Genomic DNA, 50,503 nt, shown 5'->3' on the forward strand with positions numbered 1-50,503 from the left:
GTTTCGTTGTTTACTCTGAGGATACCCTACCTCTTTTTTTGTCTTCAAGAGTTTTACACAAACTATTGTACGTCATCGACAACTTTGCATGAAGCTTTAAATCACTTGCTATCCCCCTTTCAAAAATATCACCATATGATAAAACTATCGTTATATTTTCATCTTTATATTTAATATTATACTCTTCGGCTATATGCTTTCCATATATTAAATCAACAGGGTTCTTCTTAAATTTATCTGCTTCTGGGAAAAAATATGAGGCTGGGTTAAATATTATATCTATTTCATCACCAGTTATTTGGATTTCATTAATAGCTTTACTTTGGATCAATAATACATAGTACAGAATGTTCAATCGAATAGCTCTATCTCCTGTAAACGAAACGTCTTTTACAAATGCATACGACTTTTTATAAATAGTTGAAGTAAATTCAATCATGAAATTTTTCATTTTGATAACATCTAAAAAATTAAAATTTTCCTTTTGATCTTTTGGGATAAGAATCATTGAATTACCTTTTCTATAATAAGCACAATCAATATCTTGAAATTTTATATAATTTAATTCCATGTAATCCTCCTATCAATCATTAAATCACTTCACAAACAAAAACTAATGGATACTTATTTCCTTTTTCCCCTTCTATTATTTTCATAGTATTATAAAAGTGAGAGGAGGACAAACATGACAACAGGAATAAAAAGAGTGGCAATTTACGCTCGCGTAAGTACCGAAGAACAAGCAAAGGAAGGTTTCAGTATAGCCGCACAGCTTCAAACTCTCCGGCAATATGCTCAAATCTATAACTGGGAGGTAATAGATGAATACGTTGATGAGGGAATCAGCGGTAAATCAGTTAAAGGGCGACCAGAAATGAAAAGATTAATTAAAGATGTGGAAAAAGAAAAATTTGATGCTGTTCTAGTTTGGAAAATTTCTCGACTTTCACGAAATATGCTGGACACACTCATGATTCTAGATAAGTTTGAAAAATACAATGTGAAATTTATTTCCTACTCGGAGAACTTCGATACCAGTAGTCCTATCGGTCGTCTAGTACTTCAAATAATGGCTTCCATTGCTGAAATGGAACGTAATACTTTATCCGAAAATGTAAAACTAGGAATGAAACAACGTGCGTTAGAGGGTGAGTGGAACGGTGGAACTGTATTTGGCTATGACACAGTTGAGAAAAAACTTATTATTAACCAAAAGGAGGCCGAAATTGTAAAGTTAATTTTCGAAATGTATGCGGGCGGAAAAGGCTTAAAGGCTATTGCAAATTATCTAAATAAAGCTGGACATCGCACCAAAAAGGGCCGATATTTCTCCATAAATGGCATCGCAACTATTCTTGATAACGTTATCTATAATGGTAAAATTAGTTGGTTAAAAGTAGAGAATTGGGATACTAAACGTAGAAAAGGGAAAAATCCAAATCCCATCATTGTAGAAGGGAAACATGAAGCTATTATTTCAGATGAATTATGGAACGTTGTACAGGCGCGAAGGAAAAGTAAATCATTTAAGCAACGCCAATCAAACGAACCATTTTTAATAAGTCAGCTTTTACGTTGTCCTGATTGTGGTCAAGGAATGGTGCCATCAATAACAACTTATACACGAAAAGATGGGACGAAACGAAAACATCGTTATTATGTCTGTAGCGATTTTCATAATAAAGGATCTGCTGCTTGTAAAGCTAATTCCATTAAAGCATATGAAGCAGAAGATACAGTTATTAAAAGGATCCAACAATTTTGTTCTAATAAGAAAAAACTTTATAAGACACTAACAGAAATAAGTTCAACTTCTGCCCATGCGATAAAACGGCTTAATATAGAACTAGAAGAGATTGAAAAACAACTAAAGGAAATAGAACAATTACAAGCAAAGTATATGGAAGCCTTTGAGAAAAACACTCTCCCAATAGATATTCTGCAAGAAAGATTACAAAAGGTTTCCGATGATAAAAGGGGGTTCGAACAAAGAAAAAATGAGGTTATAATGCAATTAGGTTCTATCGACTCAAAAGTAATTCAACCAGATTTGATTGAAAAATTACTGAAGAAATTCCTATCTGTTTACAAGAAGACAACTAGGGAAAATCAAAAGCAATTGCTACTGTTGTTAATTGATAATATTACTATCAAACAAGATGACAAATCAAGAAGCATTAAAAATATAGAACTTGAATTTGATTTTACTGAAATGAACATTTCGAAAACCTTTACTCTAATCCACTTGTTATATCGAGAAACGGATAATGAACATACATTTTCAATACCCGCTTCCGATAAAGAATTACCTCCATATCTTCAACAATTTTTGCCTCTATTTATGGTACGGTTCCCCTCTACTAATCCTAAACCCCCGATAAACCTGCTCCAACAAAATCAGCCGCATCAACTGATGTGGAAATGTCATCTTCGAAAATGAGATTGCAAAGTTACTACGTTGCTGGACGGCTTCACTTATTCCCAAAGATCCACCAATCACAAAAGCAAGCTTACTTTTTCCATGCAGCGCAAGCTCGTCCATTTTCTTTGCGAGTTGTTCGGATGAAAGCATCTTTCCTTCAATTTCTAATGTAATGACATATGTATCTGGTGAGATTGCTTGTAGAATCCGCTCTCCCTCTTTATCTTTCACTTGTTTTTCTTCGGCTTCGCTTAGGTTTTCGGGTGCTTTTTCATCCGCAACTTCAATGATATCTACTTTGGCATAGCTACTCAGCCGCTTCAGGTATTCCTGAATTCCTTGCTTTAAATATTTTTCTTTTAACTTTCCAACAGAAATAATTGTTATTTTCATTTTTCATCACCTAATTCATTATTTTTAACATGTGTAAACTTAAGATTAAGAGTTCTCTAATCTTTTTTATTTTACAACTTGTTGATAATCCGAACAATCACCTGTTTTCCTACCGTTCCAAGCTTGTGGTTTATTCACATGTGGATTTGGGTATATGGCGACAGTTCAGTTATTCACACTTATTCACAACGATTTGTGGATACTCGTGCATTATGTTGTGGTTATCTGAATAAGTCTGTGGAATAGTTGAGTTATCCACAGGTTTATCAACATATTAACATATGTTCGTACGTTATTTAGTTAGTTTCGTAAAATTTTACTCAATATATGCACATCGGTTATTTTCTTATGCACACTTTGTGGATAAGTAGATTGATTTTGTGCATAAGCGTAAAAGCGGAACATTGCATGCTTTTTCACCGTTCGTTGTTTGTCTTTCTATGAAAAGAAGTCCCTGCAAGGATAGACTCCTCAACAGGGACTTCTGCTATTTCATTAAAACTCTTGTGCGGTTAGTGTTGCTTTTGTCGTTTGTTTTTCTCCATCGCGGTAGAATGTGATTTCGATTTGTTCGCCTGCTTCTGTCTCATTGTATAGATATTTTCGTAAGTCTAATGAGTTATTGATCGGTTCACCATCGAATTCGACGATGACGTCATATTGCTCGAGCCCTGCTTGTGCAGCTGGTGTTCCATTTTCCACTTGTGCGACGACGACACCTGCTTCAACATCTTTCGGTAAGTTCAATGTGTTCTGCCAGTGATATGTCGCAATATCGCTTAAGGAATATGGTGAAATTCCGAGGAAAGCACGTGTGACTGCTCCGTCTTCTTCGAGTTGTTCGATAATTGGTGTTGCATGATCAATTGGAATCGCAAATCCTAATCCTTCCACATTCGGGTTGGAGATTTTCATGGAGTTAATTCCTACCAATTGACCGTCTAAGTTGACGAGCGCACCACCAGAATTTCCTGGGTTAATGGCTGCGTCGGTTTGAATGGCTTCTGCTTGCCAGTCGACGACACCATTTTGGTCAAAATCAACCGGGATGAGTCGTTCTTTCCCACTAATGATTCCTTGGGTAACGGAGCCTGCAAATTGCAGACCGAGCGGGTTCCCGATCGCAATAACGGGCTCTCCAACCTGCAAGCTTTCAGAGCTTCCAAATTCGATGGCATTGGGCACTTTATCTGCTGGAACTCGTAATACGGCCAAGTCTGTATACATGTCACTTCCTAGCAGTTCCGCTTCAATTTGTTCCTCATTGTTCAAGACGATTTCTACATTACTGGCTCCTTGGATGACGTGGTGGTTCGTCACGACATAGGCATAGTCACCTTCTTTTTTGTAGATGACACCAGATCCTGTACCGCCTTGTGTCCGTTGATTGCCGAATATGTTTTGATTTTGAATATTGACGACACCAACGACTGTGTTTTGTACATTGCTAACGACTTCGGTTACTTGTGATGTTACATCGACGTTGACCATTTTGCCGCTACTGTTTTCGTTCGTACTGTTACTGCCTTCTGAATTTTGTTCTTCTGTTGTGTTTTCGGAGTCATCACCAGAGCTAGCCGCGTCATTCCCACCTGGACCAAATTCCGCTAGCAATAGCCAGGCGATCAATACACCGATAATAATTCCAATTGCGGCAGGCATCACTACACTTTTTTTGCGCCGCTTATTGTCTACATGCGAGTTATAATACCCCATCTGTCTTCACCTCTTCTACGATATAATCGATTGGTGTTGGCTTGGTCGGACTGGTATCTTTTAATAGTAAGTCGCCGCCAATCCGGTGACCATGACTTGTCAGTACTTCTTCTACACTCATCCGGGCCAAATCAACCATATTGTTATCTTGGCTCAAATGCCCTAAATAAATCCGCTTTGTACGATTTCCAATCACATCACACATGGCAATCGCTGCGTCTTCGTTCGACACGTGACCGAGATCGCTCAGTATCCGGCGCTTAACGTTCCACGGATACCTTCCCATTTGTAACATTCCCACATCGTGGTTCGCTTCAAACAAAAAAGCATCTGAATTTTCAATTGTCTTTTTCATGCGTTCTGATACGTAGCCTGTATCTGTAATCATCGCCACTTTGTTGTCTTCATGACGAAAGACGAAGAACATCGGATCTGCGGCATCGTGGGACACGCCATAGCTTTCGATATCAAGGTCACCGATTTGCCGGACGGAATGGATTGGAAAGTCGAACTTTTGATCAAGTGTAATTTTACCGATGGAGTTTTCCATCGCTTTCCACGTTTTTTCATTCGCATAAATCGGCAAATCGTATTTTCTTGCGGCAATACCGAGCCCTTTGATATGATCACTATGTTCATGGGTGACAAGAATTCCATCTATTTCTGTTGGGTCCACACCGACTTCTTCCAAGCTACTCGTCAATTTCTTTCCGCTTAAGCCAGCGTCAACTAATAACTTGGTTTGATCGGTTCCTATATAAAAAGCATTCCCCGTACTCCCGGACGCCAGTACACTAAAATGTAAACTCATTCTTCCTCATCACTCCGTATGTGTGTTTCTAGTTGTTGTTCTAATGTTGATTCGATCTCTTGCATATACATGTTTTCATCTGTTGGAATCGTTTGTCCTTCCATCGCATTCACAAAGGCATAACGCTCTCCATCATTGATTTCAATCATCCATGTCGGTGTAAAGACTTGTTCTTCTTGTTCTTCACCTTTAAGCGCTAAGAGGGAATGATAAGCGAGCTTCATGTCTGATATATGATCTTCTGGTCGTAACACTTCATTTGAGTTAAAAACGGATTCAATAGCGTTCATCGGGTCGACGACGGTCTGTGGATCCCCTTGTACTCTTACTTCATTCAACAACGTTTGGTAGTAAGAGACCGCTTCTTGTTCTTCGTTCAGCTTCACATATAGGACGCCCGCTTTATTGAACAAGACGGTTCGATCATTTTGCTTCTGAAAAAATAATAACACATTTTTCTCTTCATCATACTTCCAAAGCTCATAGATGTCGTCGTAAATGACATACTCGGATAACGTTTCCATGACGGTTGTTGATTCATCATCCAATCCAACTGGAACTGGCTTGATGAATTCACTGACGATTGTTTGATTATTGATGATCGCAATGTTTTGGTTCGCTAGCGACTCCTCAAGCGTTTCTTTATCGTCCTCTGACAATAGATAACGTTCTGCTGATACATAGGATGCTTTCATTCCGCTTTCCGGTAACTCACCGATTGTTATATCCTCGGCAGCCAGTCCGTCTTCAAAGGTTGTCTGTGATAATGTTTCCAAATTCGTTTCATCGATTTTCTCCAGCAACTGCTGAGCTAAGAAGAAATTTAAGATCAAGAAGGCGATGATGAACAACGTTTTGACAGAACCCCATTTCATTATTCATCACCCCTTGCGTGTAAATAGTTCTCAAAGAAGCTCATCGGTTCCCACGTACCGTTATATTTAATATGCCAACTCGGCTTTAAATACATCGCATTTGATGTATCACTAATCGTTTTCACTTCATATCCGATTCGCATATCTGTGATGGACTTCAAATGAAACTGATCTGAATATTGCTGGAAAAATTGATAAACAGATAGACCAGAACGGACGGATTCCATTTGTTCTTGACTTTGAAAATTCGTGCTTGTCCAGAATAGCGGCCGTTCAAACTGATAAATGCGGTTATCTCGCCATGTTTGTCGAATCATCGTATGCCCTTCTGTATCAAATAACGGTAAACCGTCATAATACATGCGGTAGGCAATTTTGTTGCTATGATCATTTACTGAATCCAAATAAAACGTATCGGTCCATCCCGAATGATCGTTCGTAAAGGCGATACTACGATTTATGAGATCATACCGTGTCATTTTTGGTGCGTTTGTTGAAAATGGATTTACAAATTCCATCGCTTTTTCGTTCTGTAGCACACGTTTAATCGTCAATGCTCGTGAACCATCTGTATAATAACTTTCTTCATTGGAGTTTCCATTCGGCACTTGTCTTCGTACCATTGTCGGGTTACTGAATAAATTATTGATCAAAGGTTGGATATCATAAATCTCTTCTGTCAATATCGTATAACCTGGTACATTCAGTCGTTCCACTGGTAGATAAAGTGTCGTTTCTTCATTAATGTCATAGGAGCCTAATGCGACATTATTCTCATGATTAATGAGTTGTTCGATTTCATTATACACAGACGTCGATTGAATCTCTGCATTTAAAGAGCCATCATATTCATCCGAAGCGAATGTTACGCGGACTGTTTCGTTATTATTTTGCGAAAGTTGGTAATAAACCTTATTGAACGTTTGATTCCATAGGTTTTCCGTTTCATTCACATTCAATAGCTGGACGATATACGCTAGCGGAATTTCTTCTGGAAATACCACTTCCATATTTCTTGACCAAATCGATACGTCATCACTTACAAACGGTTCGACCTCAGTAAATGGCCACTCTTTAATTGTTTTAAATAATTGCTCCATGCCTTGATAATCCGGCAGCTGGCTATGCTCGTGGAGATTATGAAAATAAATTTGTTTTGGATAAATTACGTCATCGATTTGTCTTGTCTCACCTTCTTGTAACCGCGTTTCATCTAAGTATGTTGGTTCACCAAGTTCTTCGTATGCCGGTTGATAATTCCATAAAGCCAGCGTCAGGAGCAAGCTTGATGCGACAAGTATGAATAAAATGACTGATTTAATATTTTCGATCATGATTGCCGCCCCCGTTTCTTTCTCATTAACGGCAAACTAAAATGAATAGTCGTTCCTTTTCCTTCGACACTTGATGCCCAAATTTGCCCATCATGTGCTTCCAGTAGTTCTCTGGAAATGGCCAGGCCGAGTCCAGTACCACCTAACTTTCTCGTTCTTGCTTTATCGACTCGGTAGAAACGTTCAAAAATTTGTTCCAAGTTTTCTTGAGGTATTCCCATACCTTGGTCAGAAATTTTTGTAATGACTTGGTTTTTCTCTTGCAGGACTTCGACTTTAATCGTCCCGCCTTCTGGTGAATATTTAATCGCATTGGAAATGATATTATCGATGACTTGTGTCAATTTATCAGTATCAATCCAAACTTCTAGTCGTTTGTTAGGCAGCACGCGTCTTATTTCCAATTCTTCTTTTAAGTTCAGTTCGAATCGGTCGACAATCGCACTTATGAACTCAATAAATTCCACGCGCTTTTTATGAACGTGGTAATCTTTATTGTCCATTTTCGATAATTGCAGCAAGTCGTTAACGAGACGAATCATTCGCTCGGTCTCATTTTGTGTGACATTGAGGAACTTAGGTGCAATTTCTTCATTTTTTAATGTAGACTCATCGCTTAACGCTTCAAGATAGCTCCGCATCGTCGTTAACGGTGTACGAAGTTCATGAGATACGTTTGCGACAAACTCGCGTCGTTCCCTTTCAATCTTCTCTTGTTCAGTTACATCACTTAAGACCGTTAAGAAACCATTCATTTCCCCATTTTCATCTTCAATGACGGAGAAGTTCGCTTTTAACAATAGATCTTGATCATTTTCAGAGAAATCGATGATCAGACTGTTTTCGTCTTTGATTTCAAAGAGATCGGAATAATGTTCATCCATTCCTAACACCGTCAATAAAGGCTTCCCGTGTAACTCGTTATAGTCTTTTCGCATTAATTTCATCGCGGGTTCGTTCAATAACGTAACGTCACCTTTTTTATCTGTCGCAATAACCCCGTCCGTCATGTTTCGTAGGACAGAGGAAAGCTTCTTTCGTTCGCCTTCAGTTGCAGCGTAAGAAAGCCTTAATTTATCATTCAAGTCGTTGAATGTAACAGCAAGCTGCCCGATTTCATCCGTTCCGTATACATTAACCTTTTGCGAAAAGTTACCGGTTGCCATTACTTGTGCCTGCCGTTTCATCTCAGAAATCGGTCTTGTAATGGTTTGTGCAACCAAAATCCCAAGCAAAGCAGATACTGTAATGGCTAGTATGGTTCCGTTGGCGAAGATTCGGTTAATGTCTTCCATTTGATCGTAAACGCCTTCAATCGAGGCTTGTAAATAGAGTGCACCGACGATCTCTTGATCCGTATTCGAATAGATCGGTTTTGATATGACCAACGTTCGGTGACCCGTTTCCTTGTTAAATAAAATATTCTCTTCACGGTTTCCTGCAGATAACGCACGTAAAATCCTCAGCTCCGTCGTCCGCTTCCCGACATTCGTTCGGTCGAATTGAGCTGTCGTTCCAAGTACCCGGCTATTATTGTCTACGACCCGAACTTCCGTAAAATCGTCAGAATCAAAGGAATCGAAGTCGTAGATAATGGCACGAATATCATTGGAAAGCGGCGTATCGTTCTCCGTCCGTTCCTCCGCAAAAGCTTGTTCAAGGTTAAATGTGAGAAGCTGCACACGGTCATTCACGGATTCCGTAAAGTTTTCAAGTAGCTGTGTTTCCAATTGACGGGCAAAATAAGCCCCGATAATCTGAATCGCAATTAAGATCAATAAAATATAAATTAAAATAAATTTTAGTCGAATTGATTTGAAGACTCCTAAAACTTTACTCATCCAATCTACTCCTGCTCAGGATTTCTCAAGTAATAACCTACTCCTCTCCTCGTTACAATCCAGTTAGGGTTACTTGGATTTTCTTCGATTTTCTCCCGTAAACGTCGTACGGTAACATCGACCGTTCGGACATCTCCAAAGTAATCATAGCCCCATACGGTCTCCAACAAGTGTTCACGTGTCATTACTTGTTCGATATGTTTTGCTAAATAGAGAAGCAATTCAAATTCACGGTGCGTCAAATCGACGGGTTCCCCGTTTCTCGTAACCGAGTAGTTTTCCCGGTTGATTTCAAGGCCACCAATTTTAATATTGGATAAGCCAGAGCTTGTACCATTATCTTCACTTGTCGAACGGCGCAAGTTCGCTTTCACTCGAGCGATTAATTCTCGGTTGCTGAAAGGCTTTGTGACGTAATCATCCGCTCCGAGCTCCAAGCCTAATACTTTGTCGATCTCGGAATCTTTTGCCGTCAGCATAATAATCGGCATCTGATAATCTTTACGAATTTCACGACAAACTTCCATGCCATCTTTCTCCGGAAGCATAATATCAAGAAGCACTAAGTCGGGCTCCTCTGTTCTGACGAGATCGATTGCTTCATTTCCGTCATAGGCGACGAACACATCATAACCTTCTTTGTCTAAGTTGAACTCAAGTATATCTGCAATTGGTTTTTCATCATCTACTACTAAAATTTTTGTTTTCATTTCTTTTCCACCATCCTCTTTCATTTCTTTCTCTGTTTAAGTCTGAGGTGCAGGTATTTTTTCATTCGCTATCTAGTTGTTTAATTAATATTTACTTGTTTACATTTTAACGTACATTGAATGAAAAGTCTTATTATAGAAGAGTTCTTCATAGAATTGACAGAATCCTCTTTACAATGCCGTTATCGTTACTTCTTCCTTCAATCATAGGAACTAACCGTGATTGGCAGATAGATATGAAAAAAGTAGTTCAATTAGCGTACAAAATGATACTTTGTACTCCTAAACTGAACTACTTTATCAGTTAAATTTTTATTAGCGCCCTACGTAACTAAGCGGATTGACAAGGGAACCATTGCGGTACACTTCAAAATGCAAATGTACGCCTGTTGATCTGCCCGTCGTTCCCATTTGACCAATGGACTGACCTTTTTTAACGGTTTGTCCAGGGCTAACGCTCATACTGCTCAAATGAGAATATGTTGTCTTAAATCCGTTGTTATGGTTAATGACAACGCGGTTTCCGTAAGCACCGTCCCAGCTCGCTTGTACAACTGTTCCGTTGTCTGCGGACTTAATCGTGCGGTTACCTACACCTGCAATGTCAATTCCTTTATGGTAGGAACCCCAACGTGGACCCATTTTACTTGTGATGCGGCCACCAACAGCTGGCCATCCAAGTTGACCGGAACCGCGGTTGGAAATTTGCTTCGTTCCTTTTAAGATAATTTTATCTTTCGGTTCTTTAACGACTTCTTCATCTACTTTTTCTTCGTTAATGACTTTGCCGTTTTTTGTTGTCACTTTATACGTGAGGACCTTCTTACCTTTTTCACCTTGTTGTTTAACTTTCTCATTTCCTTTGTAAATCTCTTTTGAGTTTTTCGTGACTGTTTCATAATCAATTGATTCTTCTTCTGTTTTCTCTTCTGTATAAACAACATCGATAAATTTCTTCTCTTGTTTTACTTTGACCGTTTCACCTGCTTGGATGATTTCGACGTCATCTAAGCCTGGATTCAAGTCGATTAACTCGTCCTTTGAAAGGTTATTCGATTTCGCAACTGTCTCGATGTCACTTTCGTTTTCAACTGGTTTTTCTTTTGCGATGGAAATTCCACGCTTAATCAATTTCGTTAATTGCTCAACCTCTAGCAACTTCGTCGGGTTGACACGTTCTTTTGTAACAACAACGTTTTCGGTAAAGCTGACATCAATTTGTGCTGAATCTTGTTCTACAGTAACAGTCTTCGGAAGAACGATTGTATCTTCTTCTTTGTTCGATTGTTCAATTTCTTCCTTCGTCATCTCTTCTAACATCGGCTTCGGTAAAATCAATTTGTTTTCTTTTTGATTAATAAAAGTAAACGAATTCGATTGTAAATCTTTCGGTAAAGATTCATTAATGACACCGTTCAATGCTTTGTTCGCCATTTCGATATCTTTCACGTAACCAATTGATTGGTCGTTGACTAACAATTCAACCGCTTCCGTTGAGAACGTCAGGTTTTCATCCAAGTTAGCCATCACTTTTTCGGATTCAACACCCGCATTAAATACAAGCTCACGAACATAGTTGATCTCTTCGCCCGTTACAAGCTCGATGTCATTGTGACGTGCTTGAGCTGCATTTTTTTGTTCTTCTATGTATTGATCGATTTCATCTGGCTCTTCGACAGAACCAATATGATTCTCTCCGTAATACACATGATAGATTTCATCCAAGCCTAAGCTTTCAGCATTTGTATTCGATGCAGCTAAAGCTACACCTGTTGTCGTACCAGCAACTGCTACTGTCATACCAACTGCAAGTTTACTCGTCTTCTTTATATTAATAATTTGATTTGATATATTACCTACAAATTCTCGTAAATTCTTGAATATATTCCCCAAAATCTACATCCTCCATATAATAAAAACCTTTTATTTTATCTATCTCTCTCTAGTTAGTTAGCAATCTATTTCTCACGATAACAAATCTACCATAAGTCCTACTTGGAAATAAACCCTTTTAATCGATTTGTAACGAACTTGTATCATTACTACAAAAATATGGTAATTAAGTCGTGAGCAATATTGAACCTATACGATAGATTGCTCCATTAATAAGATCGTTTGGATGGTACCTTTGAGGTGGTTCGTTCGTGAGGAAATGAAATCTCTACGACCGGGTGAGATGTTATGAAGTTTGATTGGGTATTGAGTTGTGTGCTCGATGACAGTTTGAGTGGATTTTGTGCTTATTTGTGTGTTGAGACACACGATCGATGACAATTTGACTGGATTAATCACTCATTTGTGTATTGAGACGCACGCTCGATGACAATTCGCATGGATTAATCGCTCATTTATGTATTGAGACACGCACTCGATGACAATTCGTATGGATTAATCGCTCATTTGTGTATTGAGACACACGCTCGATGACAATTCGCATGGATTAATCGCTCATTTGTGTATTGAGACACACGCTCGATGACAATTCGCATGGATTAATCGCTCATTTGTGTATTGAGACGTGGTCGAGTTACATAACAACAAACAAAAAAGTGACTTCAACGAATTGAAGTCACTTTTTGGGATGGCTTGGGACGGAATCGAACCGCCGACACAAGGATTTTCAGTCCTTTGCTCTACCGACTGAGCTACCAAGCCGTTATTCGTATTTAATGAATCGGACAGCGTTTATCTTAGCATATAATTTTATAAATTGGAAGAGTTTTTTCTGTTTAAAAACCAGTTTAGTTCAAATAATTATCATTACCGTTTACCGATTACATACAAATGAGTGCATTTATTTTAATGTATAAAAACCCAAACGATTAATCTTCAATTAAATCGTTTGGGTTATCCTCTTTTACTCAACTTTTATTAAATAATCGTCTCTCTAATAATCGTCTGATCCCGATCTGGACCGACAGAGAAAATAGCTACTTTCGTTTTCGTCAATTGCTCAATTCGCTCAAGGTAAGCTTGTGCGTTTTGTGGAAGTTCTTCGAAAGAAGTCACGTTCGTAATATCTTCCTTCCAACCTGGTAATTCTTCATAAACTGGTTGGCATTTATCAAGCTGACGTAAGTTTGCTGGGTAATAATTGATTCGTTCGCCTTCATAGTCGTAACCAACACAAATCTTCAATGTGTCGATACCTGTTAGGACGTCAAGACAGTTCAATGAAATTGCCGTCATACCACTTGTTCTACGTGAATGATTAACAACGACAGCATCAAACCAGCCGACTCTACGTGGTCGTCCTGTTGTTGTACCGTACTCACGACCGACTTCGCGAATTTGGTGAGCGATATCTCCGCTAAGTTCTGTTGGAAATGGACCGTCTCCTACACGTGTTGTATAGGCTTTTGAAACGCCGATGACGTTTTCAATCAAGTTTGGACCAATACCGCTACCTGTTGCAACACCTGCAGCTGAAGTGCTGGAAGAAGTGACAAACGGATACGTACCGTGATCGATGTCCAACATAACGCCTTGTGCACCTTCAAATAATATTTTATTCCCTTTCTCCACTTCTTCTTCTAAAATAATTGAAGTGTCTGTTACATAAGGGGCAAGTGTTTCGCCGTATGCTTTATATTCTTCATAAATCGCATCAATGTCTAATGGCTCTCCGCCAAAATGTTTCATCCAATGATTTTTTTCTTCAGCGATATCTTCTAATTTTTCTTTTAACGTTTCAGGATCGATTAATTCAGCCATACGGATTCCAATACGGTTTACTTTATCCGCATACGCAGGACCGATTCCTTTCTTCGTCGTTCCGATTTGTTTATCGGACCCTTTGCTTTCTTCTTGTAAGCGATCAAGTTCCATATGGTAAGGCAATATGACATGCGCTCGGTTACTAATTTTCAAATGTGAAAGGTCGGCACCGTGGCTTTTAACATAATCCATTTCTTTTAATAGTGATTTCGGATTAATCACCATGCCGTTTCCTAGAATACAAATCTTATCATCATTAAAAATCCCTGAAGGAATTAAGTGTAGTTTATATGTTTGGCCTTCAAATTGAATTGTATGACCAGCATTGTCGCCTCCTTGGAATCGAGCAACCACATCAGATTGCTGCGCAAGAAAGTCCGTAATTTTTCCTTTTCCTTCGTCTCCCCATTGAGTACCTACTACAACAGTCGTTGCCATATAGACAACCCCCTAAAGTTAAGATATTAAACAACCATTGATTATTCTAGCAGTATTTATTAATTAAAACAATGATAATACGAATATTATTATGTATTACTGTTTAAATGTACGCTTTTTGACACTTTTTTCGTAGGTTGTTAAGTCCACCCTTATAAAATGCAATATTTCCTGGGAAATAACGAAATTTGTCGAAGGAAATAATTATAATCAAACATGATTGGTGACTAAAATTATCTTAACCTATGAAAGCAATAATATAAGTAAAAAACCCCCTAAGGAAGAACGCTACTCAGCAAGATTCTTCTTTAGGGACTTTCATATAATAATTAATTATCTGTACTAACTTTTTTCAAACAGATGAATGTAAATATGGCAGCAGCGATTACCCAGATAGCAACGATACCGATTGCCGTCCAAGAATTCGTTTCATGCATATCGATCATCTGCATAATTGGGAAGTAATCGGCAATCTTGATGGCGATACTATCTTCTCCCAGATTCAAAAATTCGATCATTGGTGTAAAACCAAACAAAAACATAACAGGCATAATATATGCAGAAGTGTTGGCTACTGATTTCGTAAACAATCCTATGCCGATTCCCAATAGCAGGAAGAAAAGAAACAAAAGAATTAGTCCAACAATCGGTTGAAAAGCTAAAAATTCGTCATTGCCTAAAATAGCTAAAGATATAACTAACGAGATGAAGGTGAATAGCCCGACGACTAAACTCTTTCCAATGAGAATATCAGCGAGAGAAGCAGGTGACTGGATGAGTCCACGTAATGTTTTCTTTTCATTTTCTTCAGCCATCATCGTCATCATCCCACTCGTCGTTACGGCAGAATAGGTTGCCCCGACAATGAGATATAGTAAAAAGACAGGTAGCTCCCCTTCACCCATTCGACTATACATAATGGCAAGAAAAATCGGAATGACCGGCATCATCAATAACATCATATTCTTTCTAAATTCCTTAAGATCTTTTTCAAAAATAGCACCAATCCGTTGTGTATTCATTAGACGAGCTCCTTTCCGGTAAGCTGTAAAAATACATCTCCAAGTGTCGGTTTATCTGATTGTATGGATTTGACCTTCCCAGCAGCAATTAAATCTCTAATTTGATCCGCATTTTTGGAATCATTTTCTAAGACTAACTTTTCATTCATCGTTGTTTCGATATGAAAATCATGGGTTGAATATTTAAATCGAAGCTCATCTGGATTGCCTAACTCTTGTATTTTACCGTTATCCAAGAAAGCTACGCGGTCACATAATTTCGTTGCTTCTTCCATATCATGAGTCGTTAGAAAAATTGTCGTACCCGCTTCGTTTAATTTTTGTAGGCCCCGATGAATATGTATGACATTCCCAGGATCCAATGCGGATGTCGGTTCATCTAAAAATACAAGCTCCGGTTGATGAACTAACGCTTTCGCAAGCAATATTCGCTGCTTCATTCCTTTTGATAGTTTAGATACGACTTTGTTGCGATCATTCTTTAAGTTCACTTCTTCTAAAATGACATCAATCCGCTCTAATGGTGCATCATATAATTTACAAAATAATTTCAAGTTATCATAGACGGTTAAACGCTCATAAAGTGAACTGTTATCTGATAAAATTCCAATTTTTGATTTAAACTGAGTAGAGTCAAACGACGATGCATCTGTATCTAGTACATGGACATCACCAGTTGTTTGTTTGAGCTCACCCGTTAAAATTTTAATTGTTGTTGTTTTACCTGAACCACTCGGACCCAACAGACCGAATATTTCTCCTTTTTTTACGTTAAAACTAACGTCTTCAATGGCAACTTGTTGGCCAAATGTCTTTCTTAGGCCAGAAACTTGTATTGCGTTTTCCAATTTAACCCCTCCTTTGACGATCTACTTATATCGTATAGAGCATCTGTCGTGAATGCAGTACAATCACAACGAAATGTACCAATCGATTCGTAAATCGTACCTTTTTCTTGTTAAAATACCTGCCGGAAAGAGGTTTACATGGCGTATTTGGTTAAACTGTACCTATTTTAAGTTGAATGTATCCTGAATATGCTGGATTTTTGTGCGTGATAACGGAATAGTAGACTTCGGCTTGTTATCAATGCGAAGTGAGTATGTATTTTTTGACCATGTAATGATTTCTCTCACCTTCTGCAAGTTGACGATATAAGATCGATGGCACCGATAAAATCCGTATGGTTCAATTTTCTTCTCGATTTCAGTTAACGTCGAATCCAATGCGAAAGATTCATGGTTCACAATAATCTGTGCCTTCCCATCCTGACTTTCAATATAATCTATTTCTGTCGGGTCGAATAAGATAATTTTATCTTCTACTTTAGCCGGAACTTTATATAATTTGGATGTCGTTAATGAAGTAGTTGAAGTTTGTTCAGTTTCGATTGTAGTTTCACTCAATTCCTCGTGAGCAACTTCAATTTCTTGCAGACCATTTTCTTTTAGTTTATACGTTAGATCACTAAGAAGTAGCGCATGTTCGAGGTTGGAAACTAGGATGAGCACTGGTGTTTTGTCCTCTTTCAGTTTTTGCAGCATATTCATGAACGTATTCATTGTATGTAAATCTACACCATGGATTGGCTCATGAAAGACCACAGGATAATGATCCATCATAAAATATTTTGCATAATAAACGCGAGCGAGTTCTGATGGTGTACATTTACTCAACGGTTTGTCAGCACATGTTTGTAAGCCAAACATCACAAGAATCTCGGGAAAAGGCAATGAACACCCAAACCACTTATGGAAAAATTTAGTATTATCGGCTACGGTTAAACGGTCGTAAAGTCCTTCTTTTCGATCGAAAACGCTCATCTTCCCCTCACGAAGAATCGCTTCAATTAACTCTGCTTGCAGATCCGTGTCGCTGTATATTGCTGTCGCGGTTGATTCATTTAGATTGAGAGAAACCGATGGAAGTTTTTCATCTTTCGCAGCTTCATAGTTTAATGTGTAATCTGACACCTTACAACCTCCCTTTTGTTCGGACTATTCTATCTATTAACCATAATATAATACTATCAAAAAAACCGCCGTATAACCGGCGGTTCATCAATTTTCGTTCATAAAGTTATGCGGGCGGTATTTCCGCTTCAGAATACCTGCGATCGAGATCGACGAATTTATTATATTCTTTGACGAATGCGAGCTCCACGGTTCCGACAGGGCCATTTCTTTGCTTCGCGATAATGATTTCGATAATATTTTCTTTTTCTGATTCTTGATCATAATAATCGTCTCTGTATAAGAAACCAACGATATCCGCATCTTGCTCAATACTTCCCGATTCACGAATGTCAGACATAATCGGGCGCTTATCTTGTCGCTGTTCAACTCCACGAGAAAGCTGAGACAGAGCGATGACAGGCACTTCCAATTCCCGGGCCAATGCTTTAAGTTGACGGGAGATTTCAGAAACCTCTTGTTGCCTGCTTTCCCGACTATTTGCGCTTCCTTGGATCAACTGCAAGTAGTCAATGAGAACCATTCCAAGACCACTCTCTTGTTTCAGACGACGACATTTGGAGCGAATCTCGTTTACTTTAATACCTGGTGTGTCATCAATATAAATTCCTGCGTTGGACAAGCTACCCATCGCCATCGTTAGCTTTCTCCAGTCTTCTTCTTGAAGTTTACCTGTACGCAAGCGCTGGGCATCGATATTCCCCTCCGCACAAAGCATACGCATGACAAGCTGGTCAGCTCCCATCTCCAAACTGAAGATCGCGACGTTTTCATCCGAGTTCACAGCAACGTTTTGTGCAATGTTCAATGCGAAGGCCGTCTTACCTACGGAAGGACGTGCAGCGACAATAATCAGGTCGTTCTTCTGGAAGCCCGATGTAATATAATCTAAATCGCGAAATCCAGTGGCGATGCCAGTAACTTCTTCATCCATATTATGCAGCTGTTCGATATTATCATAGACGCCAACCAAAACGTCTTGGATGTTTTGAAAACGTCCGGATGATTTATTTTGAGAAATATCGAGAATCGTTTTCTCCGCGTGATCAAGCAAATCGGTTACTTCATCACCTTCATCGTATGTTTTGGTGACGATATCGGTTGCTGCATGAATAATTTTCCGTAATGTTGATTTCTCTTCAACAATCCGAGCATAGTATTCAATATTGGCAGCTGTCGGAACAGAATTGGCGATATCCGTTAAATATGATACACCGCCGACTTCATCCAACATTTTTAAATCATTCAGTTCTGTTGTGATTGTTACCAGATCGATGGGTTCTCCTTTATCGGTCAGACGAATCATCATCGAAAAAATACGTTGATGACTAACACGGTAGAAGTCCTCTGGCTCTATTATTTCAGTTGCTGTCACAATCATATCTGGAACAAGAAAAATGGCGCCTAGTACAGCTTGTTCCGCTTCAATATTATGAGGCAATGTTCGGTCTTGTGAAATGTCTGACACTTCGTTCCCCCCTTTCCATCTGGAAGATGTTACTGTTCAACAACATGCACTCTAAGTGTTGCTGTCACATCTTGGTGCAATTTCACCGGTACATTCGTATATCCAAGTGAACGAATGGGATCGTCTAATTCAATCTTCCGTTTATCCACTTTGATTTGATGTGTCTTTTTCAATTCTTCGGCAATCTGCTTACTTGTAATTGATCCGAATAAGCGGCCAGCGTCACCTGACTTAGCTGATAATTCAACAGTAAGGTTTTCAACTGTTTCTTTTAATTTCTTTGCCTCTTCTAATTCTTGTTTTGCTTGCTCTTTCTGTTTCTCTTTTTTCGCCTCAAGCTGTTTCAGATTCCCTGGTGTCGCTTCAACAGCTAGGTTGTTTTTCAATAAATAGTTATTCGCATATCCGATTGCTACGTCTTTTACTTCACCTTTTTTTCCTTTACCTTTAACGTCTTTTGTAAAAATTACTTTCATTCGTTCTCATCCTCCCCTAAGTATTCATCGATGATCCCTTGTAATTGCTCAACCACTTGGTCAATTGTTGTATCTTCCAATTGAGTAGCCGCGTTCGTCAAGTGACCACCACCATTCATACTCTCCATGATGACTTGCACATTCACTTCACCAAGTGACCGGGCACTTACTCCGACTTTCCCATCAGAGCGCTCAGACACGACAAAAGCTGCACGTACATCTGTCATCGTCAGCAAGGTATCTGCTGCTTGTGCAATGATGACTGCACTATATGGTTCGCCTTCTTCAGCGCGAGAAATGGCGATTCCTTGTTTATAAATCTCAGCATTTTTAATCAGTTCACTACGCTTGATATACACGTCGATATCTTCTTTTAACAGCTCTTGAACAAATACGGTGTCTGCCCCTTTTGAACGTAAATAGGATGCTGCATCGAATGTTCTTGAACCCGTGCGTAAAGCAAATGATTTCGTATCAACAATAATTCCAGAAAGTAATGATGAAGCTTCTAGAACATTGAATTTCAACGGACCGTCTTGGTATTGAAGTAACTCTGTCACCAATTCAGCCGTAGAAGACGCATATGGCTCCATATAAACCAATGTCGGGTCTTCGATAAACTCTTGTGCACGGCGGTGATGGTCGATGACTACGACATGATCTGTTCGGTTTAGTAGTTTTTCTTCCATAACCATGGATGGTTTATGCGTATCCACGACAATGACGAGTGTATCCTTCGTCAACATTTCCAAAGAATCTTCAGGAGTAACGAACCAACGAGAGAGCTCTTCGTCTTGATTGATTCGGTCCATTAATCGATTGACACCTGTATTGTTACCATCAGGGTCAAATACAACGTACCCATTTTTATTATTTTGTTGTGCCAGTTTCAAAATACCAATACATGAGCCGACAGAGTCCATGTCCGGCATTTGGTGTCCCATGACGAGTACTTGGTCACTGGCCTTCACTAATTCACGCAATGCGTGGGAAATAACTCGCGCACGAACGCGTGTACGCTTTTCCATCGGGTTTGTTTTTCCCCCGAAGAATTTTACTTTTCCAGACTCATCCTTCACCGCAACTTGGTCACCGCCACGTCCGAGCGCAAGGTCCAAACTCGATTGAGCGAGTGTACCGAGCTCAGGTAAGCTGTTTGCATTCTTACCGACTCCGATACTTAAGGTCAAGCTTACATTTTGATCGGAAATCAATTCACGTACCTCATCCAAAACTTCAAATTTCGTCTTTTCAAGTTGTGATAAGATTTCTTGGTTCATGACTGCAAGGAAACGATCGGAAGACGTCCGTTTTAAGAAGATGCCATGGTCTTTTGACCAATTATTCAACAAGGATGTCACTTGTGAATTCAGCTGACTTTTCGACGTGTCATCCATTGCTTGTGTCAATTCATCATAGTTATCCAAGTAAATAATCGCCAAGACAGACTCTTCATCATGATGTTTCTTCTCAATTTCAATTTGTTCTGTGCGGTCGAACAAATAAATCAAGCGGTGATCTCTTTTATGGATTAAATGGAATTTCCGATCATGGATGGCAATCCACTCTTCATCCGTCTCACTGTTTGCCATAGATAAAAGTGTTTCGGAAACATGAGACAGTGACTGCCCAATAATCGATTGATCCTTATCAATGAAATCATTTAAATATGGATTCGCCCATTCAATTTCCCGATCTTCGCTATACAATATAATTCCCACCGGCATTTCCAGTAAAGCTTCTTCGCCGACCTTTTTCACTCGATAAGATAATGTCGAGACATATTGCTCCGTTCGCCTTCTTAACCGGTCTTCTGCACGCAAAGATAGAATGATAATAATGATGAGAACCGCTGTTAACGCAATTCCAATAAACCACTCATAAAAAATGGTCACAATGGCTAACGCCGTAGCTACGACGTATAAAAACCAAATATATTTATTGATAATCAGTTTCTTGATATCTTTCATAATAACGTCATCTCCTAATGGACTGACATCAGTTTTATTATTGGTTTCCTTGATTCGATAAACGACTACGTAATTGGAAACCTAAGTCAATTATACCTAAAATCCGTAAAGGATACAGGAGTAAAAATGGAAATAACACTAAACCAGCAACAATCGCAAAAGGAATAAACTTTGGCCATTTTTTATGATGGACATAAAAAACGATAAACGAAATTCCTTGAACGACTAATAACAAACCGATCATGGCGTACAAATTCACTCCGGCTAAGTATAGCATGTCATTTGGATCGGTATTCGTCCACGTCAAAACAATGGCAATTAAGTAATACCAAATCAATGACGTCGGAAAGGTGAGCAAACGAAATTTCGGAAATCGGTACGATGTATCTTCTTTCCGATTAATCCAACGATAACTCACCCATTGAGCAATTAAAGCTAATACAATTGAGATAATCATCATAAAAGTCGGAATGAGGTTAACGAGACTTTTTGCTTGCTCCCTTGCCAATTCCAATGTTTCTTCATCAAAATCGACTTGCATCGTACGAATGAATTCTTCAGAGGTTGAAAATGATTCTTCAATCCCCTGGTTAATAGCATCCATCCAATTCACTTGGAACACAAACTGTGTCACTAAAAACACCAAGCCGAATCCAATGGCGAAACCAGCTGCACCTGCTGCCCATGTTTCATACGGGCTGCTTCCTGCTCTAATTGAAGCTCCAATGGCTATACCTCCGATCGCCACCAAAAGAACAAGTGGAACGGAAATATAGGTTAATAGGAATGCACAGATGATCCCTACAATCACGAATAGGATAGCTCCTGCCTTCCAACCATATTTTCTCGTCATTAAGACGAACGGTACTGGCAATAAGAATACGGTAATAAAATTTATGATAGGGAAGAAAATCGTGATTAGCATAAGTAATAAAAATACAAGGCCATTAACGGCCCCATCTTTGACTATATTTGATTGATTCATAAACGATCTTACACCTCTTTTATTAACGCTTGGCGATATTCGTGATCACCAAGAATGACAAACACCTACTCTCATTATTTTAGCAGGGAATCTATATCATTGAAAGACTTCATACTTGGTAACTAAATGAATTGGATTATTCGCATTCTTCGTAAGTATATAATAGCTTACGTATGTATTTATGCATGTTATCTGAATAAGTACTTGCGATGGATCAAAAACAGTTTTTTTCGTTTCCATAAAGTGAAAAAGCGACTTACCTTTTCGATAGATAAGTCGCTTCTTTATTATTCACCAGTAACGAATGGTAGTAATGCCATTTGTCTAGCGCGCTTAATTGCTTTAGTCAATTTACGTTGATATTTTGCAGATGTTCCTGTTACACGACGAGGTAAAATTTTACCACGTTCAGAAACGAAACGTCTTAGCAAGTCAACATCTTTATAGTCGATGTGTGTAATTCCATTAGCTTTGAAATAACACACCTTTCTACGCTTACGTCCACGACGTGCCATGCAAATCCCTCCTCAATTAAAATGGTAAATCGTCATCCGAAAGATCGACTGGTTCGCCGTCTCCTTCAAATGGATTATTACTTTTCGGAGCAGACTGCTCTTGAGTCTGTCTCTGGAAGTTTTGATTGTTATTCGATGAGTTTGCCATGGTTGAACCTTGCCCACTTTGGCCAGAATTTCCTTTTGTTTCAAGGAATTGAATACTCTCAGCCATAACTTCTGTTATATATACACGTTTCCCGTCTTGTCCTTCAAAATTTCTCGTTTGAATTCGACCATCGACACCAATCATACTACCTTTTTTCATGTAGTTCGCTAGGTTTTCAGCTTGTCTACGCCAAGCGACACAGTTTACAAAGTCCGCTTCACGCTCTCCTTGCTGATTCGAAAACGGTCTATTTACGGCAATATTGAAGTTTGCTACCGCTACACCGTTTGGGGTATAACGCAAGTCTGGGTCCCGTGTTAGTCTTCCTACTAATACGACTCGATTCAACACATACAACACTCCTTATTGGTCATCTTCACGAATAGCCATATGACGAATAATGTTGTCTGAGTACTTCGCTAAACGATCAAATTCGTTAATAGCTTCTGGTTCAGCTTGGAAATTCAACAAGACATAGTAACCTTCACGGTAGTCGTTGATTTCATAAGCTAAACGTTTCATACCCATTTCGTCAACGTTTTCAAGCTCCGCGCCATTGTCAGTAAGCACTTTGCTGAAGTATTCGACTACTTCTTTACGTGCTTCTTCTTCTAGATCTGGGCGGATGATGTACATGATTTCATATTTATTCATCCGTCTGCACCTCCTTTTGGACTTAGCGGCTCTATTGCATGATGAATAGAGCAAGGAGTAATTTGATTAGATTAATTACTCACATCAACGTATTATACCAAACAAATCTCACCGAAACAACCAAAAATCATTGGATTTACACATTAAAACGGAAATGGATAACATCGCCATCTTGGACGATATACTCCTTACCTTCTAGACGTACTTGACCGCGTTCTTTAGCAACAGCCATAGACCCAGCATCTGCTAAATCTTCGTACGAAACAATCTCAGCACGAATAAAACCTCTTTGGAAATCCGTATGAATAATACCAGCCGCTTCTGGAGCTGTCATTCCCGTACGAAATGTCCACGCACGAACTTCCTGCTCTCCCGCTGTAAAGTAAGTGGCTAAACCTAACATATTATAAGAAGCTTTGATTAATTGATCTAATCCTGATTCCTCAATTCCTAGTTCTTGTAAAAATTCTGTTTTTTCTTCGCCTTCTAGCTCTGCGATTTCTGCTTCGACTTTAGCACAGATGACAATCACTTCTGCATCTTCAGCCGCTGCAAATTCCTTCACTCGCTGTACATGCTCATTTCCCTCAATATCCAACAGCTCGTCTTCCCCAACGTTTGCTACATAGAGCATTGGTTTCACTGTCAATAAATGAAGTTGTTTTACATACTTCTGTTGTTCTTTTGAAAATTCAACTGCTCTAGCTGGTGTCTCATTTTCAAAAGCTTCACGTAATTTCTTTAACACTTCAAATTCATACATGGATTCTTTATCTTTTTGCTTTGCCATTTTTTCCACTTTGTCATAACGTTTCATGACAGTTTCCAAGTCAGCAAGGATCAGTTCCAAGTTAATCGTCTCGATGTCTTCAATCGGATCGACTTTTCCCGATACGTGCGTAACATTTTCGTCCTCAAAGCAACGAACGACCTGACAAATGGCATCCACTTGCCGGATGTGTGATAAAAATTGGTTACCTAGCCCTTCTCCTTTACTCGCACCCTTAACAATTCCTGCAATGTCTGTAAATTCAAAGGCTGTCGGAATCGTTTTTTTCGGTTTTACCAATTCAGTCAATTTATTCAAACGATCGTCTGGAACCTCCACAATTCCGACGTTCGGATCGATGGTTGCAAATGGATAATTTGCTGATAAAGCTCCCGCTTGTGTGATGGCATTAAATAATGTCGATTTACCGACGTTCGGCAAGCCGACAATTCCTGCTGTTAAAGACATGTAACGTCCACTCCTTCAATTGATCTACTACCGAATCCTACGTTCAAGATTAGTCATAACAATTATAGTGATTCAAAGATAAAAACACAAGTAACAGAAAATAAAAAAACAAGAGCAATCAAGCCCTTGTTTGGCATATATTCCGTTCAAAAAAGACATTTCATTTAAGATAATTCAATTTTGTTTCACGTGAAACAATTATTCTTCTGCTTTGACGAGTACTTTTTTCAATTTCTTTTCAAACTGTTTTCTTGGAATCATAACACTATGACCGCATCCCTGACACTTAATGCGGATATCCATACCCATACGGACAATTTTCCATTCATTCGTCCCGCATGGATGTTGTTTTTTCATTTCGACGACATCATTTAACCCAAATTCCTTATCTGCCATCTGAGTATCTTCCTTTCTATGTCCATTGCCAAATGTTTACGTTGTGACCATTGTGGGAAACTGATAAGCACTCAACGTGCACAATCTACTGTTTATTTTATCAAATTTTATAGGTTGTTGCTCGTTTAACAATCGGAAATAATAAAATAGCACCTAATACGTATAAGTTCAGTACACCGTAAAGAGGATATAAATAACTAACTAGATTGGAAAAAGAGAAAAATGAAAACGGAAGTGCAATTAATAAGACACATAGACCGATCTTACCTGTTGAGAGTTGTTTAAATAATTCTTGAAGTCGCGCTATGATTCCGAACAAGCTCGTCAAAGCGGTTGTATAGATCGCAAACCATAATAACACAGCCATGAGGAGAAACATTTCAAACGGATAACCATTCAAAATGGCGAACAACGGAATTTCATAAAAATAAAGTTGCTCAGCGACTGAGATCAGGCTCATATTATAAACCATTGATATCGTCCCTAATATCAATCCACTACCGATACTAGCAACGTAAATCTCTTTTTTAGTTTTGATTTCCTTTCCTACTGCACTTAATACTGCAATTAATGGCAACACATTGAGTGACGTAAATGGAATGGCTTGTACCCAATTTGATTGATCACGAATGCCGTATAAGAAGGAAACGCGTTCTTGAAATACAAAAATCATTAATACGAGAAACAGACCGACAATTAATAATGGTAATAAAAATCGATTAATGGATAGTACGCCGTCCATTCCCCTTGGAATAATGACTAGCAACAAAATAACCATTAATAGAATTCCGATTACATTAGACCATTCAAAAATCGTTACTGTTGCCCCACTGCCGGCAATCATGACAAAGAGTGTTGTGAATAAATAAACCATCACTAAATAATCATACACTTTTGCAGACTTAACACCTAAGAACTGTTCCAACACCGGCTTATAATGTTCAGACTTTTTGAGATAGCTAACTTCTAAGATCACCTGACAGCTAACGATGAACATAATGGTAAACAATACAATCGCCAAACTACTCCCTAGTCCGAAAAATTCCCAAATCTCTCTGCCTGATGCATAGCCTGCACCTACCATCGTTGCAATTATTAATCCAATCCATTTGAATCCATTAATCATAGTCGGCCTCCAAGGTATAAATGAATCGTAAAATCCGTATACTAATAGAAATATGTACAAGGAGTAAAAACTATGTCTAAATCAATGATATTGAAAAAATCTACTTACCATATGAATGATTCATTCGTTAGTCTAAAATTATCGAGGTTTTTATCGAATCATTTACCGACGGATCAACCAATCATTCTACTATGTATAGGAACAGATCGTTCAACGGGTGATAGCCTCGGCCCTCTCGTTGGTACGTTTTTGAAAGAGTCGCTCATTAAAAATATACACGTTTTCGGAACATTGGATGAACCTGTACATGCAAAGAATCTTCCGGAAACAATACTACAAATCGAAGACACGTTCCAAAACCCTTATATCATTGCTGTCGACGCGGCGTTAGGCTCTATTAGAAAGGTCAAGACGATGGATATCGGACTTGGGTCCCTCCAACCAGGAGCAGCGATGAAAAAGAAAATCTCTTCGATCGGGGACCTTTATATTAAAGGCTATGTAAATGTCGGTGGATTCTTGGAATACACTGTATTGCAATGTACGCGTCTGAGTGATGTCATGAGCATGGCTCAGATCATTACGAAAGCCATACAGTATGCAGATTCGAGACTATCTGTGAATTGTGCAGATTAAGCTCTACAGGTCGGATGATGGTTTTGACCTATAAAACTAGATATAAATAAAAAAGAGTTGTCCGTAGTCTTTGAAAGACCGCGACAACTCTTTTTAACTAACTAAGCAAACCATTGTTGAACCTGTAAATAGATAAATAATACCACCCCGACAATTACCAAGCTCGGAAGTAAATTAGCAACTCGAATACGTGTAACATTTAATAAGTTCAATCCGATAGCAACAATTAACAATCCTCCTGTTGCAGTCATATCTTCAATGAATAAATTGAAGAATGACTCTGAGAAAAACCGGTCGATTTGCGTGGCGAATAAAGCAATAACACCTTCGTAAAGGACTACTGGTACGATAGAGAATATTACTCCAAAGCCTAATGTAGTCGTTAATACAAGTGCTGTAAAACCATCGAGGATTGACTTTGTATAAAGAATCTCGTGATTTCCATGAATTCCACTATCCAGGGGCCCAATAACCGCCAAAGCTCCTACACAGAAGATTAATGAGGCTGTCACGAATCCCTCAGCAATATTGGACTCTTTGCCTTCTTTTTTAAAACGCACTTCCAAATGGGCTCCGATTCTATTCAGTTTTTCATCAAGGTCAATTCCTTCTCCAATCAATGCACCAAATAACAAACTTAGGAGAATGACGATTGTCCTGTCTGATTCTAAACCCATCGAAAATCCTAAAACAATCACCGTCAGACCGATGCCTGCCATAATCGTTTCTTTAATTCTTTCATTTATCTTATTAAAAAACAGGCCAAACAATGTTCCTAGTGCGATTCCAAATCCATTAACGATAACCCCTGCTAGCTCTATTTCAACCACCTACTCCCTTTTGTTTCACGTGAAACAATAGAAAAAGAAATGTCCTCTAGGATGAAATGAACATTGACCATGAGAACGTCATGTCATCCGGTTAGACATTTCTTTATTATTGATTCTTTTATCAATGTTTAGTTTATTTCCCTTGGCTCATTAAATCGAGTATTCTTTCAAGGTCTTCTTTACTGAAATACTCAATTTCAATTTTACCTTTTCTTTTACCTTGTTGAATGGTAACGGACGTACCAAATAAATCTCTTAGTTCTGTTTCCTTAGAGGCAATGAAAATATCCTTTTTAGCCGTTTTCTTTTTTGTCTTTTGATTATTTTCATTTAAGCGAGTAATTAATTGCTCTACTTGTCTTACATTCAGGCCTTCTTTTCGAATTTTGTCAGCAATCATCAAAATTTCTTCTTCTTTTTTTAATGCTAATAACGCTCTTCCATGGCCCATAGTGAGTTCTTTACTGTTAATCATTGCCCTTACTTTTGTAGGCAATGAAAGCAAACGAATCATATTGGCGATATGTGGACGACTTTTCCCAAGTCGTTTCGCTAATTCATCATGCGTCAAAGATAGCTCATTAATCAACCGATCATAAGCTTCGGCTTCTTCCATCGGATTAAGATCTTCCCTCTGCAAGTTCTCAAGAAGCGCCAATTCCATCATCTCTTGGTCGTCTAAATCACGGATGACAGCTGGTATCGTTTCAAGTCCAGCTTCTTTGGATGCTCGGAACCTACGCTCGCCTACGACGATTTCATAGCCTTTTATCGATTGCCGAACGATGATGGGCTGCAAGATACCGAACTGAAGGATTGAGTCCTTCAACTCCTCAATGGCATCAGCTTCGAAAACCTTACGTGGTTGATAAGGATTTGCGCGAATTTCATTGATCGCTACTTCCCGTACCGTCTCTTCATCGAAATTGACATCTTGAAATAATGCATTCACACCTTTACCCAACCCTCTGGCCATTTTCCATCACTTCCTTCGCTAAATCACTATACACTTCAGCGCCTTTTGAGCGGGGATCATATTTAATAATGGGCTCCCCATGACTCGGTGCTTCCCCTAAGCGAACGTTTCTAGGAATAATTGATTGAAACACTTTATCTTGGAAGTACTTTTTGACTTCTTCAATAACTTGAATACCAAGATTTGTTCTCGCATCTAGCATTGTTAGTAATACACCTTCGATTGCTAGATTATGATTCAATCTTTTCTGGACAAGTCGAATCGTATTTAACAATTGACTTAACCCTTCCAATGCATAATATTCGCACTGAACTGGTATAAGTACGCTATCTGATGCTGTTAGAGCATTTAATGTTAATAATCCAAGAGATGGCGGACAATCGATAATAACGTAATCATAGTTGTCTCGCGTTTCTTCTAACGCTCTTCGCAATCTTAACTCCCTAGAGATGGTAGGAACCAATTCTATTTCAGAACCAGCTAATTGAATAGTCGCTGGTATCGCATCAAGATTAGGAATATTCGAAGGCATGAGTGCATGATTGATATTTTCTTCTTCAATTAATACGTCGTAAATACATGTATTCGTTTCACCTTTATTAATTCCGATTCCACTTGTGGCATTTCCTTGTGGATCGATATCAATTAAAAGGACTTTATTTCCCATATCAGCTAAACAAGCACTCAAATTCACTGCTGTTGTTGTTTTGCCAACGCCACCTTTCTGGTTTGCAATGGCAATTACTTTACCCATCTATGTCACCTGCCTACATCTTTCACAATTTACTTTTATATTTATCAATTTGATAGCTATAAATTATATTTTATCATGAACGAACAGGTTATGTTAGTTAAATATGTAGTTTCATAGAACCATTTTGAAAAAAGAAAAGAAAAAAAGGTCTAAATCATATGTTGGGGAGGCTGGGACGTAACCTTTAATGTTGACACAGATACGAGCAACTAATTCAGTATGAGTAGTTACTCGCTTCGGAAATATACTTCGCTTTTACCCACAGGGCATAAGGCGACATCTGCGATAAATCGCAGTGTCTTCTATATCGCGGGCAGCTGTTGAGCCTCCTCGTGCTTCGCACTGCGGGGTCTCACCTAGGCTTTTGCTCCCGACGCCCAGGACGGGCTAGTGTCAACGTTGGCCACAGGAAGTGGCCGCATTTAGTTGACCGCAGAAGTCTCCGTATATTTCCTACGCTAAGTTAGATTGTTATTCATGTTTCTGAGTTTATCACTTTGGTGTCTGTGCCTCTCCCTATTTACGCAATTTGTCCTGGTATAAACTTGTTATGGTGCAATAAAACTTTTTGACGGATAGGATACACTTAGGTGGTGCAGACGAGCTGCGTCGGCGGTATAGAAACCTACGCTAGTTGTATATTTACCCCACCATATATTTTAGAGCCGAAAAAAAAGCCTATCATGATGCGAATGATAGGCTTAAAAAGTGTTTCAGTAACACATTTATTTGTTTTTCGGGATTTTAATCGTAATTTTATAGTGATCGTCTTCTTCTGTTTCCTCTGATTCTACGTTTAATCCTGATTCAGAGACCATGCTCAATGATTGGCGAATTGTATTTAAAGCAATTCGGAGGTCTTTACTGACGCCTTTCATCTTCGGTTTTCGTTTCGTTTTTTCTTCGGATGAATCTTCTGGATGGAGTAACGCGTCGATTTGTTCTTCCGTTTGTTTAACATTGAGGTGATTTTCAATTATGATGCCTAATAATTCTTCTTGAAGTGTTTCATCCTTCAATGAAATTAACGCTCTTGCATGTCTTTCCGTAATTTCTTTGTTCAATATGGCTTGTTGAACAACGCTAGGCAGCTTTAATAGTCGTAGTTTATTTGCAATCGTTGACTGACTTTTACCTAAACGTTGTGCTAGTGCTTCTTGTGTCAATCCGTGCTGGGACAGCAGTTGTTCATAGGCAACTGCTTCTTCAATGACTGTCAGCTCTTCACGTTGAAGGTTTTCGATCAATGCGACGGAAGCTGTTTCTGTATCCGTCATATTTTTGACGATTGCTGGAATCGTTTCCCACTTGAGCGATTGAACGGCACGCCATCTTCTCTCACCGGCAATCAACTCATATCGATCTTCTTCTTCTATCTTCCGGATAACGATTGGTTGAATCATTCCATGTTTATGAATCGTTTGTGCGAGTTCATTAATTTTTTCTTCATCAAAAATCGAACGAGGCTGATATTGATTCGGACTTATCTTGTCCACTTCAATTTGCACAACTTCATTACTTACTTCTGACGAGACATCCTTGTCGGAATTGGAAGCATTTTTACCGAACAACTTACTAATTGTACCCATTCTTATGGCACCTTCCTTATCAAGAATACGAACTCTGTTATGTAAATAAAACTCGTCAAACGACGAGCTTTTGACAAAATCATAAAAAATTGTGTGATGATCTACTAGTAGTTAGTTTCTATAATAATTAATCTGTGTTTCACGTGAAACAATTGAAACTTTCTCTACTGCTATCTTACCACATATTGCTTGTAGGGAGAAGGTTTAAATTATGCTCACTCAATTGGTTCCTTATTTGGAAGTCCAGCTTTCCGCGGATATTTCCCTGGCGTCTTACGTTTTTTATGAATAATCGCGATGTTTCTCTCACTATTTTCAATCGGTAATAAAAACTCGTGAATATCACGCCATTCGCCACCTAGGACTTGCACAGCCGCTTCACTGGCCTTCTTCTCTTCATGGAAGTTGGCACCCTTCATCATGATTAGGTCGCCGCCAACCTTCACTAACGGTAGGCATAATTCGCTTAAGACAGAGCTTCTAGCAACCGCACGGGACACGACGACATCGAAACTCTCTCTGAACTTTTTGTTCTTACCGAAGTTTTCAGCACGATCATGGTAGAATGCAATTTCCGTTAAGTTTAACTTATCCGCTATGTGATTTAAGAAAGAGACGCGCTTTTTGAGCGAGTCAACGATTGTCATTTGTAGATGTGGATATACGATTTTTAAAGGAATCGAAGGAAACCCCGCTCCTGCACCTACATCACAAACAGATAGTGGTTGTGAAAAATCATAATGGAAAGAAGCAGTCAATGAATCAAAGAAGTGTTTTAAATAAACCTCTTCTTGGTCCGTAATCGCTGTCAAATTCATTTTCTCATTCCATTCGACCAATAGCTCATAATACAACTTGAACTGAGCGAGCTGCTGCTCACTCAGTTCAATGCCGTGTTCAATTAAGTTTGCTTGAAATAACGTTTCATCCATTGCTTAACCCTCTATTCATTTGATACTTTTGAACGAACGCCTTGTTCAATATAGACGAGTAAGATTGATATATCAGATGGGTTTACTCCAGAGATCCGTGATGCTTGGCCAACTGACAATGGTCTGACTTGTTTTAATTTCTCTCTAGCTTCTGAAGCTATACCAGAAATTTGATCATAGTCAATGTGCTCGGGAATATATTTATTGTCCATTTTTCTCATTTTCTCGACTTGCTGGTTAGATTTCTTAATATACCCTTCATATTTCACATGAATCTCAACTTGTTCTTCTACCTCTGGTGGTAGTTCTGTTTCACGTGAAACAAACGGCTTCAAATGTTCGTATTTCATTTCTGGGCGACGCAATAGATCTGTTGCTCGAACTGCTTCTTTTAGTAGGGTCCCATTTTGTTCTTCAATCACTTTTTGAATGTCTTCATCTGGTTTAATGATTATTTTTTCAAGACGTTTAATTTCATCTTGAATTTGTTGCTTTTTATGCGTGAAACGTTCATAACGTTCATCAGAAATTAATCCATATTCATATGCAACGTCGATTAAACGTAGATCAGCGTTATCATGACGCAATAATAGACGATATTCTGCTCTTGAAGTCAACAACCGGTATGGTTCATCTGTGCCTTTTGTTACTAAATCATCGATTAACACACCGATATATGCTTGTGAGCGATCCAATATTAATGACTCTTTATTCAAAGCTTTTCCAGCAGCGTTAATTCCTGCCATTACTCCTTGGGCTGCAGCTTCTTCATATCCGGATGTACCGTTAATTTGGCCAGCTGTAAATAATCCATTAATCGTTTTCAGTTCTAATGTTGGCCATAATTGAGTTGGAACGACAGCATCGTATTCGATGGCGTAACCTGCACGCATCATTTCTGCTTTTTCTAAGCCTGGAATTGTTTCAAGTAATTTCTTTTGAACGTCTTCCGGAAGTGAAGTTGATAATCCTTGAACGTACACTTCTTCCGTATTTCGCCCTTCAGGTTCCAAAAAGATTTGGTGGCGTGGCTTATCAGAGAAACGAACGATTTTGTCTTCTACAGAAGGACAATAACGTGGGCCTGTTCCTCTTTCAGCTCCTGAATACATCGCTGATTTAGATAGGTTATCCATGATGATTTCATGGGTCACTTCACCAGTATACGTTAGCCAGCACGGTATTTGGTCTGTGATGAATTCCGTCGTTTCGTAAGAGAAAGCACGTGGCTCTTCATCTCCTGGTTGAATTTCTGTTTGCGAGTAATCAATCGTATGACTATTTACGCGTGGTGGTGTCCCTGTTTTAAAACGAACGAGTTCAATTCCAAGTTCTTCCAATTGTTTCGATAGTTTAATCGTCGGACGTTGGTTATTTGGACCACTTTCATATTCAATATCTCCGATTAATACTTTGCCTCGCATAAATGTTCCTGTAGTAACGATGACCTGATCTGCATAATAGCAAGCTTTCGTTTCCGTAACGACACCTTTTACTTGGTTGTCTTCAATCAATAAGCGGTCGACCATACCTTGTCTTAACGTTAAATTCTCTTGATTTTCAATGACATGCTTCATTTCTTGTTGGTAAAGAACTTTGTCTGCTTGAGCACGCAAAGCGCGAACAGCAGGTCCTTTGCTTGTATTCAATAAGCGCATTTGAATATGCGTTTTATCAATCACTTTTGCCATCGCACCGCCAAGCGCGTCAATTTCCCGTACGACGACACCTTTAGCGGGACCACCGAGCGATGGGTTACACGGCATAAATGCGATTAAGTCGAGGTTCAGCGTCAGCATTAACGTTTTAGCGCCTCTTCTTGCTGAAGCTAAACCCGCTTCGACACCCGCATGGCCGGCACCGATGACAATGACGTCATAATGTCCTGCATCATACATACATAAAGACCTCCTTTTTTTATTTTCCTAAACAGAACTGGGAGAATAACTGATCGATTAATGATTCATGAACGTTATCACCAATGATTTCGCCGAGTAGCTCCCACGTTCGTGTAATATCTATTTGAACTAAATCAAGCGGCATACCGTCTTCCACCGCTTGAAGTGCTTCGTCTAATGCTTGTTCTGATTGCTCAAGTAATTGGATGTGACGTACATTGGATACATACGTCAAGTCACCTGAATCTAATTCTCCTTCGAAAAAGGTTTCTGCAATTGCCGTCTCTAGTTGATCAATTCCTTTTTCCTCCACCAAAGAGGTCGAAATGATCGGTACGTCTCCTGCAACTGCTCTCACTTCAGCTAGATCGATTCGTTGTTCCAGATCCGTCTTATTGATGACAGCAATAATATCATGTTCTTTTGCTGCTTCAAAAAGTGCTGCATCTTCTTTTGTAAATGGTTCGTTCCCATTTAAAACGAGAAGAATTAAATCAGCATCTTGAAGAGCTTTTCGAGAGCGTTCAACTCCGATTCGTTCCACTATATCTTCGGTTTCCCGAATCCCTGCTGTATCGATTAGGCGGAGTGGAACACCACGTACATTCACATATTCTTCAACGACATCACGGGTTGTTCCAGGAATATCGGTAACAATTGCTTTATTTTCTTGAGCTAATATATTTAATAATGACGACTTACCGACGTTTGGTTTACCGATAATCGCCGTCGCAATACCTTCTCGTAAGATTTTCCCTTGCTTGGCCGTCAGCAACAGTCGCTGTATCTCTTCCTTCACAGCTGTTCCACGTTCAACAAGCATTTGATGTGTCATTTCTTCCACATCATCATATTCCGGATAATCAATATTCACTTCGACATGAGCAACTGTTTCAATCAACTGCTGTCGCAATGAACGAATTAAGTTCGATAGACGACCATCCATTTGGTTCAATGCTTGTGACATTGCTTTGTCTGTCTTGGAACGAATTAAGTCCATAACAGCTTCTGCTTGAGATAAATCGATCCGACCATTCAAGAACGCACGTTTTGTGAACTCTCCTGGTTCAGCCAGTCGTGCGCCTTCTCTTAAAATTAACTGAAGTACACGGTTAACGGATACCATACCACCGTGACAGTTAATTTCGATTATATCTTCACGAGTAAAGGTTCGAGGAGCTTTCATCACTGAAACCATCACTTCTTCGACCTTTTCATCTGTCTTTGGATCGACTAAACTCCCATAATGAATTGTATGGGAATCTACTTTCGCCAAATCCTTTGTTGGAAAAATTCGATTGGCGATGGCAAACGATTCCTCTCCACTAATTCGAACAATCGCAATGGCACCCTCGCCAATCGGTGTTGAAATCGCTGTAATTGTATCTTGCTCCATGAACCTCACTCCTTTCTATGAGTAAATTCTCAACTAAAAACAATAACATAAATAGGGATAAAAAGAAAGATATACAGCTTGCCTCTTATTGGTAAAATGTATGTAATGAGTAGGTTTAAGTCACTTCAAAAAAATACCGATATAAAGCGATTAAGCCTTACATCGGTCATTTAACTATATTTTATTTCTTGCCTGTCTCATTCAGGCTTGATGACAACGTATCGATTTGGATCTCTTCCATCTGAGTAAGTAGAAACTTTGCTGTGGTCTTGCAATGCTGTATGAATGATTTTTCGTTCAAAAGAAGGCATTGGCTCCAATCGAACTTCTTTATTTAACTTCAATGCTTTATTTGCAAGCTTATTCGCTAAATTTTCAAGTGTCTCTTTTCTACGAGCACGATAATCCTCTGCATCAACAACGACGGTTACATATTCATCTTTATTTTTATTCACAACAAGATGAGTTAAATATTGCAACGCATTAATGGTTTGTCCACGCTTACCGATTAACAACCCAATTTTTTCGCCGACAAGGTCATATACAACTCCGTTTTGATCTTCCTTCACTTGAACATCGATCGCAACATTCATATCACCAGCGATATCGACCAAAAATTGTTTACCCTCTTCTGTGGCGCTTTTCATCTCTGTTACTTTTACATAAGCACGTTTAGAACCAAAGACACCGAGCAGTCCTTTTTTTCCTTCATCGATTATATCGACTCTCACTTGACTTTCATCTAAATCAAGTTGATTAAGGGCATTCTCTTTTGCTTCTTCAATCGTACGACCACTAGCAGTTATTTCTCTCACTTTTTAGATCCTCCATTGTCTTTTTCATATTGTTTCATCATCGGACGACGAATTAACAATGTTTGAACAATCATAAAGAGGTTACCTACTACCCAGTATAGTGCTAAAGCAGCTGGGAAGAACAATGCGAACACACCAATCATCACTGGCATCAAGTATAACATGACTTGCATTTGTGGGTTAGCTGCAGCTGGTGTGCCTGCCATCATTAATTTTTGTTGGATAAATGTCGTTGTAAATGTAATGGCTGCCATGATAATGCTTGGTTCACCGAGTGAAAACCATAAGAACGTATAATTTTCAATTGCCTCTGTACGCACAATAGCATGGTAGAAAGCAATTAAAATCGGCATCTGTACAATAATTGGTAGACACCCTGCAAGTGGGTTAACCCCATGACGCTGGAACAAAGCCATCGTTTCTTGCTGTAATTTCTGCTGTGTCTGTTGGTCTTTTGACGAGTATTTCTCTCTTAATGCTTGTAACTCTGGCTGGATCATTTGCATCGCTTGAGAAGATTTCAACTGTTTGATATTTAGTGGCAAAATTAATGTACGCAACAAAAGCGTTACAATAATAATTGCCAAACCAAAGCCATGATTGAAAATATCCTCGGCTATGTAAGTAATCAAGAAAGATAATGGATAAACAAAAAACGTGTTCCAAAACCCTTCGCTGTTTTCGGTAATTGGTTCATTAATCTGTGTACAACCACTTAGGAATAAAGCAATTGCGACTAATGCCACAACTACGAACAATCGTTTATACACCTGTTTTCCTCCTAACATTGCTAACACGGAAATTCTTTATTTATTCTACCATCATATATAAGAGGTTTACCATAAAAAAGTGAAATATTTATTGACGATATAAGCCTGTTCGTTTTAAAAGATGCTTTAAGCTGATCTTGACCTCTTCAACATTCATGGATGTCGCCGGTTTTCTGGCAATGATTACGAAATCAACATCCGGTTGAATATGCGGCTCCAACTGTCGTAAGCTTTCGCGTATATAGCGCTTAATTTTGTTACGCATAACAGCATTCCCGAGCTTTTTTCCAACAGAAATTCCTACACGGAAATGTTGCTGATCCTTTTTCATCACATAGTAAATGACAAGCTGTTTGTTGGCGAACGATTCACCTTGTTTAAAAATTTGTTGAAACTCCTCATTTTTTTTGACACGATATTTTTTCTTCAAAAGGATCATCCAATCTCTCTCGATGTTCGAATAAACGGTTCCGTTCATCTCGTTGCTTCAAATCCAATTATATTTATATACATATTATCTGCTAGAAAAAAGACCACTGAGTGGATCTTCCAGTGGTCTAAGCAGAAAGTACTTTTCTTCCTTTTTTACGACGGCGTGCTAGAATCTTACGTCCGTTTTTCGTTTTCATTCTAGCTCGGAATCCGTGCACCTTGCTATGCTTTCTCTTTTTTGGTTGATATGTTCTTTTCATTTATCTACACCTCCTAAAAGGAAATCAAAATCTATACCATTTAAAAACAGTCCAAATTAGTATATAAAATTTGTCCCCTATATGTCAATAGTAAAACAGATGATCCTTATTAATATTCGACCATCTATTTTATCTACATTCCGTTCTTCAAAGAGATTCACTCTTTATTTTAATCGGATATCCATCGATAAGCAATGAATAAGGATATTTTTTTATTCGATCAGTAGCCATATTTTTAAAAGTATCGATTTTTTCAACCAACTAAATTCCATTAACAATTTTAACCCTCATTTTTTTATCCACAATTGCTGTTTTTCCCTCTCTCAAAAAGTTATCCACATGTGCGTTGAATATCATACTAAGTCTGTTTTTTATTCACACCCTAATTCGACAAATTACCCACAAATTCTACAGTTGTGGACAATATTTTTGCACAACCAATAGAACTATGTGGATAAGTTGAAATCACATTGAAATAACAAGGTAAGTTTGATATGATTATATTGTTTAAAATGTGAATAAGTAATTGTGAATAACTGAGTTTTCCACAGAGTGTGAATAATATGTGGATAGTTAACCACAGCTTGTTAGAAAAGATATCTACAGGGCTGTGGATTTTGTCGATAGATGTCATTTTCCCACGTTGTTAAATGAATAATCCATCCACAGGCAAATGAACCACCGATTGATGAAAGGATGCTTAATTTTGGATAATTTACAGGCATTATGGAAAGAAACTTTGACTGAAATTGAAAATAAAGTAAGTAAACCTAGTTTTGATACGTGGCTTAAATCGACTGAGGCAAAATCTGTTGAGGGCGATAAACTCGTCATCGCTGCTCCTAATGAATTTGCAAGAGATTGGCTAGAAAGCAGTTATGCGGGCTTAATCTCTGAATCGTTTAAACAAGTATCAGGCTCTCATTTGGAACCGAAATTCGTTATTCCAAATCGAAACAACATGGATGAATATAGTAAGCAACCCATTAAAAAGTTCCCAAAAAACCAGACAAGAGAAATGAATGGCAAAACAATGCTTAATTCCAAATATACATTTGAGACCTTTGTGATCGGGTCAGGGAACCGATTTGCCCATGCGGCTTCTCTTGCCGTTGCAGAAGCGCCAGCAAAAGCTTACAACCCTTTATTCATCTATGGTGGTGTTGGACTAGGTAAAACACACTTAATGCATGCGATCGGCCATTATGTAAGAGAACATAATCCAGATGCTAAGGTCGTCTATCTATCCAGTGAAAAATTTACGAATGAATTCATCAACTCTATTCGAGACAACAAAACGATTGATTTTCGAAACAAATATCGAAGTGTAGATATATTATTAATTGATGATATTCAGTTCTTGGCAGGAAAAGAACAAACGCAAGAAGAATTTTTCCATACGTTTAATGCGTTGCATGAGGAAAACAAACAAATTATCATTTCCAGTGATCGGCCTCCAAAAGAGATACCGACATTGGAAGATCGACTTCGATCACGTTTTGAATGGGGATTAATTACAGATATTACCCCACCTGACCTAGAAACGAGGATTGCGATTCTACGGAAAAAAGCGAAAGCAGACGGATTGGAGATCCCGAATGAAGTCATGCTTTACATAGCTAACCAAATCGATACGAACATTAGAGAATTGGAAGGTGCGTTAATACGTGTCGTCGCCTACTCTTCTCTTGTAAATGAAGATATCGATGCTTCGTTAGCTGCAAATGCACTGAAAGATATTATTCCTAGCTCCCGACCAAGGAAAATTACGATTAAAGGGATACAGCAGATTATCGGTAATCGATTCAATGTACCAATTGAAGATTTCGCTGCTAAAAAACGGACAAAATCAGTAGCTTTCCCACGTCAAATCGCTATGTATTTATCTAGGGAGATGACTGATTTCTCATTGCCGAAAATCGGTGAAGAGTTTGGGGGACGAGATCATACAACCGTCATTCATGCTCATGAAAAAATAGCTAAAATGTTAGCCGATGATATTCAATTACAGAAAGAGATTGATGAATTAACAGAAATCATAAAGTCTGAAGCATAAATTGACTTGTGAACAGTGTGAATATCTCTGCACAGTTGTTTACACTTTATGCACATGTGGATAACTTAAGTTCTCAACGTAACCACTGACTTATCCACAAATCCACAGGCCCTATTACTATGATTACTGTTTTATTCTTAAAACAAATAAATATGACAAATCATTCTCAGGAGGTTCCTATGAAATTAATCATTGAACGTAATCAACTCATGAACAGTATCCAACACGTAATGAAAGCCATCTCATCTAGACCTACCATTGCGATTTTGTCGGGTATTAAATTAGAAGCTCAACAAGACTATGTAAAATTAACTGGTAGTGATTCAGATATTACTATTGAATCTACTATTCCTCGCGAAGAAGACGGAATGATCAACATTCATGATGTCCAACCGGGTACCGTTATTTTGCAAGCCAAATTCGTATCGGAAATTGTTCGTAAGTTACCAGGTGATCAGGTAGAAATTGAATCCGATGATGAATTGAACGTCACCATCCGTTCTGGCGCAGCAGAATTTAAATTAAATGGACAAGATGCAGAAGAATATCCACAACCTGCATTATTGACGACAGACAACCAATTCGAGATTCAAGCAGACGTATTTAAAAACTTGATTCGTCAAACGAACTTCGCGGTTTCGACACAAGAGACACGTCCGATTCTTACAGGTGTTCATTTCATCTTAGAAGACGGTGTATTTGAATTAGTCGCTACAGACAGTCACCGTTTAGCTTCACGCAAGATTAATTTGAACGATGATGCACAAAATATATCTTTCAGAAATATTGTTGTACCTGGAAAGAGTCTTTCTGAACTGAATAAGATTTTGGATGATCATCAAGAAAAAGTGTACGTTAGTGTTTCAGACAATCAAATTCTCTTTAAAACAGCGAACGTTAATTTCCTCTCTCGTCTTTTGGATGGAAATTACCCAGAAACATCTCGTTTGATTCCGGAACAAAGCAAAACGACGGTTTCTATTAAATCCCGTGAGTTGATGCAGACCATTGACCGTGCGAGTCTATTGGCTCAAGATAATCGAAACAATATCGTGAAACTAGCGACAATGCCGAATCAATTACAAATTACGAGTCATTCACCAGAAATTGGAACAGCTGAAGAAAAAGTTGAGACGATGAGTATCGAAGGAGAAGATTTAAAGATATCTTTTAATGCGAAGTATATGATTGATGCACTCCGAGCGATTGATTCTGAGGAGATTGAGATTGCCTTTACAGGAGCGATGCGACCATTTATCCTTCGTCCACAGAATGAAGAGGAATCCATCTTGCAATTGATCACACCAGTTAGAACGTATTAATGCAAAAAAATAATGACAACCAGCCTGGGAAAGACGCTTTTCTTGGCTGGTTTTTATATCGATTCTATTTTTAAGAATATTTAGCCGGAAAATGTTATTGATACAGTCGATCGAATTACTGAATGGAATATCAGAAAATCAAGACAATACGATTAATTTCCTTTTCCTCCTTATTTTTAGTAAAATAAAGGGATAAGCATGTTGCTGAATAAAGGAAGTGAAAACAGTGGCTGAACCAATAGAAATAACGACCGATCAAATTACTTTAGGGCAGTTCCTTAAGTTAGCCAATATCGTTGAATCTGGTGGGATGGTTAAATTATTTCTAAAAGAATTTGCCGTATACATCAATGATGAACAAGATCAGCGCCGCGGAAGAAAATTAAAGCCCGGTGACCTGGTTGAAATACAAGGCGTTGGATCCTATAAAGTCGTCCAATCCAGCGAATAATTCAAGGAGCTTCAACCATGTACATTGAGGAATTATCTTTAGTCAATTACCGGAATTACGATCGCTTAAAGGTGCAATTCGACCATAAGGTCAATGTGATTTTAGGTGAAAATGCTCAAGGAAAAACAAATTTAATGGAAGCCATCTATGTTCTTGGATTTACAAAGTCCCACCGAACGCCAAGGGATAAAGAATTAATCCAATGGGACGCGGAGTATGGTAAAATAAAGGGAAGGGTTTTTAAGAAGAATCGTTCCCTTCCTCTTGAGGTTATTTTTTCGTCAAAAGGAAAAAAAGCGAAGTTCAACCATATCGAACAAAAACGATTGAGTGATTACATCGGTTCTTTGAATATTGTCATGTTTGCACCGGAGGATTTGAATCTTGTAAAAGGCAGCCCTCAAGAAAGACGTCGTTTCATTGATATGGAAATCGGTCAAATTGAACCGATTTATATTTATCATTTAAACCAATATCAAAAAATATTAAAACAACGAAATGCGTTATTAAAAGATTTGCAGAGAAGACGGACACAAGATACGACAATGCTGCAAATTTATACGGAGCAATTGGCAGAGCACGGAGCAGCCATCTTATTTCGACGTTTTCGTTTCTTGAAAAAATTACGGGAATGGGCCGTGCCGATTCACCTTCAAATTAGCAGAGATCAAGAGAATCTTAAAATAGATTACGTATCGAAGGTTGATGTATCAGAATCTATGGATATGGAGAAAATGAAAGATACATATCTAACGGAATATAATCGCAAAGAAGAAAGTGAAATTGAGCGTGGTACGACGTTATACGGACCACATCGAGATGATTTAGTTTTCACGGTAAATGATCGGAACGTGCAACACTTTGGTTCTCAAGGACAACAGCGGACGACGGCTTTATCGTTAAAGCTTGCCGAAATTGAGTTGATTTATCATGAGGTTGGTGATTATCCAGTGCTACTACTGGATGATGTGTTAAGTGAATTGGATGATTACCGACAATCCCACTTACTCAATGCGATACAAGGGAAAGTCCAAACATTCGTTACGACAACGAATATCGATGGAATCGCACATGATACGATTCGTGAAGCGGAAATTTTTACAATCCATGAAGGAAAGCTAGTTGAGACCGAATGACTGAAACAGTTAGTAGGTCGACAGTTTGAGAGGGGAATTTATCTATGTTTGTTCATATCGGAGATGATAACGTCATCAGAACCGAAGAAGTGATTGCGATGGTCGATTACAGCCTCTTCAGTTCTTCGACGATTATTGAAGAAATGATTTATAACCAACGGAAAGAAAATAATGTGACCGATTCTGCTTATGATGAAGCGAAATCAATTGTCATTACCGTCGATCATATCTATTTCAGTTCCCTATCTGTTGCGACGCTCTCTAAACGAGCTCAAATAGCAGACTTCTTGGATAGTGTTGATGATGTGATGGAAGATTCGGATTAAGTCAGATAGCAGCAATTATAGAAAATGAAGGTGAGATTATGTCGATGGAAGATCAAATCAACAAGCCAAATGATTATGGGGCCAGTCAAATTCAAGTTTTGGAAGGATTGGAAGCAGTCCGAAAAAGACCTGGTATGTATATCGGTTCTACGAGTGAAAGAGGATTGCACCATCTTGTATGGGAAATCGTCGATAACAGTATCGATGAAGCATTAGCGGGATATTGCGATCATATTGAAATCGCAATCGAAAAAGATAATAGTATTTCTGTCACTGACAATGGACGCGGTATCCCTGTTGATATACAAGAAAAGGTTGGGAAGCCAGCTGTAGAAGTTATTTTAACGGTACTTCACGCAGGTGGTAAGTTTGATAGTGATACGTATAAAGTATCAGGTGGTCTTCACGGGGTAGGTGCTTCAGTCGTTAACGCTCTGTCTGAATCGCTGGAAGTCTACGTTCACCGTGATGGAAAGCTATACTATCAATCTTACAAACGAGGTGTACCTCAAGACGAGTTGTCTGTTATTGGAGAAACTGATCTTACTGGTACGAAAATCCATTTTAAACCAGACAGTGAAATCTTTGAAACCCTTGAGTTTTCGTATGATTCATTAGTCAATCGGACGAGAGAGCTTGCCTATTTAAATAAAAAGTTACGCATTTCCATTGAAGATAAACGAACGGATGAAGAAAAAGATTCATTCTATTACGAAGGCGGAATCCGGGAGTACGTTGAATATTTAAACCGTACGCGCGAAGCTCTTCATGAACCGATCTATGGAGAAAATGAAATTGATAATGTCGTTGTTGAATTCGCGATTCAATACAATGACGGTTACAACAGCAATATTTATTCTTTTGCGAACAATATCCATACGATGGAAGGTGGAACACACGAGCAAGGCTTTAAAACAGCACTCACCCGTGTGATCAATGATTACGCTCGTAAAAATAATTTATATAAAGAAAGTGATCCGAACTTAATTGGCGAAGACGTCCGTGAAGGACTAACGGCCATCGTTTCCATTAAACATCCCGATCCACAATTTGAAGGACAAACAAAAACAAAACTCGGAAACAGCGAAGTTAGTCAAATTACGAACTCTGCTTTCTCAGAGAAATTTACACAATTTCTATTTGAAAATCCGCGAGTTGCCAAACAAATCGTAGAGAAAGGTTTGATGGCATCACGTGCTCGGATTGCTGCGAAGAAGGCTCGTGAAGTCACTCGTCGTAAAAACGCTTTAGAAGTTTCTAGTTTACCAGGGAAATTGGCGGACTGTTCATCGAAAGATCCAAGTGAAGGCGAGCTATATATCGTTGAGGGTGACTCAGCAGGTGGCTCAGCGAAACAAGGCCGAGATCGACATTTCCAAGCTATATTGCCATTACGAGGCAAAATTATTAACGTTGAAAAAGCGCGTTTAGATAAGATTCTCTCCAACAATGAGATTCGTATGATGATTACAGCGTTAGGAACAGGCATCGGGGAAGAATTTGATATTTCTCTTGCAAGGTATCATAAAGTCGTCATTATGACGGATGCGGACGTTGATGGTGCACACATTCGAACATTGTTGCTTACGTTCTTCTATCGTTACATGCGTCCATTAGTTGAACACGGCTATGTTTATATTGCCCAGCCACCGTTATACAAAATCCAGCAAGGCAAAAAGGTTTATTATACGTATACAGATAAAGAAATGGAAGAAGTTTTGGCTGAACTTCCTCAGATCCCAAAACCAGGTTTACAACGGTATAAAGGTTTAGGTGAGATGAATCCTAGTCAGCTATGGGAAACGACGATGAACCCTGAAACACGTACGATGCTCCAAGTCACATTGGAAGACGCTATGGAAGCGGATGAAGTGTTTGATGTATTAATGGGTGACCATGTTGAACCACGCAGAGATTTTATCGAAAAGAATGCTCAATACGTTAAGAATTTGGATATTTAACGAGTGATTAAAGCCGTTCGAATAAAAGTTTACGGTGGGGTAACTTGCGCAGAGGTGTTGGTCTTTCATTGATTGACCTACCTCTCCGCCTCTCTCCCCTCTCCATGATTTAAAAGGAATCATGCCATGTTAGAAGCTTTTATTCGGACTGGCTTTTGACTCATTCAAGGAGGAGTTATCGTTGGATCAAGAACGTCCAAGAGTTCAAGAAATTAATTTAAGTGATGAGATGAGAACATCTTTTTTAGATTATGCGATGAGTGTTATCGTCTCTCGTGCATTGCCTGATGTCCGGGATGGTTTGAAACCTGTACATAGAAGAATTTTATATGCTATGCATGATTTAGGAATGCATGCAGATAAATCTTATAAAAAGTCTGCCCGTATTGTCGGTGAGGTAATCGGTAAGTATCACCCACACGGAGATTCTGCCGTATATGATGCAATGGTCCGTATGGCACAAGACTTTAACTATCGCTACACATTAGTAAATGGACACGGAAACTTTGGTTCAGTCGATGGTGACGCTGCTGCGGCAATGCGTTATACAGAAGCTAAAATGTCCAAAATTTCGATGGAACTATTGAGAGACATCAATAAAAATACGATTGATTATGTGGATAACTATGATGGCGCTGAACGCGAACCAGTCGTATTGCCAGCTCGTTTCCCGAATCTGCTTGTCAACGGGGCATCAGGAATTGCAGTCGGAATGGCAACAAACATCCCGCCTCACCAGCTTGGTGAAGTAATCGATGCCGTATTGGCAATCAGTAGAAACCCAGAAATCACGATTGAAGAATTGATGGAAAATCATATCTACGGACCGGACTTCCCGACAGGCGGAGAAATTCTAGGTCGAAGTGGTATCCGACAAGCGTTTCAAACAGGAAAAGGTTCAATAACAATCCGATCAAAAGCAGATATTGATGAAGTTAACGGCAAACCGAGAATTATCGTTAGTGAAATTCCTTTCCAAGTGAACAAAGCTAGATTAATTGAAAAAATTGCTGAGCTTGTCCGTGACAAGAAGCTTGAAGGGATTACCGATTTGCGTGATGAGTCGGACCGTGATGGTATGCGTATTGTGATGGAACTGCGTCGCGATGCGAATGCCAATGTCGTATTAAATAATCTTTATAAGCAAACCGCTATGCAAACAAGCTTTGGAATCAACATGCTCTCCCTTGTGAACGGGGAACCAAAAGTAATGAATTTAAAACAAACACTTGAGTACTACTTAGAACACCAGCGTGAAATTATTACACGTCGTACTCAATATGAATTAGATAAAGCACAAGCACGTGCTCACATTTTAGAAGGTCTTCGCGTTGCATTGGATCATTTGGACGCTGTTATCGAATTAATCCGGAAATCTCAAACAGCAGATATTGCAAGAGAAGGATTAATGGAACAATACGGCTTATCCGAAAAGCAAGCGCAAGCTATTTTAGATATGCGTTTACAACGTTTAACTGGTCTTGAACGTGAAAAGATTGAAAATGAATACAATGAAATTATGGCATTGATCGCAGAATTAAAAGCTATTTTAGCAGATGATGAGAAAGTTTTAGAAATCATCCGCGAAGAGCTTACAGCGATCAAAGAACAGTTTAACGATGAGCGCCGAACAGAAATTGTTATCGGTGGAACAGACTTTATCGAGGATGAAGATTTGATTCCGGAAGAGACAATTGTCATTACACTCACTCACCATGGCTATATCAAACGTTTACCACTTACGACGTATCGCTCCCAGAATCGTGGAGGTCGAGGTATTCAAGGCATGGGAACAAATGAGGATGACTTCGTGGAACATTTATTATCTACTTCTACGCATGATACGTTGCTGTTCTTTACGAACAAAGGAAAAGTATACCGAGCGAAAGGTTATGAAATTCCTGAGTTCAGCCGTACAGCGAAAGGGCTTCCTCTTGTAAACGTGCTTGAAGTTGAACAAGATGAATGGATCAATGCTGTCATTCCAGTTAAAGAATACGATGAAGCATCCTCTCTATTCTTTACAACGAAAAATGGCTTGTCTAAACGGACTATGTTGAATCAGTACAAAAACATCCGTCGAGGCGGTCTACGTGCGATAAATTTACGTGAAGATGATGAATTGATCTCTGTCCGATTAACGGACGGCGAGCAACATATCATTATCGGAACGAAAAATGGCTTGGCGATTCGTTTCCATGAAACCGATGTTCGGACAATGGGACGGACGGCAACGGGTGTGAAAGGAATCACCTTGAGAGAAGACGATGAAGTCGTATCCATGGAAATTCTACATGAAGGTAGCGAGGTACTGACCGTTACATCAAAAGGCTTTGGTAAACGAACGCCTGAAGATGAATATCGTCTACAAAACCGTGGCGGTAGAGGAATACTCACTTGTAGATTAAACGATCGAAACGGTCATGTTTCAGCTGTTAAACCTGTATTTGGTGAAGAAGATTTAATGATTATTACTGAAACGGGTGTACTCATTCGTATGGGCTCAGAAACAATTTCTCAGACGAGCCGAAACACACAAGGTGTCCGTTTGATCCGTTTAGGTGATGAAGAAGCTGTAGCTACCGTTGCATTAGTCGAGAAAGAAGAAGTTGAAGAAGAGTTGGAAGAAGAAATTGATGAAGCTGTGGAAGAGAAAGAAGAACAGCTAGTCGATGAAATTGAAGAAGTTGTCGAGGACGATGGTGACCATTCAGGAGAAGAAAATTAAAGTGAGGTGAATCCTCGTGAAAGTTCACCCAGACCAACTGATGCCCGGTTGTCTCTTGACGAAGGATGTGATTGGCAATGCCATTCACCCACTTATTCCGAGGAATACGGTAATTGAACCGATTCATATTCAAGTATTACAAACATTTAAGATTCAAGTCGTTGACGTTGCACCTCGTTTGGTCAACGGAGATGTTTTTCACGTTGAAAAGCGAGTCCAACCAGTTGAAGATAAAAAGAAAAATGAAGAGAATAATCAAGTGAACTGGACCTTTTATGATCATTATACAAACGCTGTGAAGGTTACCAAATCGATTTGCGAAGATTTAATGCGTACGAATCGATTAGATATTCAGCGGGTCCGAAAGTTGATTATTCCTTTGATGAAACAGGCTGTAAAGCAACCAAATTTATTTTTAGAGCTATATCAATATGGTGATAAACAACAATATATTTATCACCATATGGTATCAATCGCTTTGTTGGCAGCTAGTTTAGCGAAGAAATTAAACTATAACGAAGGCGACCGTTTAAAAATTTCGTTAGCAGCTTATTTAAGCGATCTAGGTATGATATCTGAACAACATACAATTTATTTACAAGAACGAGAGTTGACCGAGAAAGAAATCGAGAACATACGCACGCACCCTGTTCTTTCTTATCGACTAATTGAGGATAAGTCATCCATTAGCAAGGATGTGAAAATAGCTGTCTTACAGCATCATGAACGAATGGATGGTTCCGGCTATCCATTGGGTGTTAAAGCAGAAAAGATTCATCCGTTTGCTAAGGTGATTGGTGTCATTGATACGTACCACGCGATGACGTCTGAACGAGCGTATCGGGAGAAGCAATCGATCTTTAATGTCATTGAAGAACTATTGCAACGACAAGCGGGAAAATTAGACGTGCCAACGATCGAAGCGTTAATTCAAAACTATTTGACTCCGCAAGTCGGCACACGCGTGAAACTATCAAATGAACAAATTGGCACGGTCGTCTTTGTGGATGAGTCCTATCCCGCCCATCCTTTTGTTCAATTGGAAGATGCGAGTGAAAAGATTATTAATTTAAAAGAGCAACATCTACACATCGAGGAATTTTTATTAGATCATGAGGCTTGATTAGGTAAGTCAACATCCTTTGAGTCTGAACTCGGGCTCTAAGGATGTTTTTTTATTCATTTAGCTAGTACATAGAACAATAAAAATACTAAAAAAGTTAACAAATGATAATATTTTACCAATGTTTCATGACCTGAAATCATGTATAATAAGAAAGGTAATAATCGTATTACATAAAGAAAAGAACGTTATTTGGAGGAAAAAATAAATGATTAAAACATATAAATCGTTAACAGCTATCGTAATGGCAACTGTTTTATTAATGGCTTCTTTTGTGATGAGTCCGTTAAAGATTCACGCTCAATTGGATAACTTAAGTGCAGAATCAGCCATATTGGTTGATGCCGAAACAGGAGATATCCTTTATGCGAAAAATGCGGATGAGGCTTTGCCACCAGCAAGTATGACGAAAATAATGACCGAATATCTCGTTTTGGAAGCTATTGAAAAAGGCGACATTAGCTGGGATACACGTACAGAAATCAGTGAACTTGCTTACTCTATTTCTGCAAACAATTCTTTTTCAGGTGTAGGCTTACGTTTGGATCATGAATATACAGTTAAGCAGCTTTATGAAGCAATGGCAATCAATTCAGATAACGCAACGAGCATTGCTTTAGCTGAGTTAATCGCTGGCTCAGAAGGTGAGTTCGTCAAAATGATGAATCAGAAGGCTGACGAAATGGGCTTGCCTGATGCTAAATTTGTGAACTCAACTGGCTTAGATAACAAAGATTTAAATGGAAAACATCCAGAAGGAACTGGAGCAGATGATACGAATTTAATGTCCGCGCGTTCAACAGCATTGCTTGCTTATCATCTTGTAAATGATTTTGAAGAAGCATTAGACATTTCAAGCATTCCAAGAAAAGAGTTTGAAGACCAGGAAATGGTGAATTGGAACTGGATGCTTCCTGGAATGGATAGTCAAAACTTCGAACAATTTACGTACGAAGGTATGGATGGATTAAAAACAGGTTTTACGGATTTGGCGGGTTATTCATTCGCTGGAACAGCCAAGCAGGATAACAACCGTTTAATCTCTGTAGTCATGCGTACAGACAGTATTGAAGAACGATTTAATCAAACGGCGAAATTACTGGATTATGGATTTAACGACTTCAGTAAAGAAACATTATTCGAAGCAGGTCACCAAATTGAAGGTGAATCTACCATCCCTGTTTACCGCGGAAAACAAGATTCGGTTCAAGTAGAATCAGCTGAAGCCATTGAAAAAATGGTACGAAACGGCGATCAAGAAAATTATTCCGTCAGTTACGAATTCGATGAAGAAATGTTGAAAGATGGAAAATTAATAGCTCCAGTTGAAAAAGGGACAGAAGTTGGACGTATGGTATTAACGTATTCTGGAGATCATGATTACGGAAATATCGATACGGAAAAAGAAGAGTCATTCTCTGTTCCAGTTGTCACAAGTGAAGATGCTGAGCAATCAAACTGGTTTATCCGATTATTCCAAACCATCGGTGACTTCTTTGTCAGTCTATTCAACAGCATTAAAGGGTTATTTTCATAATAACTTGCAAAATGTGCATACTATCGATATATTAAAGTTAATAGTGAACTGAAAAGCTATGAAAGGAACTAGTAATAGTAAGCGTTTCTTAAGAGAGCTGGTGGATGCTGCGAACCAGTGAAACTCTGCTATGAATCCATCCTCGAGCTGATTGGCGAAAGCGATGCATAAGTCAATCCGGTCAAGCACCGTTAAAGCTTCCGAGTTGGGAGTAACTCTCCAACAAGGGTGGTAACGCGGGTATACAGCTCGTCCCTTTACTTAGGGACGGGCTTTTTTTAGTTTGCCCGGCATGGGTGAATTCTAACGGGTGAAAGTCCCGAGTGTGACCTGGTAGCGGTAAGCACA

45 protein-coding genes, 1 tRNA gene and 1 other annotated feature are annotated in these 50,503 nt (G+C 38.9%); of the genes, 11 read left to right on the plus strand and 35 right to left on the minus strand.

Annotation, left to right across the window (positions count from 1 at the left end; translation table 11 throughout):
* Nucleotides 1–10 precede the first annotated feature (10 nt).
* Entirely contained in the window at nucleotides 11–571 is a 561-nt protein-coding gene (locus tag FPQ13_RS09320) for a hypothetical protein (protein WP_144089073.1), read from the minus strand.
* A gap of 114 nt (nucleotides 572–685) precedes the next feature.
* Between FPQ13_RS09320 and FPQ13_RS09325 the strand changes: the two genes are divergently transcribed.
* Nucleotides 686–2,440 (plus strand): recombinase family protein, encoded by a 1,755-nt coding sequence (locus FPQ13_RS09325; protein WP_144089074.1) that lies wholly within the window; start codon nucleotides 686–688, stop codon nucleotides 2,438–2,440.
* On the opposite strand, the gene rlmH is transcribed toward FPQ13_RS09325, so the two are convergent.
* The 23 genes from rlmH to FPQ13_RS09440 form a co-directional block, all read right to left on the minus strand.
* Complete coding sequence (rlmH, locus tag FPQ13_RS09330) at nucleotides 2,336–2,815, minus strand: 23S rRNA (pseudouridine(1915)-N(3))-methyltransferase RlmH (RefSeq protein ID WP_144089075.1); 480 nt, start codon at nucleotides 2,813–2,815, stop codon at nucleotides 2,336–2,338. The two genes, FPQ13_RS09325 and rlmH, sit on opposite strands and share 105 nt — an antisense overlap.
* Before the next feature lie 495 nt (nucleotides 2,816–3,310).
* Complete coding sequence (locus tag FPQ13_RS09335; protein ID WP_144089076.1) at nucleotides 3,311–4,531, minus strand: S1C family serine protease; 1,221 nt, start codon at nucleotides 4,529–4,531, stop codon at nucleotides 3,311–3,313.
* A complete protein-coding gene (locus FPQ13_RS09340) occupies nucleotides 4,518–5,342 on the minus strand; it encodes an MBL fold metallo-hydrolase (protein ID WP_144089077.1) in 825 nt (274 codons plus the stop codon). Before FPQ13_RS09340 ends, FPQ13_RS09335 begins: the two co-directional genes overlap by 14 nt.
* Nucleotides 5,339–6,217: a two-component system regulatory protein YycI gene (locus FPQ13_RS09345; protein ID WP_144089078.1), complete on the minus strand. Its 879-nt coding sequence runs from the start codon at nucleotides 6,215–6,217 to the stop codon at nucleotides 5,339–5,341. Before FPQ13_RS09345 ends, FPQ13_RS09340 begins: the two co-directional genes overlap by 4 nt.
* Nucleotides 6,217–7,551, minus strand: a complete 1,335-nt coding sequence (locus tag FPQ13_RS09350) for a YycH family regulatory protein (protein WP_144089079.1) — start codon at nucleotides 7,549–7,551, stop codon at nucleotides 6,217–6,219. Before FPQ13_RS09350 ends, FPQ13_RS09345 begins: the two co-directional genes overlap by 1 nt.
* Entirely contained in the window at nucleotides 7,548–9,392 is a 1,845-nt protein-coding gene (walK, locus tag FPQ13_RS09355) for a cell wall metabolism sensor histidine kinase WalK (RefSeq protein ID WP_144089080.1), read from the minus strand. The genes FPQ13_RS09350 and walK overlap by 4 nt, the downstream gene beginning before the upstream one ends.
* A gap of 5 nt (nucleotides 9,393–9,397) precedes the next feature.
* Nucleotides 9,398–10,102 (minus strand): response regulator YycF, encoded by a 705-nt coding sequence (gene yycF / locus FPQ13_RS09360; protein ID WP_144089081.1) that lies wholly within the window; start codon nucleotides 10,100–10,102, stop codon nucleotides 9,398–9,400.
* Between the two features lie 315 nt (nucleotides 10,103–10,417).
* Nucleotides 10,418–11,995 (minus strand): peptidoglycan DD-metalloendopeptidase family protein, encoded by a 1,578-nt coding sequence (locus tag FPQ13_RS09365; RefSeq protein WP_144089082.1) that lies wholly within the window; start codon nucleotides 11,993–11,995, stop codon nucleotides 10,418–10,420.
* Nucleotides 11,996–12,684: 689 nt separating this feature from the next.
* Nucleotides 12,685–12,757: transfer RNA gene (locus FPQ13_RS09370), tRNA-Phe, on the minus strand.
* Nucleotides 12,758–12,973: 216 nt separating this feature from the next.
* Nucleotides 12,974–14,257: an adenylosuccinate synthase gene (locus tag FPQ13_RS09375; RefSeq protein ID WP_144089083.1), complete on the minus strand. Its 1,284-nt coding sequence runs from the start codon at nucleotides 14,255–14,257 to the stop codon at nucleotides 12,974–12,976.
* A 329-nt stretch (nucleotides 14,258–14,586) separates the two neighbouring features.
* On the minus strand, nucleotides 14,587–15,279 hold the full coding sequence (locus FPQ13_RS09380; RefSeq protein WP_144089084.1) for an ABC transporter permease: 693 nt from the start codon (nucleotides 15,277–15,279) through the stop codon (nucleotides 14,587–14,589).
* Complete coding sequence (locus tag FPQ13_RS09385) at nucleotides 15,279–16,127, minus strand: ABC transporter ATP-binding protein (RefSeq protein WP_144089085.1); 849 nt, start codon at nucleotides 16,125–16,127, stop codon at nucleotides 15,279–15,281. Before FPQ13_RS09385 ends, FPQ13_RS09380 begins: the two co-directional genes overlap by 1 nt.
* 162 nt (nucleotides 16,128–16,289) lie before the next feature.
* Nucleotides 16,290–17,252 (minus strand): LytTR family transcriptional regulator DNA-binding domain-containing protein, encoded by a 963-nt coding sequence (locus FPQ13_RS09390; RefSeq protein ID WP_144089086.1) that lies wholly within the window; start codon nucleotides 17,250–17,252, stop codon nucleotides 16,290–16,292.
* Nucleotides 17,253–17,358: 106 nt separating this feature from the next.
* Nucleotides 17,359–18,720, minus strand: a complete 1,362-nt coding sequence (gene dnaB, locus FPQ13_RS09395; RefSeq protein ID WP_144089087.1) for a replicative DNA helicase — start codon at nucleotides 18,718–18,720, stop codon at nucleotides 17,359–17,361.
* A gap of 29 nt (nucleotides 18,721–18,749) precedes the next feature.
* Nucleotides 18,750–19,196, minus strand: coding sequence for a 50S ribosomal protein L9 (gene rplI, locus FPQ13_RS09400; RefSeq protein ID WP_144089088.1), 447 nt, complete (start codon nucleotides 19,194–19,196; stop codon nucleotides 18,750–18,752).
* On the minus strand, nucleotides 19,193–21,166 hold the full coding sequence (locus tag FPQ13_RS09405; protein ID WP_144089089.1) for a DHH family phosphoesterase: 1,974 nt from the start codon (nucleotides 21,164–21,166) through the stop codon (nucleotides 19,193–19,195). The genes rplI and FPQ13_RS09405 overlap by 4 nt, the downstream gene beginning before the upstream one ends.
* Before the next feature lie 37 nt (nucleotides 21,167–21,203).
* Nucleotides 21,204–22,151 carry a YybS family protein gene (locus FPQ13_RS09410; RefSeq protein WP_144089090.1) on the minus strand — a complete coding sequence of 316 codons (948 nt, stop codon included), beginning with the start codon at nucleotides 22,149–22,151 and terminating at the stop codon, nucleotides 21,204–21,206.
* Nucleotides 22,152–22,438: 287 nt separating this feature from the next.
* Nucleotides 22,439–22,666 carry a 30S ribosomal protein S18 gene (gene rpsR, locus FPQ13_RS09415; RefSeq protein ID WP_144089091.1) on the minus strand — a complete coding sequence of 76 codons (228 nt, stop codon included), beginning with the start codon at nucleotides 22,664–22,666 and terminating at the stop codon, nucleotides 22,439–22,441.
* Between the two features lie 16 nt (nucleotides 22,667–22,682).
* Nucleotides 22,683–23,165: a single-stranded DNA-binding protein gene (gene ssb / locus FPQ13_RS09420; protein WP_144089092.1), complete on the minus strand. Its 483-nt coding sequence runs from the start codon at nucleotides 23,163–23,165 to the stop codon at nucleotides 22,683–22,685.
* A gap of 12 nt (nucleotides 23,166–23,177) precedes the next feature.
* On the minus strand, nucleotides 23,178–23,468 hold the full coding sequence (gene rpsF, locus FPQ13_RS09425) for a 30S ribosomal protein S6 (RefSeq protein ID WP_144089093.1): 291 nt from the start codon (nucleotides 23,466–23,468) through the stop codon (nucleotides 23,178–23,180).
* Between the two features lie 136 nt (nucleotides 23,469–23,604).
* Nucleotides 23,605–24,705: a redox-regulated ATPase YchF gene (gene ychF, locus FPQ13_RS09430; protein ID WP_144089094.1), complete on the minus strand. Its 1,101-nt coding sequence runs from the start codon at nucleotides 24,703–24,705 to the stop codon at nucleotides 23,605–23,607.
* A gap of 198 nt (nucleotides 24,706–24,903) precedes the next feature.
* Nucleotides 24,904–25,101: a DUF951 domain-containing protein gene (locus tag FPQ13_RS09435; protein WP_144089095.1), complete on the minus strand. Its 198-nt coding sequence runs from the start codon at nucleotides 25,099–25,101 to the stop codon at nucleotides 24,904–24,906.
* 100 nt (nucleotides 25,102–25,201) lie between these two features.
* Complete coding sequence (locus FPQ13_RS09440) at nucleotides 25,202–26,227, minus strand: YkvI family membrane protein (RefSeq protein ID WP_144089096.1); 1,026 nt, start codon at nucleotides 26,225–26,227, stop codon at nucleotides 25,202–25,204.
* A 72-nt stretch (nucleotides 26,228–26,299) separates the two neighbouring features.
* On the opposite strand from FPQ13_RS09440, the gene yyaC reads away from it, so the two are divergent.
* A complete protein-coding gene (yyaC, locus tag FPQ13_RS09445) occupies nucleotides 26,300–26,863 on the plus strand; it encodes a spore protease YyaC (protein WP_144089097.1) in 564 nt (187 codons plus the stop codon).
* 101 nt (nucleotides 26,864–26,964) lie between these two features.
* Here the strand turns inward: yyaC and FPQ13_RS09450 are convergent, their stop codons facing one another.
* The 11 genes from FPQ13_RS09450 to rpmH form a co-directional block, all read right to left on the minus strand.
* Nucleotides 26,965–27,684 carry a DUF554 domain-containing protein gene (locus FPQ13_RS09450; protein WP_144089116.1) on the minus strand — a complete coding sequence of 240 codons (720 nt, stop codon included), beginning with the start codon at nucleotides 27,682–27,684 and terminating at the stop codon, nucleotides 26,965–26,967.
* A gap of 142 nt (nucleotides 27,685–27,826) precedes the next feature.
* Nucleotides 27,827–28,669: a ParB/RepB/Spo0J family partition protein gene (locus tag FPQ13_RS09455; RefSeq protein ID WP_144089098.1), complete on the minus strand. Its 843-nt coding sequence runs from the start codon at nucleotides 28,667–28,669 to the stop codon at nucleotides 27,827–27,829.
* On the minus strand, nucleotides 28,650–29,423 hold the full coding sequence (locus tag FPQ13_RS09460; RefSeq protein WP_144089099.1) for a ParA family protein: 774 nt from the start codon (nucleotides 29,421–29,423) through the stop codon (nucleotides 28,650–28,652). Before FPQ13_RS09460 ends, FPQ13_RS09455 begins: the two co-directional genes overlap by 20 nt.
* Nucleotides 29,424–30,148: 725 nt before the next feature.
* The gene (gene noc, locus FPQ13_RS09465) at nucleotides 30,149–31,012 is read right to left on the minus strand and encodes a nucleoid occlusion protein (protein WP_144089100.1); all 864 of its coding nucleotides are present in this window, start codon (nucleotides 31,010–31,012) and stop codon (nucleotides 30,149–30,151) included.
* A gap of 215 nt (nucleotides 31,013–31,227) precedes the next feature.
* Nucleotides 31,228–31,944 carry a 16S rRNA (guanine(527)-N(7))-methyltransferase RsmG gene (rsmG, locus tag FPQ13_RS09470; protein ID WP_144089101.1) on the minus strand — a complete coding sequence of 239 codons (717 nt, stop codon included), beginning with the start codon at nucleotides 31,942–31,944 and terminating at the stop codon, nucleotides 31,228–31,230.
* A gap of 11 nt (nucleotides 31,945–31,955) precedes the next feature.
* Nucleotides 31,956–33,842 (minus strand): tRNA uridine-5-carboxymethylaminomethyl(34) synthesis enzyme MnmG, encoded by a 1,887-nt coding sequence (mnmG, locus tag FPQ13_RS09475; RefSeq protein WP_144089102.1) that lies wholly within the window; start codon nucleotides 33,840–33,842, stop codon nucleotides 31,956–31,958.
* A 19-nt stretch (nucleotides 33,843–33,861) separates the two neighbouring features.
* On the minus strand, nucleotides 33,862–35,238 hold the full coding sequence (gene mnmE / locus FPQ13_RS09480; RefSeq protein ID WP_144089103.1) for a tRNA uridine-5-carboxymethylaminomethyl(34) synthesis GTPase MnmE: 1,377 nt from the start codon (nucleotides 35,236–35,238) through the stop codon (nucleotides 33,862–33,864).
* 197 nt (nucleotides 35,239–35,435) lie between these two features.
* Nucleotides 35,436–36,053 (minus strand): RNA-binding cell elongation regulator Jag/EloR, encoded by a 618-nt coding sequence (gene jag / locus FPQ13_RS09485; protein WP_144089104.1) that lies wholly within the window; start codon nucleotides 36,051–36,053, stop codon nucleotides 35,436–35,438.
* Nucleotides 36,050–36,823 carry a YidC family membrane integrase SpoIIIJ gene (gene spoIIIJ, locus FPQ13_RS09490; RefSeq protein WP_144089105.1) on the minus strand — a complete coding sequence of 258 codons (774 nt, stop codon included), beginning with the start codon at nucleotides 36,821–36,823 and terminating at the stop codon, nucleotides 36,050–36,052. Before spoIIIJ ends, jag begins: the two co-directional genes overlap by 4 nt.
* An 88-nt stretch (nucleotides 36,824–36,911) precedes the next feature.
* Nucleotides 36,912–37,253, minus strand: a complete 342-nt coding sequence (gene rnpA, locus FPQ13_RS09495; protein ID WP_144089106.1) for a ribonuclease P protein component — start codon at nucleotides 37,251–37,253, stop codon at nucleotides 36,912–36,914.
* Between the two features lie 127 nt (nucleotides 37,254–37,380).
* On the minus strand, nucleotides 37,381–37,515 hold the full coding sequence (gene rpmH, locus FPQ13_RS09500; RefSeq protein ID WP_144089107.1) for a 50S ribosomal protein L34: 135 nt from the start codon (nucleotides 37,513–37,515) through the stop codon (nucleotides 37,381–37,383).
* 706 nt (nucleotides 37,516–38,221) lie between these two features.
* Between rpmH and dnaA the strand changes: the two genes are divergently transcribed.
* The 9 genes from dnaA (at nucleotide 38,222) to FPQ13_RS09545 (ending at nucleotide 50,155) form a co-directional block, all read left to right on the plus strand.
* Nucleotides 38,222–39,571, plus strand: coding sequence for a chromosomal replication initiator protein DnaA (gene dnaA, locus FPQ13_RS09505; protein WP_144089108.1), 1,350 nt, complete (start codon nucleotides 38,222–38,224; stop codon nucleotides 39,569–39,571).
* Between the two features lie 179 nt (nucleotides 39,572–39,750).
* Nucleotides 39,751–40,893 (plus strand): DNA polymerase III subunit beta, encoded by a 1,143-nt coding sequence (gene dnaN, locus FPQ13_RS09510; protein WP_144089109.1) that lies wholly within the window; start codon nucleotides 39,751–39,753, stop codon nucleotides 40,891–40,893.
* Nucleotides 40,894–41,119: 226 nt separating this feature from the next.
* Nucleotides 41,120–41,344, plus strand: coding sequence for a S4 domain-containing protein YaaA (yaaA, locus tag FPQ13_RS09515; protein ID WP_144089110.1), 225 nt, complete (start codon nucleotides 41,120–41,122; stop codon nucleotides 41,342–41,344).
* Between the two features lie 17 nt (nucleotides 41,345–41,361).
* A complete protein-coding gene (recF, locus tag FPQ13_RS09520) occupies nucleotides 41,362–42,480 on the plus strand; it encodes a DNA replication/repair protein RecF (RefSeq protein ID WP_144089111.1) in 1,119 nt (372 codons plus the stop codon).
* 44 nt (nucleotides 42,481–42,524) lie between these two features.
* Nucleotides 42,525–42,806 carry an extracellular matrix regulator RemB gene (gene remB / locus FPQ13_RS09525; RefSeq protein WP_144089112.1) on the plus strand — a complete coding sequence of 94 codons (282 nt, stop codon included), beginning with the start codon at nucleotides 42,525–42,527 and terminating at the stop codon, nucleotides 42,804–42,806.
* Nucleotides 42,807–42,844: 38 nt separating this feature from the next.
* Nucleotides 42,845–44,767: a DNA topoisomerase (ATP-hydrolyzing) subunit B gene (gene gyrB, locus FPQ13_RS09530; protein WP_186279636.1), complete on the plus strand. Its 1,923-nt coding sequence runs from the start codon at nucleotides 42,845–42,847 to the stop codon at nucleotides 44,765–44,767.
* A gap of 229 nt (nucleotides 44,768–44,996) precedes the next feature.
* On the plus strand, nucleotides 44,997–47,495 hold the full coding sequence (gyrA, locus tag FPQ13_RS09535; protein ID WP_236782659.1) for a DNA gyrase subunit A: 2,499 nt from the start codon (nucleotides 44,997–44,999) through the stop codon (nucleotides 47,493–47,495).
* A gap of 16 nt (nucleotides 47,496–47,511) precedes the next feature.
* Nucleotides 47,512–48,618 carry an HD-GYP domain-containing protein gene (locus tag FPQ13_RS09540; RefSeq protein ID WP_144089114.1) on the plus strand — a complete coding sequence of 369 codons (1,107 nt, stop codon included), beginning with the start codon at nucleotides 47,512–47,514 and terminating at the stop codon, nucleotides 48,616–48,618.
* Nucleotides 48,619–48,826: 208 nt separating this feature from the next.
* Complete coding sequence (locus tag FPQ13_RS09545) at nucleotides 48,827–50,155, plus strand: serine hydrolase (RefSeq protein ID WP_144089115.1); 1,329 nt, start codon at nucleotides 48,827–48,829, stop codon at nucleotides 50,153–50,155.
* Between the two features lie 49 nt (nucleotides 50,156–50,204).
* Nucleotides 50,205–50,415 (plus strand) — a binding site (T-box leader).
* Nucleotides 50,416–50,503: the final 88 nt, after the last annotated feature.

This window comes from Allobacillus salarius, from assembly GCF_007559425.1.
Classification (GTDB): Bacteria; Bacillota; Bacilli; order Bacillales; family Alkalibacillaceae; genus Allobacillus; species Allobacillus salarius.

Excerpts from the sequence above, each read along its gene's own strand:
- FPQ13_RS09320 (WP_144089073.1), bottom strand. The coding sequence starts at position 571 with ATGGAATTAAATTATATAAAATTTCAAGATATTGATTGTGCTTATTAT.
- FPQ13_RS09325 (WP_144089074.1), top strand. The coding sequence starts at position 686 with ATGACAACAGGAATAAAAAGAGTGGCAATTTACGCTCGCGTAAGTACC.
- rlmH (WP_144089075.1), bottom strand. The coding sequence starts at position 2,815 with ATGAAAATAACAATTATTTCTGTTGGAAAGTTAAAAGAAAAATATTTA.
- FPQ13_RS09335 (WP_144089076.1), bottom strand. The coding sequence starts at position 4,531 with ATGGGGTATTATAACTCGCATGTAGACAATAAGCGGCGCAAAAAAAGT.
- FPQ13_RS09340 (WP_144089077.1), bottom strand. The coding sequence starts at position 5,342 with ATGAGTTTACATTTTAGTGTACTGGCGTCCGGGAGTACGGGGAATGCT.
- FPQ13_RS09345 (WP_144089078.1), bottom strand. The coding sequence starts at position 6,217 with ATGAAATGGGGTTCTGTCAAAACGTTGTTCATCATCGCCTTCTTGATC.
- FPQ13_RS09350 (WP_144089079.1), bottom strand. The coding sequence starts at position 7,551 with ATGATCGAAAATATTAAATCAGTCATTTTATTCATACTTGTCGCATCA.
- walK (WP_144089080.1), bottom strand. The coding sequence starts at position 9,392 with ATGAGTAAAGTTTTAGGAGTCTTCAAATCAATTCGACTAAAATTTATT.
- yycF (WP_144089081.1), bottom strand. The coding sequence starts at position 10,102 with ATGAAAACAAAAATTTTAGTAGTAGATGATGAAAAACCAATTGCAGAT.
- FPQ13_RS09375 (WP_144089083.1), bottom strand. The coding sequence starts at position 14,257 with ATGGCAACGACTGTTGTAGTAGGTACTCAATGGGGAGACGAAGGAAAA.
- FPQ13_RS09380 (WP_144089084.1), bottom strand. The coding sequence starts at position 15,279 with ATGAATACACAACGGATTGGTGCTATTTTTGAAAAAGATCTTAAGGAA.
- rplI (WP_144089088.1), bottom strand. The coding sequence starts at position 19,196 with ATGAAAGTAATTTTTACAAAAGACGTTAAAGGTAAAGGAAAAAAAGGT.
- FPQ13_RS09405 (WP_144089089.1), bottom strand. The coding sequence starts at position 21,166 with ATGAAAGATATCAAGAAACTGATTATCAATAAATATATTTGGTTTTTA.
- FPQ13_RS09410 (WP_144089090.1), bottom strand. The coding sequence starts at position 22,151 with ATGAATCAATCAAATATAGTCAAAGATGGGGCCGTTAATGGCCTTGTA.
- rpsR (WP_144089091.1), bottom strand. The coding sequence starts at position 22,666 with ATGGCACGTCGTGGACGTAAGCGTAGAAAGGTGTGTTATTTCAAAGCT.
- rpsF (WP_144089093.1), bottom strand. The coding sequence starts at position 23,468 with ATGAATAAATATGAAATCATGTACATCATCCGCCCAGATCTAGAAGAA.
- ychF (WP_144089094.1), bottom strand. The coding sequence starts at position 24,705 with ATGTCTTTAACAGCAGGAATTGTCGGCTTGCCGAACGTCGGTAAATCG.
- FPQ13_RS09435 (WP_144089095.1), bottom strand. The coding sequence starts at position 25,101 with ATGGCAGATAAGGAATTTGGGTTAAATGATGTCGTCGAAATGAAAAAA.
- FPQ13_RS09440 (WP_144089096.1), bottom strand. The coding sequence starts at position 26,227 with ATGATTAATGGATTCAAATGGATTGGATTAATAATTGCAACGATGGTA.
- yyaC (WP_144089097.1), top strand. The coding sequence starts at position 26,300 with ATGTCTAAATCAATGATATTGAAAAAATCTACTTACCATATGAATGAT.
- FPQ13_RS09455 (WP_144089098.1), bottom strand. The coding sequence starts at position 28,669 with ATGGCCAGAGGGTTGGGTAAAGGTGTGAATGCATTATTTCAAGATGTC.
- FPQ13_RS09460 (WP_144089099.1), bottom strand. The coding sequence starts at position 29,423 with ATGGGTAAAGTAATTGCCATTGCAAACCAGAAAGGTGGCGTTGGCAAA.
- noc (WP_144089100.1), bottom strand. The coding sequence starts at position 31,012 with ATGGGTACAATTAGTAAGTTGTTCGGTAAAAATGCTTCCAATTCCGAC.
- rsmG (WP_144089101.1), bottom strand. The coding sequence starts at position 31,944 with ATGGATGAAACGTTATTTCAAGCAAACTTAATTGAACACGGCATTGAA.
- mnmG (WP_144089102.1), bottom strand. The coding sequence starts at position 33,842 with ATGTATGATGCAGGACATTATGACGTCATTGTCATCGGTGCCGGCCAT.
- mnmE (WP_144089103.1), bottom strand. The coding sequence starts at position 35,238 with ATGGAGCAAGATACAATTACAGCGATTTCAACACCGATTGGCGAGGGT.
- rpmH (WP_144089107.1), bottom strand. The coding sequence starts at position 37,515 with ATGAAAAGAACATATCAACCAAAAAAGAGAAAGCATAGCAAGGTGCAC.
- dnaN (WP_144089109.1), top strand. The coding sequence starts at position 39,751 with ATGAAATTAATCATTGAACGTAATCAACTCATGAACAGTATCCAACAC.
- recF (WP_144089111.1), top strand. The coding sequence starts at position 41,362 with ATGTACATTGAGGAATTATCTTTAGTCAATTACCGGAATTACGATCGC.
- remB (WP_144089112.1), top strand. The coding sequence starts at position 42,525 with ATGTTTGTTCATATCGGAGATGATAACGTCATCAGAACCGAAGAAGTG.
- gyrB (WP_186279636.1), top strand. The coding sequence starts at position 42,845 with ATGTCGATGGAAGATCAAATCAACAAGCCAAATGATTATGGGGCCAGT.
- gyrA (WP_236782659.1), top strand. The coding sequence starts at position 44,997 with ATGAGAACATCTTTTTTAGATTATGCGATGAGTGTTATCGTCTCTCGT.
- FPQ13_RS09545 (WP_144089115.1), top strand. The coding sequence starts at position 48,827 with ATGATTAAAACATATAAATCGTTAACAGCTATCGTAATGGCAACTGTT.